Origin of the sequence: Klebsiella sp. OBRC7 (assembly GCF_000293135.1) — a bacterium.
Classification (GTDB): domain Bacteria; phylum Pseudomonadota; class Gammaproteobacteria; order Enterobacterales; family Enterobacteriaceae; genus Klebsiella; species Klebsiella michiganensis.
Map to the genome: position 1 here is coordinate 1 of NZ_ALNJ01000072.1, position 57,671 is coordinate 57,671.

General features: G+C 59.7%; 50 protein-coding genes (1 of these 50 running past the window's edge). 27 read left to right on the forward strand and 23 right to left on the reverse strand.

The window, feature by feature from the left end; genetic code table 11:
• Both HMPREF1144_RS14240 and HMPREF1144_RS14245 read left to right on the forward strand, forming a co-directional pair.
• A partial coding sequence (locus tag HMPREF1144_RS14240; RefSeq protein WP_009653163.1) for an aminotransferase class I/II-fold pyridoxal phosphate-dependent enzyme occupies positions 1-617 on the forward strand: 617 nt, incomplete at its 5' end.
• A gap of 275 nt (positions 618-892) precedes the next feature.
• Positions 893-1,540 carry a LysE family translocator gene (locus HMPREF1144_RS14245; protein WP_009653170.1) on the forward strand — a complete coding sequence of 216 codons (648 nt, stop codon included), beginning with the start codon at positions 893-895 and terminating at the stop codon, positions 1,538-1,540.
• A gap of 31 nt (positions 1,541-1,571) precedes the next feature.
• Here HMPREF1144_RS14245 and HMPREF1144_RS14250 read toward each other — a convergent pair whose 3' ends face one another.
• Positions 1,572-3,038 (reverse strand): PLP-dependent aminotransferase family protein, encoded by a 1,467-nt coding sequence (locus tag HMPREF1144_RS14250; RefSeq protein WP_009653183.1) that lies wholly within the window; start codon positions 3,036-3,038, stop codon positions 1,572-1,574.
• 234 nt (positions 3,039-3,272) lie between these two features.
• Between HMPREF1144_RS14250 and HMPREF1144_RS14255 the strand changes: the two genes are divergently transcribed.
• The 4 genes from HMPREF1144_RS14255 to HMPREF1144_RS14270 are packed head-to-tail and all read left to right on the forward strand — an operon-like array spanning position 3,273 to position 6,248.
• Complete coding sequence (locus tag HMPREF1144_RS14255; RefSeq protein ID WP_009653190.1) at positions 3,273-4,124, forward strand: transporter substrate-binding domain-containing protein; 852 nt, start codon at positions 3,273-3,275, stop codon at positions 4,122-4,124.
• A gap of 48 nt (positions 4,125-4,172) precedes the next feature.
• Positions 4,173-4,814, forward strand: coding sequence for an amino acid ABC transporter permease (locus tag HMPREF1144_RS14260; protein WP_004100025.1), 642 nt, complete (start codon positions 4,173-4,175; stop codon positions 4,812-4,814).
• A 14-nt stretch (positions 4,815-4,828) separates the two neighbouring features.
• Entirely contained in the window at positions 4,829-5,494 is a 666-nt protein-coding gene (locus HMPREF1144_RS14265) for an amino acid ABC transporter permease (protein WP_009653202.1), read from the forward strand.
• Entirely contained in the window at positions 5,487-6,248 is a 762-nt protein-coding gene (locus HMPREF1144_RS14270) for an amino acid ABC transporter ATP-binding protein (RefSeq protein WP_009653167.1), read from the forward strand. The genes HMPREF1144_RS14265 and HMPREF1144_RS14270 overlap by 8 nt, the downstream gene beginning before the upstream one ends.
• Positions 6,249-6,798: 550 nt before the next feature.
• Here the strand turns inward: HMPREF1144_RS14270 and HMPREF1144_RS14275 are convergent.
• A complete protein-coding gene (locus HMPREF1144_RS14275) occupies positions 6,799-7,563 on the reverse strand; it encodes an SDR family NAD(P)-dependent oxidoreductase (protein ID WP_009653166.1) in 765 nt (254 codons plus the stop codon).
• A 182-nt stretch (positions 7,564-7,745) separates the two neighbouring features.
• Between HMPREF1144_RS14275 and HMPREF1144_RS14280 the strand changes: the two genes are divergently transcribed.
• The gene (locus HMPREF1144_RS14280; RefSeq protein ID WP_009653189.1) at positions 7,746-9,083 is read left to right on the forward strand and encodes an aspartate aminotransferase family protein; all 1,338 of its coding nucleotides are present in this window, start codon (positions 7,746-7,748) and stop codon (positions 9,081-9,083) included.
• 186 nt (positions 9,084-9,269) lie between these two features.
• Positions 9,270-9,965: a GNAT family N-acetyltransferase gene (locus HMPREF1144_RS14285; protein WP_009653165.1), complete on the forward strand. Its 696-nt coding sequence runs from the start codon at positions 9,270-9,272 to the stop codon at positions 9,963-9,965.
• 51 nt (positions 9,966-10,016) lie between these two features.
• On the opposite strand, the gene betA is transcribed toward HMPREF1144_RS14285, so the two are convergent.
• The 3 genes from betA to betI are packed head-to-tail and all read right to left on the reverse strand — an operon-like array spanning position 10,017 to position 13,772.
• Positions 10,017-11,681 carry a choline dehydrogenase gene (gene betA, locus HMPREF1144_RS14290; RefSeq protein ID WP_009653176.1) on the reverse strand — a complete coding sequence of 555 codons (1,665 nt, stop codon included), beginning with the start codon at positions 11,679-11,681 and terminating at the stop codon, positions 10,017-10,019.
• A 14-nt stretch (positions 11,682-11,695) separates the two neighbouring features.
• Complete coding sequence (gene betB / locus HMPREF1144_RS14295; RefSeq protein WP_009653191.1) at positions 11,696-13,168, reverse strand: betaine-aldehyde dehydrogenase; 1,473 nt, start codon at positions 13,166-13,168, stop codon at positions 11,696-11,698.
• Between the two features lie 10 nt (positions 13,169-13,178).
• Entirely contained in the window at positions 13,179-13,772 is a 594-nt protein-coding gene (betI, locus tag HMPREF1144_RS14300; RefSeq protein ID WP_009653196.1) for a transcriptional regulator BetI, read from the reverse strand.
• 128 nt (positions 13,773-13,900) lie between these two features.
• Between betI and HMPREF1144_RS14305 the strand changes: the two genes are divergently transcribed.
• Entirely contained in the window at positions 13,901-15,934 is a 2,034-nt protein-coding gene (locus HMPREF1144_RS14305) for a choline transporter (RefSeq protein WP_009653175.1), read from the forward strand.
• 222 nt (positions 15,935-16,156) lie between these two features.
• A complete protein-coding gene (locus HMPREF1144_RS31545) occupies positions 16,157-16,309 on the forward strand; it encodes a Hok/Gef family protein (RefSeq protein WP_004848634.1) in 153 nt (50 codons plus the stop codon).
• A gap of 193 nt (positions 16,310-16,502) precedes the next feature.
• Here HMPREF1144_RS31545 and HMPREF1144_RS14315 read toward each other — a convergent pair whose 3' ends face one another.
• The 8 genes from HMPREF1144_RS14315 to HMPREF1144_RS14350 all read right to left on the reverse strand — a co-directional run bounded on the left by HMPREF1144_RS14315 (position 16,503) and on the right by HMPREF1144_RS14350 (position 25,584).
• A complete protein-coding gene (locus HMPREF1144_RS14315) occupies positions 16,503-17,288 on the reverse strand; it encodes an SDR family oxidoreductase (protein WP_004130297.1) in 786 nt (261 codons plus the stop codon).
• A gap of 105 nt (positions 17,289-17,393) precedes the next feature.
• A complete protein-coding gene (locus HMPREF1144_RS14320) occupies positions 17,394-18,191 on the reverse strand; it encodes an SDR family oxidoreductase (protein ID WP_004848639.1) in 798 nt (265 codons plus the stop codon).
• Positions 18,192-18,251: 60 nt separating this feature from the next.
• Positions 18,252-19,307 (reverse strand): ABC transporter permease, encoded by a 1,056-nt coding sequence (locus tag HMPREF1144_RS14325; protein WP_004848640.1) that lies wholly within the window; start codon positions 19,305-19,307, stop codon positions 18,252-18,254.
• 17 nt (positions 19,308-19,324) lie between these two features.
• Complete coding sequence (locus HMPREF1144_RS14330) at positions 19,325-20,869, reverse strand: sugar ABC transporter ATP-binding protein (RefSeq protein WP_009653186.1); 1,545 nt, start codon at positions 20,867-20,869, stop codon at positions 19,325-19,327.
• A gap of 1 nt (position 20,870) precedes the next feature.
• A complete protein-coding gene (locus HMPREF1144_RS14335; RefSeq protein WP_009653164.1) occupies positions 20,871-21,491 on the reverse strand; it encodes a DUF2291 family protein in 621 nt (206 codons plus the stop codon).
• 43 nt (positions 21,492-21,534) lie between these two features.
• Complete coding sequence (locus tag HMPREF1144_RS14340) at positions 21,535-22,470, reverse strand: D-ribose ABC transporter substrate-binding protein (RefSeq protein WP_004130307.1); 936 nt, start codon at positions 22,468-22,470, stop codon at positions 21,535-21,537.
• A gap of 280 nt (positions 22,471-22,750) precedes the next feature.
• A complete protein-coding gene (locus HMPREF1144_RS14345; RefSeq protein WP_004848646.1) occupies positions 22,751-24,271 on the reverse strand; it encodes an FGGY family carbohydrate kinase in 1,521 nt (506 codons plus the stop codon).
• 362 nt (positions 24,272-24,633) lie between these two features.
• Positions 24,634-25,584 carry a sugar-binding transcriptional regulator gene (locus tag HMPREF1144_RS14350; protein WP_004848649.1) on the reverse strand — a complete coding sequence of 317 codons (951 nt, stop codon included), beginning with the start codon at positions 25,582-25,584 and terminating at the stop codon, positions 24,634-24,636.
• Between the two features lie 364 nt (positions 25,585-25,948).
• Between HMPREF1144_RS14350 and HMPREF1144_RS14355 the strand changes: the two genes are divergently transcribed.
• Positions 25,949-26,779, forward strand: a complete 831-nt coding sequence (locus HMPREF1144_RS14355) for a transketolase (RefSeq protein WP_004848651.1) — start codon at positions 25,949-25,951, stop codon at positions 26,777-26,779.
• The gene (locus HMPREF1144_RS14360; RefSeq protein ID WP_004848653.1) at positions 26,772-27,707 is read left to right on the forward strand and encodes a transketolase family protein; all 936 of its coding nucleotides are present in this window, start codon (positions 26,772-26,774) and stop codon (positions 27,705-27,707) included. Before HMPREF1144_RS14355 ends, HMPREF1144_RS14360 begins: the two co-directional genes overlap by 8 nt.
• Positions 27,708-27,762: 55 nt before the next feature.
• On the opposite strand, the gene entD is transcribed toward HMPREF1144_RS14360, so the two are convergent.
• Positions 27,763-28,386, reverse strand: coding sequence for an enterobactin synthase subunit EntD (entD, locus tag HMPREF1144_RS14365; RefSeq protein WP_009653162.1), 624 nt, complete (start codon positions 28,384-28,386; stop codon positions 27,763-27,765).
• Positions 28,387-28,452: 66 nt separating this feature from the next.
• Positions 28,453-30,702, reverse strand: coding sequence for a TonB-dependent siderophore receptor (locus HMPREF1144_RS14370; protein ID WP_009653195.1), 2,250 nt, complete (start codon positions 30,700-30,702; stop codon positions 28,453-28,455).
• 272 nt (positions 30,703-30,974) lie between these two features.
• Here HMPREF1144_RS14370 and fes point away from each other — a divergent pair, with 272 nt between their 5' ends.
• Genes fes through entF form a run of 3 tightly spaced genes read left to right on the forward strand, consistent with a single transcriptional unit; the run spans position 30,975 to position 36,297 of the window.
• A complete protein-coding gene (gene fes / locus HMPREF1144_RS14375; RefSeq protein ID WP_009653169.1) occupies positions 30,975-32,174 on the forward strand; it encodes an enterochelin esterase in 1,200 nt (399 codons plus the stop codon).
• Positions 32,175-32,201: 27 nt separating this feature from the next.
• Positions 32,202-32,405, forward strand: a complete 204-nt coding sequence (locus HMPREF1144_RS14380) for an MbtH family protein (RefSeq protein WP_004848660.1) — start codon at positions 32,202-32,204, stop codon at positions 32,403-32,405.
• A 10-nt stretch (positions 32,406-32,415) separates the two neighbouring features.
• Positions 32,416-36,297: an enterobactin non-ribosomal peptide synthetase EntF gene (entF, locus tag HMPREF1144_RS14385; RefSeq protein ID WP_009653200.1), complete on the forward strand. Its 3,882-nt coding sequence runs from the start codon at positions 32,416-32,418 to the stop codon at positions 36,295-36,297.
• A 98-nt stretch (positions 36,298-36,395) separates the two neighbouring features.
• Here entF and fepC read toward each other — a convergent pair whose 3' ends face one another.
• Genes fepC through fepD form a run of 3 tightly spaced genes read right to left on the reverse strand, consistent with a single transcriptional unit; the run spans position 36,396 to position 39,183 of the window.
• Positions 36,396-37,190 carry an iron-enterobactin ABC transporter ATP-binding protein gene (gene fepC / locus HMPREF1144_RS14390; protein WP_004848665.1) on the reverse strand — a complete coding sequence of 265 codons (795 nt, stop codon included), beginning with the start codon at positions 37,188-37,190 and terminating at the stop codon, positions 36,396-36,398.
• Complete coding sequence (gene fepG, locus HMPREF1144_RS14395; RefSeq protein ID WP_009653197.1) at positions 37,187-38,179, reverse strand: iron-enterobactin ABC transporter permease; 993 nt, start codon at positions 38,177-38,179, stop codon at positions 37,187-37,189. The genes fepC and fepG overlap by 4 nt, the downstream gene beginning before the upstream one ends.
• Positions 38,176-39,183, reverse strand: coding sequence for a Fe(3+)-siderophore ABC transporter permease (gene fepD / locus HMPREF1144_RS14400; RefSeq protein WP_004848669.1), 1,008 nt, complete (start codon positions 39,181-39,183; stop codon positions 38,176-38,178). Before fepD ends, fepG begins: the two co-directional genes overlap by 4 nt.
• 112 nt (positions 39,184-39,295) lie before the next feature.
• Between fepD and entS the strand changes: the two genes are divergently transcribed.
• Entirely contained in the window at positions 39,296-40,537 is a 1,242-nt protein-coding gene (entS, locus tag HMPREF1144_RS14405; protein WP_009653199.1) for an enterobactin transporter EntS, read from the forward strand.
• Positions 40,538-40,651: 114 nt separating this feature from the next.
• On the opposite strand, the gene fepB is transcribed toward entS, so the two are convergent.
• A complete protein-coding gene (gene fepB / locus HMPREF1144_RS14410; protein ID WP_009653192.1) occupies positions 40,652-41,611 on the reverse strand; it encodes a Fe2+-enterobactin ABC transporter substrate-binding protein in 960 nt (319 codons plus the stop codon).
• Between the two features lie 311 nt (positions 41,612-41,922).
• Here fepB and entC point away from each other — a divergent pair, with 311 nt between their 5' ends.
• From entC to HMPREF1144_RS14445, 7 genes are all read left to right on the forward strand, one after another.
• Positions 41,923-43,098 (forward strand): isochorismate synthase EntC, encoded by a 1,176-nt coding sequence (entC, locus tag HMPREF1144_RS14415; RefSeq protein WP_009653180.1) that lies wholly within the window; start codon positions 41,923-41,925, stop codon positions 43,096-43,098.
• Positions 43,099-43,107: 9 nt separating this feature from the next.
• Complete coding sequence (gene entE / locus HMPREF1144_RS14420) at positions 43,108-44,715, forward strand: (2,3-dihydroxybenzoyl)adenylate synthase EntE (RefSeq protein ID WP_009653184.1); 1,608 nt, start codon at positions 43,108-43,110, stop codon at positions 44,713-44,715.
• A 13-nt stretch (positions 44,716-44,728) separates the two neighbouring features.
• Positions 44,729-45,580, forward strand: coding sequence for an isochorismatase (locus tag HMPREF1144_RS14425; RefSeq protein ID WP_009653181.1), 852 nt, complete (start codon positions 44,729-44,731; stop codon positions 45,578-45,580).
• A complete protein-coding gene (entA, locus tag HMPREF1144_RS14430; protein ID WP_009653185.1) occupies positions 45,580-46,335 on the forward strand; it encodes a 2,3-dihydro-2,3-dihydroxybenzoate dehydrogenase EntA in 756 nt (251 codons plus the stop codon). Before HMPREF1144_RS14425 ends, entA begins: the two co-directional genes overlap by 1 nt.
• Entirely contained in the window at positions 46,336-46,749 is a 414-nt protein-coding gene (entH, locus tag HMPREF1144_RS14435) for a proofreading thioesterase EntH (RefSeq protein ID WP_004848685.1), read from the forward strand.
• Between the two features lie 300 nt (positions 46,750-47,049).
• Positions 47,050-49,155 carry a pyruvate/proton symporter CstA gene (cstA, locus tag HMPREF1144_RS14440; RefSeq protein ID WP_004135432.1) on the forward strand — a complete coding sequence of 702 codons (2,106 nt, stop codon included), beginning with the start codon at positions 47,050-47,052 and terminating at the stop codon, positions 49,153-49,155.
• Positions 49,156-49,210: 55 nt separating this feature from the next.
• Positions 49,211-49,408 carry a YbdD/YjiX family protein gene (locus HMPREF1144_RS14445; protein WP_004130340.1) on the forward strand — a complete coding sequence of 66 codons (198 nt, stop codon included), beginning with the start codon at positions 49,211-49,213 and terminating at the stop codon, positions 49,406-49,408.
• Here HMPREF1144_RS14445 and HMPREF1144_RS14450 read toward each other — a convergent pair.
• From HMPREF1144_RS14450 to HMPREF1144_RS14460, 3 genes are all read right to left on the reverse strand, one after another.
• A complete protein-coding gene (locus tag HMPREF1144_RS14450; protein WP_004848690.1) occupies positions 49,405-49,809 on the reverse strand; it encodes a helix-turn-helix domain-containing protein in 405 nt (134 codons plus the stop codon). The genes HMPREF1144_RS14445 and HMPREF1144_RS14450 overlap by 4 nt on opposite strands.
• Positions 49,790-50,092: a type II toxin-antitoxin system RelE family toxin gene (locus tag HMPREF1144_RS14455; protein WP_009653182.1), complete on the reverse strand. Its 303-nt coding sequence runs from the start codon at positions 50,090-50,092 to the stop codon at positions 49,790-49,792. The genes HMPREF1144_RS14450 and HMPREF1144_RS14455 overlap by 20 nt, the downstream gene beginning before the upstream one ends.
• A 181-nt stretch (positions 50,093-50,273) precedes the next feature.
• Complete coding sequence (locus tag HMPREF1144_RS14460) at positions 50,274-51,362, reverse strand: oxidoreductase (RefSeq protein ID WP_004848694.1); 1,089 nt, start codon at positions 51,360-51,362, stop codon at positions 50,274-50,276.
• Between the two features lie 160 nt (positions 51,363-51,522).
• Between HMPREF1144_RS14460 and HMPREF1144_RS14465 the strand changes: the two genes are divergently transcribed.
• The 4 genes from HMPREF1144_RS14465 (at position 51,523) to HMPREF1144_RS14480 (ending at position 56,467) form a co-directional block, all read left to right on the forward strand.
• Positions 51,523-53,025, forward strand: a complete 1,503-nt coding sequence (locus HMPREF1144_RS14465; protein WP_042927792.1) for a sugar ABC transporter ATP-binding protein — start codon at positions 51,523-51,525, stop codon at positions 53,023-53,025.
• On the forward strand, positions 53,022-54,020 hold the full coding sequence (locus tag HMPREF1144_RS14470; RefSeq protein ID WP_009653187.1) for an ABC transporter permease: 999 nt from the start codon (positions 53,022-53,024) through the stop codon (positions 54,018-54,020). The genes HMPREF1144_RS14465 and HMPREF1144_RS14470 overlap by 4 nt, the downstream gene beginning before the upstream one ends.
• A gap of 144 nt (positions 54,021-54,164) precedes the next feature.
• Positions 54,165-55,229: a sugar ABC transporter substrate-binding protein gene (locus HMPREF1144_RS14475; RefSeq protein WP_009653178.1), complete on the forward strand. Its 1,065-nt coding sequence runs from the start codon at positions 54,165-54,167 to the stop codon at positions 55,227-55,229.
• Positions 55,226-56,467 carry an LVIVD repeat-containing protein gene (locus HMPREF1144_RS14480; protein WP_009653174.1) on the forward strand — a complete coding sequence of 414 codons (1,242 nt, stop codon included), beginning with the start codon at positions 55,226-55,228 and terminating at the stop codon, positions 56,465-56,467. Before HMPREF1144_RS14475 ends, HMPREF1144_RS14480 begins: the two co-directional genes overlap by 4 nt.
• A 126-nt stretch (positions 56,468-56,593) precedes the next feature.
• Here HMPREF1144_RS14480 and mtnK read toward each other — a convergent pair whose 3' ends face one another.
• Positions 56,594-57,671: the 3' portion of an S-methyl-5-thioribose kinase gene (mtnK, locus tag HMPREF1144_RS14485; RefSeq protein ID WP_004848705.1), read on the reverse strand. It continues 122 nt past the right edge of the window; the window shows 1,078 of its 1,200 coding nt (coding positions 123-1,200); its start codon lies beyond the right edge, outside the window — the gene reads right to left on this strand; the stop codon is at positions 56,594-56,596.

The window sequence follows — 57,671 nt, forward strand, 5'->3', positions numbered from 1 at the left end:
CCCGCCAGCGGCAGGCGCTGGCGGATCTCGCGCGCCAGCACGACCTGCTGATTATTGAAGATGCCGCCTACGCCAGCCTGATTCGCCAACCGCCGCCGCCGGTGGCCAGCTATGCGCCGGAAAGCACGGTTTATATCACCGGCTTTTCGAAAAACGTCGCCACCGGACTGCGCGTGGGGACGGTTGTCTGCCCGTCCCGCTATCGGCCGGAGATTGAGCGCGCTATACGGGCCACCACGTGGAACACCCCTTCGCTGGTGAGTTCGCTGATCTGCGCCTGGATTGAAGATGGCACGGTGGCGCGTTTTGAAGCGCAGAAACGGCAGGATGCGCGGCGGCGGCAGGGGGTTGCCCGCGAGGTTCTCGGCGCGCTTCCCTTCGTCAGCCATCCGGATTCGTATTTTGTCTGGCTGCCTCTGGGCGAGGAGAGTCGGGCCGATCGGCTGGCGAAAACGCTGATGGAACGCCATATTTCCGTGTCGACCGCCGAGCCTTTTTGCGTTACAGCGAACGTTCCGCAGGCGATCCGCATCGCCCTCGGCTCCGTTCCCTTCGATAGCCTGCGCGCGGCGCTGAACCAGGTTCGCGAAGCCGTGGAGTATGAGCAATATCGCTAGCGTTTCGGCGGCGAGCGATAGGGTGACTTATTAGTAACGTTTTGTGGGGTAAATAGCGGGTTAATAGCCTTAAAATAAATGTTTGTTTTTTATTATTATGATTTATATGGTTAATTTTAAATTTGATGACAATCTAAAATTGTTACGGTAGTGTACAAAACACATCAAGTACGGTTGTGCTGTTGACGCTGAGCGAGCGCACGTCCTGAAGATACGACGTTGTTAATCATTTCAGGGGCGGAGCCGCGCCCTGTTCTGTACAGGATCCTTTTTCAATGCAGCAGCTCTACCTTTATATACTGATTGCCAGCCTGACCATTGCCAGCCCCGGGCCAGGAGTGCTTCTGACGCTGACCAACACCCTGAATTATAATCTGCGTAATGCAATGGCGGGGATTATCGGCGTGGCGGTGGGGATGGGCGTCATATCGATTATTGCTGCCAGCAGCGTTGGCGTGATGATTACCACCTCTCAGCTGACGCTGTTGATAGTCAAGGGGATTGGGGCGGCCTATCTGATCTATCTGGGCGTAAAGCTCTTTCGCTCGGTGCCCCGCACGCTGAATCAACCTCTCTCTTCTGCCGATTCAACGATGCCTTCCGCCAGCCAGCGGTTTCGTCAGGGAGTACTGGTGTCGTTGTTTAATCCCAAACCCATTGTGTTTTTTATGGCGCTGTTTCCCCAGTTTATTCATCCGCAGCAGCCCTTTATTCCGCAGTTCAGCGTGCTGTCGATAACCTTCTGTATTCTGGTGGTTGTCATTCATTCACTCTACGGCCTTTTCGCACACAGCGTAAAAACGAAAATGTCGTCCGGGAATGCCTTCGTTAAGCTGAATAAAACCGGTGGCATCGTGTTTGTGTGTTTTGCCGTCGGTCTTATTGTTTCCGCCGTTCATCCTTATTTGCCGCTATCATCGTGAGGGCGCCGCGTTAAGGCAAGGGGCCCTGCGTTCAGCCCATCTGCGCCAGCTGGCCGCGCAGCACCTCCACGCCCTGTTCGATGGCGTCAGGGTGAATGGCGTGGAACCCCATCCGGAAGAAGTTAGCCGGCGGCGCGTCGCTGAGAAAATGCCGCGCGCCGGGCTCAATCAGCACCCCGGCGTGGGCGGCGCGCCAGGTCAGCTGCTGGGTGTTGATTTGCTCCGGCGTGGCCAGCCAGAACGCGTTGGCGTGTTCGCTGCCGGGGATGATTTGGCACTCCGGCAGATGCTGCTGTAGCGCGTTGTTGAGACGGTCCCAGCGCTGGGCAGAGTCGTAATGGTAGCGCCGCAGGTGGGTTTCATAGTGGCCCTGGGCGAGGAAATGGGCCATCTGATACTGAATATTGGTCGGCGGATGGCGGTACACCAGCCGGCGCAGCGCCCGGGCTTCATCAATCAGATCCGGGTCAGCGACCATAAAGCCCAGCCGCAGGCCCGGCGATAGCGCTTTTGACAGGCTACTCACGTAGATCACTCTACCGCAGCGATCGCTGGCCTTCAGCGCCGGCAGCGGGTTGAGCATAAAGTTACTTTCAGAGTCGTAATCGTCCTCAATAATCACCGCATCATGGCGAGCGGCATGCTCCAGCAGCTGGTCGCGCCGCGCCTTACTCATCGCCACCCCGGTTGGCACCTGGTGCCCGGGGGTGACGTAGTAGTAATCGCAGGGGGCGTCGTTGAGGACGATCCCTTGTTCATCCACCGGATGCGGCACAATATCGGTATCGGCAAGCAGAAAGGTGTTAATGGCCTCGCGGAAGCAGGGATTCTCCACGCCAACGCGCGTGCTGGATGACATCAGCAGGCGCGTCAGCAGGTACAGCGCGTTTTGCGAACCGAGGGTAATCAGAATCTCGTCCGGCGAGGCGACAATGCCGCGTTTGGGCAGTACCCGGGTGCGGATCTGCTCAATCAGCATCGGCACGTCGCGATCGATGTGATCCACCACCCACTCCGGGTCGCGAACCCCGCCGTGCAGCCAGTTTGCCGCCGAGCGCCAGGTCGCCAGCGGGAACTGGCGTGTATCCGGCTGGCCGTAGATAAACGGATAGCGGTAGTTCATCCAGCCGGCCGGCTTCAGAATCGACTCCTGCTGGCTGGGGGTGATTTGCAGCCGCGTGCCCCAGCGTGGTGCAGAACCCTCGTCCTGCGGTGCAGCTTCCGGCGCCGAAGCGGGGCTGGCGTGCTGGTAATCCGGATGCAGGTAATAACCGCTGCGCGGGCGACTCACGAGGTATCCCTCGTTAACCAGACCCTCAAAAACCAGCGCCGTGGTGTTGCGCGAGACCCGCAGCTGGCTGGCCAGCTGGCGGCAGGAGGGGAGCGGCGTGTCGGCGGAAAAAATGCCGCCCAGAATGGCGTTAATCAGCGTCTCGCGCACCTGCTCCTGCAAACCGCGGCGCGGGTCGAAATCAACGTGTAACAGGTGTCGGATCATGCCTGGCTCCTTACTCAAACGCTCAGTACAGACACTGGAGCAAATTCCATACCACCCTGAGAATGACTGACACATCCGCGCGGTGAATCTGGCTCTATCCGGAAATTAAAAACGCTCCCTACAGTAAAAACGTATTCATCAGTCGCGGACCGGAACTTCCGTCGGCACATATTTTGCAAAACCTTTTCATGTTCTGGAGTGAACACGTCTGGCGAATTAATTAGGGGTGAATTAATGAAAAAATCATTAGGTTCAATTTGTCTGGGCGCCATCATGGTGATGGCCTTTTCTTATCACGCAGCCGCCGCGGATCTTCCGGAAATAGAAAAATCTGGCACCCTGAAAGTCGCAACCGAAGATGATTACGCGCCTTTTAACTTTATGAATAACGGCCAGGCGGATGGCTTCAACAAAGATATGCTCGATGAATTACGCAAATATGCGAAATTCAATGTCGACCAGAGCATTTTGCCGTGGACCGGATTATTGGCGGCGGTTTCTACCGGGCAATACGATATGGCCTTAACCGGCGCGGTAATTACCGACGATCGTCTCAAGGTCTTTGATTTCACGCCGCCGTGGGCGTCAGCGCAGCACTATTTTGTCAAACGCGCGGGCGATAATTCATTGAACACCATTGCCGAACTGAGCGGGAAAAAGGTGGGCGTGCAGGCGGGCAGCGCGCTGCTGGCAAGGCTGCCGGAACTGAAAGCGATGCTGGAGAAAACCGGCGGTAAGCTGGGGCCTGTGGTGGAGTATCCCTCCTACCCGGAAGCTTACGCCGATCTTGCCAACAAACGCCTGGACTACGTGATTAACGTGGTTATCTCGGTCAACGACCTGGCGAAGGCCAAACCGAAGGTGTTCGCCAAAGGTCTGGCGGTATCCGGCCCGGGCTATATGGCCTGGCCGATCCCGAAAAACTCGCCGCAGCTGCTGGCCTATATGACCAAGTTTATGAACCACATGAAGGAGACCGGCAAGCTCGCGGAACTCCAGAAAAAGTGGTTTGGCGAAACCTATGACGATCTTCCGAACGTGCCAATCACCAGCCCGGAACAGTTCCATAAATTGGCCGGTCTGTAATGCGTTTTGCGGCGGGTAACCGCCGCCCGTTGAGTGAAGGAGGGCTTCATGGATGCAATTTCCTGGCAGTTACTGATTGAAGGCGCATGGACGACCCTCTGGATTTCGGCCATCGCCATTGCCTTTGGGGTGGTGATTGGCCTGCTGATTGCGCTGGTGCGCATGCTGCGCATTCCGGTTATCGATCAGCTGCTGGTGGTCTATATCAGCCTCGCCCGCGCGACGCCGCTGGTCACGCTGGTGCTGTTCCTGTTTCTTTCTCTGCCGACCGTTGGGATTAACCTCGACAAAAACGTCGCAGCGATAGTGGCGCTGACGCTCAATACCTCGGCCTTTAACGCCGAAATCTGGCGCAACGCCTTTCGCACTTTTCCCCGCGAACAGCGGGAAGCGGCGGAGTCGGTCGGGATGCGCCGCTGGGCCTACTTCCGCTACATCATGCTGCCGCAGATGTGGATTGAAAGCCTGCCCGCGCTGGTTAACGAGATGTCGTTCCTGATTAAGGGCAGTCCGGCCATTGCGGTGATTGGCGTGGTGGATTTGACGCGCGTCACCAACCGGATTTCTTCGGTCACCTATGAACCCCTTTCGCCGATTCTGGCGGCGGGTCTGCTGTACGTGGTGATTATTGGCCTGCTGCTGAAACTGCAGGGAATGGCCGAGCGTAAAGCGAAGCGTCTGGCGCGATAAACACGGGAGGTGCTATGAATCAGTGGGCCGTTATCTGGTCGGTGCGCGACAGCTTTATTGCCGGTTTACTCGCCACCCTTGAGCTTTTTATTACCGCGGCAATTGCCGGATTAATTATCGGCGTTGTCCTGTGCTATTTAAGCGAATATCAAAAGAAAACCCTTAACCGGCTTATTATTGCCTTTGTCAGCTTAATGCGGGCGATTCCCTTTTTGATCCTCGCCTATTTGCTCTATTACGGGCTGCCGCAAGTGGGTATTAGTATGGAGCCCTGGACCGCCGGCTTAATTGCCTTAATTATCTACCACGGCGCCTATTTCTTTGAGATTTTGCGCAGCCAGCGGCGGGTATTTTCCGGTGGCTATATTGAGGCGGCGGTCGCGCAGGGGTTTTCGCGCTACAAAATATTCCGCCGCATTATTCTGCCCAATATTCTCTCTTCCGCGCTCCCGCTGATGGGGAACCAGCTGATTATCTGCCTGAAAGATACCGCGTTTCTCAGCATTATCACCGTCCAGGAGATAACCGCTGCGGCTAACAGCGTGCAGGCCACTTATTTTATCCCGTTTAACGCTTTTATCGTCGCGATTGGGCTCTACTGGGCGATCAGCATCCTGCTGGAGCTGCTGATTAAGCGTCTGAGCGCCTGGGGAGTCAGAAGAGGAATGAGTCATGTCTGATACTACTGCTGTAAGCGTCAAAAACGTCTCTAAACAGTTTGATAACATTGAAGTTCTTCGTGATATCAACCTGACGGTAGAGAAGGGGACCGTGGTGAGCATTCTCGGCTCATCGGGGTCGGGTAAATCGACGCTGCTGCGCTGCATGAACTGGCTGGAACAGCCGGATCGCGGCGAGATCCGCATCAGCGGCCAGCGGCTGGGGATTGATGAGCATAATGGCCGCGCGATGTCCCATCGCCAGCTGTCGAAAATCCGCGAGCGGGTTGGGATGGTGTTCCAGAGCTTTAACCTGTGGCCGCACCTGACGGTGCAGCAGAACGTCAGCGAAGCGCTGCTGCACGTGAAGGGGATGAAGCGTGATGAAGCCAAAACCATCGCCATGCAGCAGCTGGAGAAAGTGGGGATGGCGCATAAAGCCGACGTTTATCCGATTACGCTCTCCGGCGGACAGAAGCAGCGGGTGGCGATTGCCCGTTCGCTGGCGATGTCGCCGGAGGTTATTCTGTTTGATGAGCCGACCTCGGCGCTGGACCCCGAGCTGGTCAATGAGGTGCTGGGCGTGATGAAGGCGCTGGCCGCCGAGGGCTACACGATGGTGGTGGTGACCCATGAGATGGATTTTGCGCGCCAGGTCTCGGATGAGGTGGTGTTTCTCGAAAAAGGGTTGTTGATAGAGAAGGCGCCGCCGGAGAAGTTTTTCACCAATCCGGATTCCGAGCGCGTCAGGCAGTTTTTGCAGAGCAGCCGGTAAGCATCAGGGCCGTTCTCCCCGGTCGCGCTGCGCTTACCGGGGCTACGGGTTTCCAGCCGTCAGCGGGGAGTAGCCCGGGTAAGGCGTTTACGCCGCGACCCGGGATTTCCGGGCCCGGTGTTGGAGGGGGGCAGATTGGGAAGATCGAGTAGCCCGGACAGGCGCGTCAAGCGCCGCCTCCGGGAAAGCGTGCAAGGGTTCCGTTCACTATTATCCCGCAGAAAATGTCTCAACGTGGTAGGTGAACGGGTAAAGGGGGAGAAAACCGTCTCCCCCTTTACAATCCCCGCGGTCCCGCAAAGAAATCGGTGCTGCGCACTGCGCTCACCTCCCGGACCTCAGCCTGCGGTCGGCTCAACTCGACATCACTGTCTCGATTCGCCTCTGTCCGCCATCCCTGGCGGCCAGCCCTTGTCTTCGGCCCTCCGGTTCGCCGATTTCAGCGGGCACCAGGGCATCGCTGTATATCCCGTTGTTTCAGAGGCATATCCGCCGCGGCATGAAACTCTCCCGGAAGCGGCGCTTACGCACCTCTCCGCTCTACCAAACCTTAATCCCGATCGATCGCGAACGGCTGCCAGGCCTGACGCACCGGCATCACCTCGACCCGGTTGATATTCATATGGTCCGGCAGCGTGGCGATGTAAAACATCTGTTCGGCAATATCCCGCGCGCTCAGCGGCGTGGTGCCGCGATACAAGTTGTCCGACGCCGCCTGGTCGCCTTTGGTACGCACCAGGGTAAATTCCGTCTCGGCAATCCCCGGCGCGAGATCGGTCACGCGCACTCCTGTCCCCAGCAGATCGCAGCGCAGGTTATAGCTGAACTGCTTCACGAAAGCCTTGCTGGCGCCGTAGACGTGGCTGCCGGGATAGGGCCACTGCCCGGCGATAGAGCCGATATTGATGATGCTCGCGCCCGCGCCGTGGTTAATCAGCGTCGGCAGCAGCGCGTGGGTCACGTTAACCAGCCCGGTGACGTTGGTATCGATCATCGTTTTCCAGTCGTCCAGATCCACTTTCTGCGCGGGCTGCGGCGACAGCGCCAGCCCGGCGTTGTTAATCAGTGCCGTGATATCGGCGAAGCCCGCGGGCAGGGCCGCCACGGCCGCGGCGACCGCATCGCTATCGCGCACGTCGAGTTCGATAATGTGCACCGGCACCTGCGAGGCGAGCTTGTCCTGTAACTTCTTTAGCCGCTCAAAACGGCGTCCGCTCAGCACCAGCGACCAGCCCGCATCGGCGAAGACCTGCGCCGCCGCTTCCCCAAAACCCGAGGTCGCCCCGGTAATAAACACCACTTTGCTCGTTGCCATTTCATTCTCCTGTGCAGGTTGACGCTCCCACTATAGAAACCCCTCGCGCGCGGGCACAGGGCCAGTCAGGCGAAAATGATGTGACACGGTGTCACATCATTTTCGCCTGACTGGCTCTATCCGTTTCTCCTCTGAACGACCAATGATGAGGCCAACAACAACGACATGAGAGAGGGCAGGGTATGAAGCTGGCACTACAGAACGAGGTAGCGATAAGCAATGATGAAGTTCGGCAGCTGGATCGCGCTTATGTGTTTCATTCATGGTCGATGCAGGGCAATTTACATCCGCTGGTGATCGCCGGAGCGAAAGGCTGCGAGCTGTGGGATTACGAAGGCAATACTTACCTGGATTTCAGCAGCCAGCTGGTCAACGTCAACATTGGCTATCAGCATCCTCGCGTGCTGGCGGCGATGAAAGCCCAGCTGGAAGAGCTGGTGACCATCGCGCCCGCCACCGCCAACCTCGCCCGCGGCGAAGCGGCGAAGCGGATTGTCGAGCTGGCGCCGGAAGGCTTTAGCAAAGTGTTCTTCACCAACGCCGGCGCCGATGCCAACGAGAACGCCATCCGTATGGCGCGGCTCTATACCGGGCGCGATAAAGTGCTCTCCGCCTATCGCTCCTATCACGGTAATACCGGCAGCGCGATTGCCGCCACCGGTGACTGGCGGCGCGTGCCGAACGAGTATTCGCGCGGTCACGTTCACTTCTTTAACCCCTATCTCTACCGCAGCGAATTTAACGCCACGACGGAAGAGGAGGAGTGCCAGCGCGCGCTGGCCCATCTGCGGCGGATGATCGAATGCGAAGGCCCGAACGCGATAGCCGCGATTCTGCTGGAGTCGATTCCGGGCACTGCCGGGATTCTTGTCCCGCCGGAGGGCTATATGCAGGGCGTGCGGGCGCTGGCCGACGAGTTTGGTATTGTGCTGATCCTCGATGAAGTGATGGCCGGTTTTGGTCGTACCGGGAGCTGGTTCGCCTTTGAGCAGGATGGCGTGGTGCCAGATCTGGTGACGTTCGCCAAAGGGGTTAACGCCGGCTACGTCCCGGCCGGCGGCGTGCTGATTAGCGAGCCAATCGCCCGCTACTTTGATGACCATTTCTTTGCCGGGGGGCTGACCTATTCCGGCCATCCGCTGGCGATGGCGGCGATTGTCGCCACCATTGACGCGATGAAAGAAGAGAAGGTGGTGGAAAACGCGGCGACCATCGGCAATGAGGTGCTGCGTCCGGGGCTGGAAGCGCTGGCGGAGAAGCACGCGATTATCGGCAACGTGCGCGGCCGCGGTCTGTTCCAGGCGCTGGAGCTGGTCAGCAGCCGCGAACATAAAACGCCGCTGGGCGCGGCCGATATGGCGGCCATTAAAGGCGCGTTGACCGAAGCCGGCCTGCTGGCGTTTGTCGTGGAAAATCGCATTCACGTGGTGCCGCCGTGCACCATCAGCGCCGAACAGGTGGCAAAAGGGCTGGCGATTTTTGATGCGGTATTCGCCCGCTTCGCGAGCCTGGCGAAGTAAGAGGATGATTTCCCGGGTCGCGGCGTAAACGCCTTACCGGGGCCATCCACTCGTAGTCCCGCTAAGCCTCGCGCAAGCGGGGCTAATTTTCAACCCATCTTAACTTAATAGCTTATTCTGCCAGCATCTTCCTGCAATCCGGGTTTCTTGATATAACAACCTGATAACACTACGGGAGAGATAAGCGTGCCGGAAATCAATGAATTTGGTCAGCAGGTCAACGATCGCGTGCCCGGCTGGCAGGGCGCGGGGCTTCTGCGCCGCACGGCGTTAAATGGCCGCTTTTGCCGGCTGGAGCCGCTGGATACCGAGTGGCACGCGGCGGATCTGTTTGCCGCGTATGCCCTCGGCGATGACAGCGACTGGACGTGGCTTGCCAGCAACTGCCCGCAGAGCGTGGAGTCAACGGCGCACTGGATCACCGGCAAGGTCATGGACGACGGGCTGGTGCCGTATGCGGTTATCGATCTGCATGCCGAGCGGGCCGTCGGGCTGGTCAGCTATATGGCGATTGAACGGGCGATGGGCACGGTGGAGATTGGCCACGTCACCTGGTCGCGGGCGATGAAAAATACGCCGCTCGGCACCGAGGCGGTATGGCTGCTGCTGCAAAATGGTTTTGCTCACGGCTATCGTCGGCTGGAGTGGAAGTGCGACTCGATGAATCTCGCCTCCCGCCGCGCCGCCGACCGGCTGGGGTTTACCTGGGAAGGGCGTCTTCGCCAGAGGATGGTGCGCAAAGGACGCACCCGCGATAGCGATATGCTGTCGATTATTGATAGCGAATGGCACGCGCGCGACGCGGCGCTACGGGCGTGGCTGGCGCCGGAGAACTTTGATGCTGGTGGACGGCAGATAAAGCGGCTGGAAGATTTTCGCTAGTTTTTCCTCACCCTAACCCTCTCCCGCAGGGAGAGGGGCGGGGGCTTACTCTTACCGGCGAACCGGCGCGCCGTTCGCCACGTAATACGCCGCGGTGCTCTTCGGCAGCGGCTGACGGCCGCGAATGGCGTCAGCCATTTTTTCGCCAATCATGATGGTGGTCGCGTTAAGGTTGCCGGTAATAATCTGCGGCATAATCGAGGCGTCGACGACGCGCAGGCCTTCCAGCCCGTGAACCCGACCTTCGCCATCGACCACCGCCATCTCGTCGTAGCCCATTTTACAGGTACCGCAGGGGTGGAAGGCGGTTTCCGCATGGTTGCGCACGAACTCATCCAGTTCGGCATCGCTCTGGCACTCAATGCCCGGACTGATCTCCCGGCCGCGATAGTTATCCAGCGCCGGCTGGCTCATGATCTCACGGGTGATGCGAATGGCGTCGCGGAACTCCTGCCAGTCCTGTTCATGCGACATATAGTTGAACAGGATCGCCGGATGCTGGTGCGGGTCGCGCGACTTCAGACGCACGTGGCCGCGGCTTGGGGAGCGCATGGAGCCGACGTGGCACTGGAATCCGTGCTCTTTCACCGCGTTTGAGCCGTTGTAGTTAATCGCTACCGGCAGGAAGTGGTACTGAATATTCGGCCACGCAAAGGCTTCCCGGCTGCGAATAAATCCGCCCGCTTCAAACTGGTTGCTGGCGCCAATGCCGGTCCCGCCGAACAGCCACTCGGCGCCGATTTTCGGTTGGTTCCACCACTGCAGCGCCGGGTAAAGCGACACCGGCTCTTTACATTCGTACTGCAGGTACATCTCCAGATGATCCTGCAGGTTCTCGCCGACGCCGGGCAGGGCGTGAACCAGCGGAATATCGAACTGGCGCAACAGTTCCGGGTTGCCGACGCCGGAGCGCTGCAGGATCTGCGGCGAAGCGATAGCCCCCGCGCAGAGCAGCACTTCTTTATTGGCGGTGGCTTTTGACGGCGCGGCGCTGTCGCCCTCCAGCCATTCGACGCCGACGGCGCGCTTGCCGGCAAAAATAATATGATCGGTCAGCGCGTGGGTGCGAATAGTCAGATTGGGACGCGCGCGCGCCTGGTCGAGATAGCCGCGCGCGGTGCTGGCGCGGCGTCCCTGCGGCGTCACGGTACGATCCATCGGGCCAAACCCTTCCTGCTGATAGCCGTTGAGATCGTCGGTGCGGGGGTAGCCGGCCTGTACGCCGGCTTCAATCATCGCGTGGAACAGCGGATTATTGCCCTGCTTTGGCGTGGTGACGCTGACCGGGCCGTCGCCGCCGTGGTAGTCGTTGGCGCCGATATCGCGGGTTTCCGCTTTGCGGTAGTAGGGCAGGCAGTCGAGGTAGCTCCAGTGCTCCAGCCCCGGCGCCGAGGCCCAGTTGTCGAGATCCATGGCGTTGCCACGGATATAGCACATGCCGTTAATTAACGAGGATCCGCCGAGGCCTTTTCCGCGTCCGCACTCCATGCGGCGATGGTTCATATGCGGTTCAGGCTCGGTCTCGTAAGCCCAGTTATAGCGCCGACCCTGGAGGGGAAAGGCCAGCGCGGCGGGCATCTGGGTGCGGAAGTCGAAACGGTAATCCGGGCCGCCCGCTTCCAGCAGCAGGACGGTGGTATCGGGATCTTTCGTCAATCGTGTCGCCAGTACGTTGCCGGCGGAACCGGCACCAATAATAATGTAGTCAAACTGCAAAAATGACCTCCTGGTTAAAATATGGATTGAAACGGACCCATCTCAACCTGGATGGATTTGACCTGGGTGTAGCTGTGCAGCGTCTGTACGCCGTTTTCGCGGCCAATACCGGAGTGCTTGTAGCCGCCAACCGGCATCTCCGCCGGGGATTCACCCCAGGTGTTGATCCAGCAGATCCCGGCCTCCAGCTGATGAATCAGGCGATGGGCGCGGTTTAAATCCGGCGTGACGACGCCGGCGGCGAGGCCATATTCGGTGGCGTTGGCGCGGCGGAGGGCCTCTTCTTCATCGTCGTAGCTCAGAATCGACATCACCGGGCCGAAGATCTCTTCCCGGACGATGGTCATCTGGTCATCGCAGTCGGTAAACACCGTCGGGGCGACCCACGCGCCGCGGTCGAAGCCTTCGCCTTTCAGCACCTCGCCGCCGCAGAGCAGGCGCGCGCCTTCTTGTTTACCCGTCTCGATGTAGCGCAGCACGTTCTCGCGGTGTGGAAAGCTCACCAGCGGTCCGAAGTTGGTGCTTTCAGCAAACAGATCGCCGGGGCGGATACGCGCCACGCGAGCGAGGATTTTCTCTTCAAACGCCGCCTTCAGGCGCGCCGGAACGAATAGCCGGGTGCCGTTGGTGCAGACCTGTCCTGAGCTATAGAAGTTAGCCATCATCGCGATGTCGGCGGCGAGGTCGAGGCTGGCGTCTTCGCAGACGATCAGCGGCGATTTACCGCCCAGCTCCATGGTCACTTCTTTCAGTGAAGAAGCGGCGGCGTTGGCCATCACTTTTTTGCCGCTGGCGACGCCGCCGGTAAAGGAGATTTTGGCGATGTCCGGGTGCTCGGTGAGATACTGGCCGGTTTCGGCGCCGGTGCCCGGCAGCACGTTAAATACCCCCGCCGGCAGTCCCGCCTCGCGGTAAATTTCCGCCAGCTTCAGGGCGGTGAGCGGGGTGACCTCACTCGGCTTAAAGATCATCGCGTTTCCGGCCGCCAGCGCCGGGGCTGATTTCCATAAGGCGATCTGGATCGGATAGTTCCAGGCGCCGATCCCGGCGACCACCCCCAGCGGTTCCCGGCGGGTATAGAAAAATGCGCTGTCGCGCAGCGGGATCTGGCTCCCTTCCAGCGCCGGGATCAGGCCCGCGTAGTACTCCAGCACATCCGCGCCGGTGACGATATCGACGGCGGCGGTTTCGCTCAGCGGTTTGCCGGTATCGAGGGTTTCCAGACGCGCCAGTTCGTCGTTGCGAGCACGCAGAATATCCACCGCTTTACGCAAAATGCGCGAACGTTCCATGGCGCTCATCGCCGCCCAGATTTTTTGCCCTTTTTGGGCGCTTTTTACCGCCCGGTCGACGTCTTCGCGCCCGGCGGCCTGGACGGTCGCCAGCACTTCCCCATTGGCGGGGTTAATCGTCTCGAAGGTTTTACCGCTGGTGGCGGAAACATAACCACCGTCGATGTAAAGCTGCTGTTCGGCCATTCGGGACATGGGTCCTCCATTAGTGAGAAGTCGGTGGCAGGTATTGGCTGATGAAGTGCTCGGCGAGCGTTTCGGCGCGGGCTTTATCCAGCGGTTTACCGCTCAGCGCCGCGCGTAGCCACAGCCCGTCGATCAGCGCGGCGAGACCGTATCCGGCCTCCTGCGCCTCTTCGCGCGACAGGGCGCGCTGAAACTCATAGACGATATTCGACAGTAGTCGTCGGCTGCTGACCTGCTGCAGGCGATAGAGCATCGGCTGATGCATGCTGCTGGCCCAAAAGGCGAGCCAGGCCTTCATCGCCGCGCTGCTTATCTGGCTATCGTCGAAGTTGCCCGCCACGATGGCGCGCAGGCGTTCCCGCGGGCCGGCCCCGGGCAGGGCGTGCAGGCGGCTCAACACCGCCTGGCGCAGCTGGCCGGTAATATCGCGCATCGTCGCTTCCAGCAACCCGTTCTTATCCTTGAAATAGTGGCTGATGATGCCGGTCGATACGCCAGCCCGCCGGGCGATCTGCGCGACGGTGGCATCGTGCATTCCCACTTCATTGATGGCGGCCAGGGTGGCGTCAATCAGCTGCCGCTGCCGTATCGGTTGCATCCCCAGTTTGGGCATTTCGTAGACTCCATTCATCAGCTTTGTTTATCTATTAAAGCGGTTTTTGATTGGACGTTCAATATAAAATGTGTCTTAATTGTTGCGGATTTTGGTTTTAATAGTTGCTAAAACAGTAAGGAGAATGGATGACAGACCTTTCGCCGAGCAGAGAAAAGGACAAAATCAATCCGGTGGTTTTTTACACTTCCGCCGGACTGATTTTGTTGTTTTCCCTGATGACTCTCTTCTTCAGCGATTTTTCCGCGGCCTGGATTGGCCGTACCCTGAACTGGGTTTCCCGCACCTTTGGCTGGTACTATTTGCTCGCCGCGACGCTGTATATCGTGTTTGTGGTGTGCATCGCCTGCTCGCGTTTCGGTTCGGTGAAGCTCGGGCCGGAACACTCGAAGCCGGAATTTAGCGTGCTCAGCTGGGCGGCAATGCTGTTCGCCGCCGGTATCGGCATCGACCTGATGTTCTTCTCCGTCGCCGAACCGGTGACCCAGTATATGCAGCCGCCGGAAGGGGCGGGGCAGACCATGGAGGCGGCGCGCCAGGCGATGGTATGGACGCTGTTTCACTACGGGCTGACCGGATGGTCGATGTATGCCCTGATGGGGATGGCGCTGGGATACTTTAGCTATCGTTATAATTTACCCCTGACCATCCGCTCCGCGCTCTATCCGATCTTCGGCAAGAAGATTAATGGTCCGATTGGCCACAGCGTGGATATCGCCGCCGTTATCGGCACCATCTTCGGTATCGCCACCACCCTCGGGATTGGCGTGGTGCAGCTAAACTACGGCCTCAACGTGCTGTTTGATATTCCGGATTCGCTGGGGGCGAAAGCGGCGCTGATCGTACTGTCGGTGATAATCGCCACTATCTCGGTGACCTCTGGGGTGGATAAAGGCATCCGTATTCTTTCCGAGCTTAACGTGGTGCTGGCCCTCGGGCTGATCCTGTTCATCCTGTTTATGGGCGACACCGAGTTTCTGCTCAACGCGCTGGTGCTCAACGTTGGCGACTATGTGAATCGTTTTATGGGCATGACCCTTAACAGCTTCGCCTTCGATCGTCCGGTAGAGTGGATGAATAACTGGACCCTGTTCTTCTGGGCGTGGTGGGTGGCGTGGTCGCCGTTTGTCGGCCTGTTCCTGGCGCGTATTTCACGTGGACGCACCATTCGTCAGTTTGTGGTGGGAACGCTGATTATCCCGTTCACCTTTACCCTGCTGTGGCTGTCGGTGTTCGGCAATAGCGCGCTGTATGAAATCATCCACGGCAACGCGGCCTTCGCCGCCGAGGCGGTCGCCCACCCGGAGCGCGGCTTCTATAACCTGCTGGCGCAATATCCGGCGTTTACCTTTAGCGCTTCGGTGGCAACCATTACCGGCCTGCTGTTCTATGTGACCTCCGCGGATTCCGGGGCGCTGGTGCTGGGTAACTTCACCTCGACGCTGAAGGATATCAACAGCGATGCGCCAAACTGGCTGCGCATCTTCTGGTCGATGGTTATCGGCCTGCTGACCCTGGGGATGCTGATGACTAACGGCATTTCCGCCCTGCAGAACGCAACGGTGATTATGGGGCTGCCGTTTAGCTTCGTGATCTTCTTCGTGATGGCGGGGTTATATAAGTCGCTGAAGGTTGAGGATTATCGCCGCGAGAGCGCCAACCGCGACACCGCCCCGCGACCGCTCGGCGTGCAGGATCGCCTGAGCTGGAAGAAGCGCCTGTCGCGGCTGATGAACTACCCCGGCACGCGCTATACCCGCCAGATGATGGAGACGGTGTGCTTCCCTGCGATGGAAGAGGTGGCGCAGGAGCTGAAGCTGCGCGGCGCTTACGTCGAGCTGAAAAGCCTGCCGCCGGAAGAGGGAGACAGCCTTGGCCATCTTGACCTGCTGGTGCATATGGGCGATGAGCAGAACTTTGTTTATCAGATCTGGCCGCAGCAGTACGCCATTCCCGGCTTTACCTACCGGGCGCGCAGCGGGAAGTCGACCTACTATCGTCTGGAGACCTTCCTGCTGGAAGGGAGTCAGGGCAACGACCTGATGGACTACAGCAAAGAACAGGTCATTACCGATATTCTTGACCAGTACGAGCGTCATTTGAACTTTATCCACCTGCATCGCGAAGCGCCGGGCAACAGCGTGACCTTCCCCGGAATGTAGGCCGTCTAAACGTTTTCTGAAAAAGGGATTTAGCTGGTTAAATATACAGTGAGTTGCGCAGGGAAGCGTATGATGGCGGCGGGTGCCTGAGGCTTTCTGCGTTCAGGCTTAGGTGAGGATTCAGAAAGACGAAGCCCCAGGAGATGTTCCCATCAACCTGAGGCTCACGATCCAACCCTAGCACGTTGGATAGTAGCCTCTTCTTCGCATGGAGGCAACGAGATGCTGACAACATACGCCCTGGTGGCAATCATCGTGCTGTGTCTGACAGCGCTGGGATTGACGTTAATGGTGCGCGATTCGCTGTGCGAGCTGAGCATCAAAGAACGTAGTATGGAGTTCAAGGCCGTTCTCGCTTACGAAACGAAGAAGTAGCCGGTATGCGGGGAGCTATCCCCGCTTATCCGCAGGCTGGGTAAGGAACCTTAAGGCACCTTTTTCTGCTTATGGGGGCAGGATGGACGGCGAGAGAACATCGACCGGTTAAAACAATCGCGCCGCCACCCTGCATACTGCTTCGCTGACGTTAACCTCACCCTTACCGGCATTTTTCTACGCTAAATCCGTTCTACCAGCAGACAAAACCACCATCAACCACCAGGTCAACGCCGGTACAGAACGATGCGGCATCGCTGGCGAGGAACAGCGCCGGGCCGGCCATCTCCTCAACCTTCGCCATGCGCTGGATCGGCGTCTGGCTTTCGAATTCGCGAGTCTGATGAACCATCTCGGGCCGGGTGTTCATCGGCGTGGCGGTGTAGCCGGGGCTGATGGAGTTGACCCGAATCCCTTTGCCAATCCACTCCATCGCCAGGCTTTTTGACAGGTGGATCACGCCCGCCTTGGAGCAGTTATAGTGCGCCTGATCGAGGCCGCGGTTAACGATAATGCCGGACATCGAGGCGATATTAATAATCGAACCGCCGCCCGTTTCCTGCATTAGCTCGGCTTCCGCTTTACAAGAGTTCCATACGCCGGTGAGGTTAATATCGATCACCCGCTGCCACTGCTCTGTTTCCATCTCCAGCGCCGGATTGGCGTTGGCGATACCGGCGGCATTGACGGCGATATCAAGGCGGCCAAAGCGGCTTTTCGCTAATGCCACGCCGGCGCGTAGGTCGCTGAGCTGGCGCACATCGCCGGTGTAGAAGCAGGCCTCTCCGCCGATGGCTTCAATATTTTTGACGGTTTCTGCAAGGCCGCCGTCTTCACGGAGATCGAAGCAGACGACCCGAGCCCCCGCGCTGGCGAGCCCGTAAGCAATCATCTGGCCGATGCCGCTGCCCGCGCCGGTGACAAAGGCTACGCGGTCCTGCAGATTAAACAGCTGTTGGGCAAAATCTTTTGCGATCATAGTCATTTCTCTCTGAATAAATATCCTGCGGCACGCCAGGCGACCAAACCGTGCCGATCTGTAGCCCGGGTAAGGCGTCAGCCGCAACCCGGGGAAACAGCCCAACTACGACATAATCAAGCCGCCGTCGATATTGATGGTCTGCCCGGTGAGGTAGCGCGCATCATCGGAAGCCAGGAATGCCACCAGCCCGGCAACGTCTTCCGGTTTGCCGGCGCGCTTCATCGGAATGCCTTCGACCCACTCCGCCATCAGCTCGCCTTTACCGTAGCGCTTCTGCTCGGTGCTGAGGATTTCGCCCCAGACGCGGTCGTTGTAATCCCACATCTCGCTTTCGATAATGCCCGGACAGAAGGCGTTGACGGTGATATTCCACGGCGCCAGCTCGTGGGCCAGGCTCTGGGTGATGCCGATCACGCCCATTTTGCTGGCGGCATAGTGCGGGGTGTAGATAAACCCCTGGCGGCCCTGGCCGGAAGAGGTGTTGATCAGGCTGCCGTGGTTCTGTTTGACCATATATTTGGCGGCTTCGCGGCAGCACAGCCAGACGCCGGTGGTGTTAACCGCCAGCACTTTTTCAAAGTCGGCCTTCGGCATACGATCGTAATAGTCGATGGTGATCACCCCCGCGTTCTGGATAGAGACGTCGATGGTGCCAAAACGCGCCGCCGCCTGCTCGTACAGCGACTGCACCTGCGCTTCATCGGTGACATCAACCTGCAACGACAGGATATCGGCCTGATAGCGCTGGCGTAAGGTTTCCGCCGTTTCGTGGACGCGCTCGGCGTTAGAGACCATCACCAGATTCGCGCCGTCGCGAGCAAAGCGCTCGGCAATACCGGCGCCAATTCCGCGGCAGGCCCCGGTGATAACCACCGTTTTATTTGTGAAATTTCTTTGCATATTTTTCATCCCTTATAGAGGCCGGACGGCAGAGGGTCCGGCGGGGTAATAAAGACGTGATTAACTGGTGGCTCCTGCCGCAGCCAGCTTCTCCTCATGACGGCGCATCAGGATGACTTTGTTCTGCAGTTTTTGCTGGAACTGGTCGACGACGACGGCGGTGACGATAACCACCCCCTTAATGACCATCTGCCAGAAATCGCTGACGCCCATCATCACCATGCCGTCGGCGAGGAAGACGATGACGAACGCGCCGATGATTGAGCCGGTCACCCGACCGCGACCGCCCGCCAGCGCGGTTCCGCCGAGCACGGTGGCGCCGATGGCGTCCATTTCGAACATATTGCCGGTCATCGGGTGCGCGGTTTGTAGCTGGGAGGCGACGATAAGGCCAACGAACGCCGAGCACAGGCCGGAGAAGGCGTAAACAAAGATTTTTGCTTTGACGATAGGCACGCCGGCCAGGCGTGCGGCGGATTCGTTACCGCCGATGGCGTAGATATAGCGGCCCAGCGGGGTTTTGGTGGTTAGCCAGTAGCCCAGCAGCAGGAAGCCGATCATCAGCCAGATTGGCAGATAGATGCCTAACAGCGTCCCGGATCCCAGGGTGGAGAAACCGGTGTTGCCCAGCGCTTCCATACCGTTGAGGTTGGGGTAGGTGCTGCCGTCGTTGAACAGCAGCGCCGAGCCTCTGGCGACATACATCATGCCCAGGGTGCAGATAAAGGGCGCGACGCCGAAGCGGGTGATGACCGCGCCGTTAACGAAGCCGACCAGCACGCCGAAGAGCGCCACGCAGAGGATCACTTCCGGTACGTTGAAGAAGATAACGCTGCCGTTCCATAAGGGCAGGCCGTTGGTTAACAGCGCCCCGGCCACCATGCCGCAGATGCCGGCCACGGCGCCGACGGAAAGATCGATACCGCCCGTCAGGATAACCAGCGTCATGCCGATGGCCAGCAGGCCGGTGATGGCCACGTGCTGGGTCATAATCAGCAGGTTAGATGTGGTCAGGAAATTCGGTACCATCACGCTGAAGAACGCGATAACCAGCAGCAGAGCGATGAACGTTCTGGCCTTCAGCAGGTACATATAAATCATATATTTCTGGTTCATGATGGGTTCCAGCCTGATTAATCTTGAGGTGTTGAAGCCGCGATTAATTTTTCGCGGGTCACCGCATGACGCGGTAAATCGGCGGTAATCCGGCCATCGGCCATCACCAGGATGCGATCCGCCAGCGCCATCACTTCATCCAGCTCCGATGAAGAGAACATCACTGCCAGACCCTGCTGGGCCATTTTGCCGATCAGGTGATAAACGTCGGTTTTCGCGCCGACATCGATACCGCGAGTGGGCTCGTCGAGAAACACCACTTCCGGCTTCGTCATCAACGCTTTGCCGAGCACCACCTTTTGTTGGTTGCCGCCGCTGAGCGAGGTGACAGGCAGATCGGGGTCGCTCACCTTGATCGCCAGTTCGCGAATCATCTCTTTGACGCAGGCGATTTCTTTCTGCGGATTCAGCCATTTCCACGCCCGGCGAAATCCCTGCAGGCTGAGATCAGAGAGGGTCATATTCGATTGAATCGACATCATCTGCACCACGCCTTCGCCCTGACGGTCTTCAGGTACCAGCGCCAGCCCTTTTTTCAGCCGCGCCTGGAACGGGGCCTTTTCGATATTTTCGCCGTTGAGATGGACGTTACCGTTCTGGCAGGGCATCAGGCCGACCAGGCCTTTAAACAGCTCCGTGCGTCCGGCGCCGAGCAGGCCGTAGATGCCGATCACTTCTCCCTTACTTAAGGTAAAGGTCACATCGTTGAGCTTATAGCCGCCGCTGGGGTGCAGCGCCGTCAGACCTTCAACGGCAAGGACCGCTTCGCCTTTCGGCGCCGGCCGGTAGTCGAAATGTTTTTTCTTATCGCCGACCATCTGTTCGATAATCCACGGAATACTGGCGTCGCTGACCTCGCGTTCGCTGATAAAGCGCCCGTCGCGGAAAATAGTGATGTGGTCGCCAATTTCCATCAGCTCTTCCAGACGGTGGGAAATATAGATAATGGTGACGCCGCGGCGTTTAAGCTGTTCGATCACGTTAAACAGGATTTTGACTTCCGACTGGCTGAGCGCGGAAGTGGGTTCATCCATAATTAATACCCGGGTGTCCTTAGAAAGCGCGCGCGCAATTTCCACCAGCTGCTGATGACCAATGCCTAATTCGCCAAGCTGGGTGTAGGGATCGACATTCAGCTCCAGTCTTTCCAGTAATGATTTGGCTAACTCATATTGATATTTTTCGTTAATCTTCCCTTTTTGAAAGAATTCGTTAGCCATAAAAATATTATCCATGACGTTCATATTCGGGAATAAATTTAATTCCTGAAAAATGATGCTGATTCCCTGCTTTTCAGCCTGGTGCGTCGAGCTAAGGGTCACCGGGGCGCCATCAAGAATAATTTGACCGGAAGAGGGTGTTTCAACGCCAGCAAGCATTTTCATCATGGTGGATTTACCCGCACCATTTTCACCGATCAGAACGTTTACTTTATTTCGATAGACCCGGTAATTCACGCTATCTAAGGCGACAACGCCGGGATATACGCGGGATAACTCGCGGGTTTCGATAATAACTTCAGAGTCGACTGGTTGGGAATTGACGAGTTCTTGCCGCTGCATGTTATTGCCCTCCCAAACGAACAATTTTGGCTGGCGTAATATCAGGCACGGTCTGCGGAATATCCCAGGCCGAGAACACGCCGTACACCTGTACCGCTTCGCCGGTTTTCACCTGCGCCGTCTGGATCATCTTGACCGCATGTTCGTTAATCGCCCGGCTATATTCGCCAAACAGCACCTGATCGTTAAAGTCCTGATAGCTGGCGCCCTGGTAGCCGTCGCGTAATAATGTGCCGCGCAGCGTTGGGCCAATTTGCACCACCACGTTGCCGCCGCTGATATCCTGAATCGTCATTTTTCCGCTGCGCGAAGCGGAATCAATTTTGCTGATATTGCCTTCGACTTTGACGTAAAACACGCAGGGGTTTTCGTCCTGAGCGCGATAGCCTAAGGTTTTGCAGGCGCTATCGATATCTTTCGCCGCGCGCAGGGCGGTCATCAGCCCGGCAACGGGGCGGGCTTTAGCCACAACCTGGGGAACCAGCTGGTCTTGCCATGTCCGATCGATATCCGCCATATGCGGGTTGGGCGGAGATTTAAGATCGGCCAGCTCCTGCTGAGAGACGATACGACAGCCCCCGAGCGCAAGAATAACCAGCGTCAGCGAGATTTTTTTATACATAATACGCTCCTGTGCGCCCCGGACGGGGCGCAACAACCCGAAATCAGGATTTGATATTGAAGTCCTGCACTTTGTCTGCATTGTCCTGAGTAATCAGAATGCCGCGGAACATCACGCGCTGCTTGGCCGGTTTTTCACCTTTTTGCAGGTAGTTATCGAGGTCGGTCACCCCCTGAGCGGCGATGGCCTGCGCCTGAAGCATCACGGTGGCCTGCAGGGTGCCGGCTTTTACCGCGTCGCGCTCATCGTTGCTGCCATCGATACCGACCACCACCACATCGTTACGATTCGCCGCTTTCAGCGCGGCAATGGCGCCGAGGGCGACGGGACCGTTGCCGCAAATCACGCCTTTCACGTCGGGGTGCGCCTGCAGAATACTGTCCATAATGCGCTTGCCGTCGATTAAGGTGCCTTTCGCGTCCTGCTTAGCGACGCTGACCATATCCGGGTACTGGTCAATCACCTGGTGGAAAGATTTAGAGCGGGTCACGCAGTTATTATCCGCAAGGTTACAGGTCAGTTCGGCATATTTGCCTTTCTCCGCCATTTTCTCGACAAATACGTTGGCGACTTCAGAACCGGCCTGGAAGTTATTATGGGTAATTTGCTCCAGCGCGATATCATCGACAGGAATTTCGCGGTTAATTAAAACCACCGGAATACCCGCTTTCTTCGCTTTTTCAATGGCGGCGACGCTGGCGGTGGAGTCGGCGTTATCCAGAATAATGCCCTGAACTTTTTTACCGATGGCGGTATCGATCAGCTCATTCTGTTTTTTGACATCTTCGCCATGCGACAAAATGGTGGTCTGGTAGCCCAGCTCTTTGGCTTTTTCGCTGGCGCCCTTGGCTTCAGAGGCGTAATAGGGGTTATCCAGCGAGTTAACCATGATCATGATGGTGCCTTTTTCTGCCGCCTGGGCAGCGAAAGAAAAGGCGGTCAGGGTAGCAGCGGTTAAAAGCGTTAAACGTAATTTCATGACAATTTTCTCTCTTGGTTGTTATTGTCGGGTACGGTGAAACAACGTAAGGCCTGTAAATCAAGTTTATGGGCCGGGGGTCTCCTTTTGTTGATGATTAAGAGCCTATCCATTAGGGCTATTTTACTGGCCATTTTGAACCAGGGCAGTGCTCAGAATCCTCACGTACTACGTGTACGCTCCGGTTCTTCCGCGCTGTCCGTGTTCAAACTGCCTGCGCCAATAACGCCTACTGGGATAGGCTCTAAGGTGCGTCACGCGTTCGATTCCCTGGTGGGCGTCAGGCGGACGTTGCCGGTTTCCATAATGTTCTGTTCACCGCATGGCGCCACTCCTGCCATCTTTTCTGCAGGCGCTGGTGGCGGGCCATATCGGGTATAAATTCGCTGTGTTCGGTTAAAAACGCGTTCAGGTCGGTCACCGATCCGGGATTCAGGGCTTTGCGCGCGAGCAGGGCCGCGCCAATCGCCGACAGCTCGGCAACGTCGCTGCGCATCACCGGACAGCCGAGCAGGTCAGCCTGATACTGCATTAGCCAGTCGTTCCTGGTTGGGCCGCCGTCGACCATCAGCGCCGTTAAGTGGAAGTCGTCCTGCTGGCGCATCGCTACCACGACATCGGCGATTTGATAGGTAATGGATTCCAGCGCGGCGCGAATCAGATGGGCGCGCTTGACGCCGCGGCTCAGGCCGCAAATCACGCCGCGGGCGCTGTCATCCCACCATGGGGCGCCCAGGCCGGTTAACGCCGGTACAAAATAGACGCCCAGCGTGGAGTCCACGGAGGCGGGCAGGGTGTTGAGTTCATGCGCCAGTTCGGCATCGGAAAGTTCGCTCAGGCCGGTGCTGTCCGCCATCCACGCCACGGCATCGCCGGTATGCGGAATATTACCTTCGAGTCCGTAGGTGATGCTGTCGCCGTCGTGCCAGGCGATGGTGGTGGCCAGCGCGTCGATATCGCACTGTGCGGATTTTACCGGCGCCATCACCGATGACCCCGTACCGTAGGTGGCTTTCACGCAGCCGAGTTCACCCAGCGCGTGGCCAAACAGCGCAGCGTGGGAATCACCAACCATCGCCATCACCGGAATACCGTCAGGGATAGCGTTCAACCCCCGGGTATAGCCAAACAATCCGCTGGAGGGCTTGATCTCCGGCAGCGCGGCGCGCGGGATCTGGAACAGCGCCAGCATGTCGTCATCCCACTGGCCGGTTTGCAGGTTCAGCAACTGGGTACGTGCGGCATTAGAGTAATCGCAGTAGAACGCATCGCCCTGGGTTAAGTTCCACAGCAGCCAGCTGTCGATAGTACCGAGGCAGATTTCTCCGCGCTCAGCCAGTGCGCGCCCCTCAGGAAGGGATTCCAGCAGCCAGCGCATTTTCGAGGCCGAAAACAGAGGCGCAATCGGCAGGCCGGTCACGGCCTTGATTTGCTGCTCTTTATCGCTGTGGCGCAGTTCATCGCAAAACGCGGCGCTGCGGCTGCACTGCCAGGTGATCGCGGCGTTGATTGGCTTCCCGCTCTGGCGATACCAGCCGATCGCGGTCTCGCGCTGGTTACTGATGGCTAATGCCGCGACGTTTTCTGCGCCAACGTGCGCTACCGCTTTCGCGATAACCGCCAGCGAAGCGTCAACCAGGACTTCTCCCGACTGCTCGACCCAGCCTTCACGCGGCGTCTGGATCGCCAGCGGCTGAGAGAATTTCACCACGACCTTGCCGCGGCTATCGAGTACGACGGCTTTGGCATTGGTGGTGCCTTCGTCCAGCGCAATGATGAACTCTTTACGTGTTGCCTGCATTAGGTAGTCTCCTGAGTCACACTTCGTCCTGGCGCGGAGGGGGAAGTTGGCATTCCTCTTTATCGCATTGCTTCTTAGCAGGCCATGATGTGACAATTCGTTTTCACTTTTTTAATCACTGAATATATATTCGATAGTGATTATTTATTTGTTGCCTTAGCCAGAAACTTCCCGTCGGGCTACAGGAAAAGTTATCAATTGTGCTGGCAATCACACTTATCCGTTTAGTGAAGCTTGCGGATGTCGGGGGGGAAGCGCGCGGTCGGCTGGTTATATATGATTGAAATATAAAAATTTATTGGCGAAGCCTTTACGCCTGAAGGAAAGCGTAAAGGCTGTGGGAAAGTGTTTGAGTGAGGAAATTACCCGGCGATAAGCAGCCTGGCCGTTGGATAATCGGTGATCAGAACATCGATATAACCGCCCGAAAGTGCGCCTTTGATAGCCGCCACCTTCTCGCTGCCGCCGGCAAGGGCCACCACGTTAGGGCACTTCTTCACCTTCTCCAGCGCCATGCCGATCACAGGATCTTCATCATCGCGTAACACCGCCTTGCCGTTTTTATCGTAGTAGTGCAGGCAAATGTCGCCCACGGCGCCGCGTTCCGCCAGCACCTGCAGCATATCTTCGTGATAGTAGTTACCGGATGTTTTCAGCAGCTGCGAAGGTTCAAGAATGCCAATCCCGACGATGGCGATATCGACTTCGTCGAAGCGCGCAATCACATCAGCGACATCTTTGCTGGCCACGAGGCGATTTTTCTCCTCCGTAGAACCTTCAATGCTTTGGGAAGGGAGCAGCCAGGCTTCACAGTTCAGACGCTGCGCCAGGGTCTGGGTCAGGATGGTCGCCTGCACGTTACCGTTAGGACCCACGCCGCCGAGCAGTTGAATCACGCCGTTGGCCTTCAGGTTTTGCGCGTGAACCTCATCAACCATTGCGCGGATAGTTGAACTCCACGACGAGACGCCAATCAGATCTTTCGGCCGCAATCGCGTTTCCAGATAGTGGGCCGCGGCGGATCCGATGGCGCGCTTGATGGTGTGATCGCTGGCGTCCTCTTCGGTATCCACGACGATGGCCTGTTTAATTCCGTAGCGATCCTCGAGGCCTTTTTCAAGATTGAGGAAAATATTCGATGGCTGAACAACGCTGATTTTGACCACGCCCTCTTTCTGGCAGCGGGCGATCGCTCGGGAGATAAATGACTGAGAAAGCGAGAGAAGTTGAGCGATATCTGACTGCTTTCGTCCTTCAAGATAGTAGAGCGTGGCAATCTTAACTAATAGCCGTTGTTCATCCTGCTTAGCCATATATTTCCCCGAAAATCATTTACGTGCAGCCATTATGTTAGAGCTCATTATCATACGCGAAAAGAAAAGACAGTTAAGTGTGATGGATATCTAACTTTCGCCAATCCTCAAAATCAGCTATGGACAAAAACAGAACAGTAGCCGCATAATTGAATAAAGAGTCGTTAGTGAATATATATTCATAGCGATTTCAGGTCAACTGAAAAGTGCCCGGGTGACGTCACGCCCGGTGGTAAGGAGGCAGAATGTTCCTGAGTATGATGCAGCGGCGTAAGCCTTACGATGCGTTGCCTGGGGATGTCTGGTTTTTTTAGTCCCTGACGGAATAAATATTCCAAGTTGAAAATAAATTCAGAGGTATTAAATGAATCCCTATAGCTATGATGTCCAGGCCCTTGAGCGTAAAGCCCGCGCCGTACGTCGCCATATCGTCAGATTGAACGCCAACAGCCCTGCGGGCGGGCACACCGGCGCCGACCTGTCGCAGGTTGAACTGCTCACCGCGCTCTATTTCCGCATTCTGAACGTCGCGCCGGAGCGTCTTGCTGACGACCAGCGCGATATCTACATCCAGTCGAAAGGCCATGCGGTGGGCTGCTACTACTGCGTGCTGGCCGAGGCGGGCTTCTTTCCGGTTGAGTGGCTGGAAACCTATCAGCATGCGAACTCCCATCTTCCGGGTCACCCGGTGCGCCAGAAAACGCCGGGGATTGAGCTCAATACCGGCGCGCTGGGCCACGGTTTGCCTGTTGCGGTGGGGCTGGCGCTGGCTGCGAAAAAAAGCAACAGCTCCCGCCGCATTTTTTTAATTACCGGCGATGGCGAGCTGGCGGAAGGCAGCAACTGGGAAGCGGCGCTGGCCGCGGCGCACTACGGCCTTGATAATCTCATCATTATTAATGACAAGAACAATCTCCAGCTGGCGGGTCCGACGCGCGAAATCATGAATACCGATCCGCTGGCTGATAAATGGAAGGCCTTCGGGATGACGGTCACCGAATGCCAGGGCAACGACATGGCGTCGGTAGTGGCGACCCTGGAAGGGCTGAAGCAGGAAGGTAAACCGAACGTCGTTATCGCCAACACCACGAAAGGTGCCGGTATTTCCTTTATCCAGGGGCGCCCGGAGTGGCACCACCGGGTACCGAAAGGCGAAGAAATTGCACTGGCACTGGAGGAACTGAAAGATGAGTAATGCAGAACACCTGGCGAGCGTGATGGTTCAGGCCTTTATTGATGCGGTTGACCGTGGCGTCGATCTGGTGCCGGTCGTCGCTGACTCCACCTCAACGGCTAAAATCGCGCCGTTTATTAAGCAGTTCCCCGGTCGTCTGGTGAACGTGGGCATCGCCGAGCAGAGCATGGTCGGGACGGCGGCGGGTCTGGCGCTGGGGGGCAAAGTGGCGGTCACCTGTAACGCCGCGCCGTTCCTGATTTCCCGCGCCAATGAGCAGATTAAAGTCGACGTTTGCTATAACAACACCAACGTTAAGCTATTTGGCCTTAACGCCGGCGCCAGCTACGGCCCGCTGGCCAGCACCCATCATGCGATTGACGATCTGGCGGTGATGCGCGGCTTCGGTAATATCCAGATTTTCGCTCCGTCTTCGCCGCGCGAATGTCGGCAGATTATCGATTACGCCATCGGCTATCAGGGGCCGGTCTATATTCGCCTCGACGGCAAGGCGCTGCCGGAGCTGCACGATGAAAGCTATCGCTTTGTGCCGGGGGCGGTCATCACCCTGCGGGAAGGCGAGGATATCGCGCTGGTGGCCACCGGCTCGACGGTGCATGAAATCGTCGATGCCGCGCAGAGGCTGGCCGACGCGGGGATTCAGGCTAAAGTGGTGAGCGTGCCGTCCATTCGCCCTTGCGATACCGCCGCGCTGCTGGCGGCGCTGAAACCGTGCAAGGCGGTGATAACGGTGGAGGAGCATAACGTCAACGGCGGCTTGGGGAGCCTGGTGGCGGAAGTGCTGGCCGAAGCCGGCGCGGGAATCCCGCTCAAACGTCTGGGGATCCCGGATGGCGAGTATGCGGCGGCGGCAGACCGCGGCTGGCTGCGCAAACACCACGGCTTCGATGCCGCTTCCGTCGCCGGGCTGGCGCAGAAAATGCGCTGATTTTACGCCGCCGTAAACCGATAACCCGCGCGGTCTGCCGCGCGGGTTTTGTTTTTTACGATGCGCAGAGCGTGATGACGTAGTCACCGGCCTTAATCCACTGCAGACGATACGCCACGGCGGAGAGCCGAAGCCGCAGGTTTCCTTCCTTTATATACGTCACCTCAAAATCGCGAAAACCCACGCCGTTCTGTATTTCGGGAGGACTGGCCTTAAACGCGCTCTCTTTTGCCGAAAACGCCAGCGTCAGCGCCAGCGCCGACGGCAGGCCGCTGGCGTCCAGCAGGCTTTTTTCCGCGTTATTGACGATGCTGCTTTCCAGCTCGGTCGCCAGGGTGGGAGACAGGATGCGCTCAATGTCAACGCCGACCGGCCCGGCGGAGACAACCGCCAGCGCGCAGCGTTCGCAGTGGCTGATGCTGCCGTACCACGGCGCGGGCCACAGGGGCTGGCGCCGATCGCCAACGGCAGGCACCTCTTTTTCACCAACTTCCCGCAGCGCGTAAACCGCAGCGATACGCCCCGCGAGGTGCTCGGTCTGCCGCTTGCGGGCGCAGTCGCTTAGCCGGGCATAGTGCGGCAGCCAGAGGAGATCTTCAGGCTGAAAGGTCGCCGGGTCGAAATCGACCCGCTGCAGCGAGTGACCGGCAAGCTGAATGGTAGCGCGTTGGGTTTGCATAGGGGGATGTTAACAGATTCTCCCCGCCGCCCTCTATGGCAAGAGGGCGGGGGGAACGGTAGACAATCAGAAGTGGGTATTGACGCTCATATACCAGGTTCTGCCAGATTCGTTATAGGTGTTGGCGCCCGCGCCAGCCATATAAGAAACATCGGTCAGGCTACCGGTGGTTTGCGCATTCCCCGCGCGCCAGTGGCGCTTGTCGAAGACGTTATCCACGCCGCCGGTCAGGCTGACGTTTTTAGTCACATCCCAGGTGGCGCTCAGGCCAACGATGCTGTATGGGCTGACTTCATCCGTTTCAGAACCCACCGCCGGCTCACCTTTGTAGTTATATTTCTTCGGCTGCTGCTTGCCGTACCAGGTGAAGGTCGACTGCACCGAAATATCCTGCTGAATCTGCCAGCTCAGGGTGGAGTTCAGGGTATATTCCGGAATAATTGACAGACGATCGCCGGTTTCCTTGTTTTTACTTTGCAGCATATAAGTGATGTTGTTGGTCCAGTTCACCGTTTCGCTGACCGGCACGTTCAGGGTGCCTTCCAGACCTTCAACCACCGCTTTCGGCACGTTTTCCCACTGATAGATATCAGTTTTCACTTTACCGTTCGTCGTCTGTGAAATCGGCGCGTAGCCCGCTTCGATTTTATCGCGGTAGTCGTTGCGGAACCAGGTCACCCCCGCCAGCCAGCCGTCGCGTTTAAACTCAAGGCCAATCTCTTTGTTGATGCTGGTTTCGGCCTTCAGGTCATCGTTACCCATCATGTAGCAACCGGTACCGGTACCGCTGGCGTAGCAGCCCTGGCCTTTGCTATAGAGAATATAGTTCGGGTTGGTTTGGTACAGGCTCGGCGCTTTATAGGCGCGGGCGATGCCCATTTTTAACGTGAAGTCATCCCCCAGACCCTGAGAGAGGTTGAGCGACGGGCTCCAGTTGTTGCCGACGATCGTGTGATGATCGAAACGCAGCGCCGGCGTCAGCATGGTGGTGTCGGTCAGCTCCACGTTGTCTTCGGCAAACAGGGAGAAGATCTCGGCCTTCGAGTATGGGCTACGGCCGGTGCTGTCATAGCCGTCGATATCGCCGCCCATAAAGGTCTGGGTATTTGACGCCCGATCCTTCATCCGCTGCTGGTTCCACTCGGTGCCCAGCGTCAGGTTCTGGTTAAACACCAGATCCAGCGGGATGTTAACTTCGCTGTGCAGCATCACGTCGGCGAGGTCGATATCGCTGAACTGATCGCTGTTGAAGATACCTTCCGTACCGCCCGCCAGCCCTTCGCCTTTACGCGAGTTGCGGGTATGTTCGTACTGGGCCCAGTTGCTGGTGGTCACGCCGTTATCCCAGCCGCCGTTCCAGGTGACGGAGTAAGTCTGGCGATAGAGGCGGTTCGTCTCTTTTCCGTAGTTCTCTTTCACCAGATCGTTGGTATTGGTGTTCTGCGTATCGCCCGCGTAGAGGTTGCCCTGACGGCTGTAGCCGGATTCAAACTCCAGCGACTGCATCGGGGCGAAATCCCAGCGCACGACGCCGTTAATGTTCTTATTTTTAACCCCTTCACGCCCGGCAGGCATGGTATTAGCGTACGCACCGGTACGCTCTGACTGATGCCCGTCGTTGATATCCCAGGCATCGGCCTGCGTTTTATCGAGGTTGCCCAGCAGGCGGAAGCTGAAATCGCCGCCCAGCGGGCCGCTGAGGCTAAAGTTGGTGCGTTTGGTCGAGCCTTCTTCTTTATGCTCCGGGGCGTTCATGTAGGTGTTCCATGAACCGTGCCATTCGCCGTCGCTTTTCCTGGTGATGATATTGACCACGCCGCCCGCCGCGCCGTTGCCGTAGCGCGCGGCCGCCGGACCGCGAATGACTTCAATACGTTCGATCAGCTCCGGCGGTACCCATGAAGTATCTCCGCGGGTATCGCGCTCGCCGCGCCAGCCCAGACGCACGGAGTTGCGGCTGGTCACGGGCTTGCCGTCAATCAGGATCAGGGTATTTTCCGGGCCCATGCCGCGAATATCAATCTGGCGATTGTTGCCGCGCTGGCCGCTGGTGGAGTTGCCGGTCAGGTTAACGCCGGGCATGGTACGGATAATTTCCGACACGTCGCGCGCAGGCGGGCGTTTACGAATTTCATCTGCGGTAATGGTTGAAACGCCGGGCGCCTGCAGGTTCTGCTCGGCGGCGGTGACGACCATGGTTTCATCAGCGGTTGCGGTTTTGCTATCGGAGGCGGTTTCCGCCGCGCTCAGCGGAAACGCAGCCCCGTAGATTCCCAGATTGACCAGCAAGGCCAGGGATTTGATCCTGTTATTCATTGTAATTCCTGCTTTTTGTCGCCACCTTCCCCAAAGGCCCCTTCCCGTCGGGAGGGGAGGCGGTATCAATGTTGCCAGTCGAGGGCAAAGGGCGCTCCGTCGCGGACTAAATGAGCCCTCTCAGACATGTTTAATTTTGAAAGACGCGCTTCCCACAGCGCGCTAATACGCTATTGCAAATGAAAATAGTTATCAATAATATTATCAATAAATATTGCGTTTATTAATACGTTTGTTGATAAATGTCACGATAAACATAGGGTTGAAAAGGAATGCATAAGACAGGAAGTGACGACTGGTGGCAGCATATCTCCGGCCCGCAAATCGAAGCCGTTGACGGCGCGTATCGGGTAACCTTCTGGTGGCGTGATCCGGCGGGCAACGAAACGTCTTCGGCCATCCAGCGGGTATGGATTTATATCACCGGCGTGACTGACCATCATAAAAACGCCGTACCGCAAACCCTGCGGCGCATTCCCGGTACCGATGCCTGGTGCTGGCAAACCACGCTTTCTCCGACCTGGCGCGGCAGCTATTGCTTTATCCCTTCCGCCCGCGACGAAGACTTTTCCCCCCAGCTTTTTAACGGTGACGGTCCGGACCGCGCGCTGCTGCGCGAAGGCTGGCGCAGGCTGCTGCCGCAGGCGATTGCCGACCCGCTCAATCCGCAAAGCTGGAAGGGCGGGCGCGGCCACGCGGTCTCCGCGCTGGAGCTGCCGGACGCCCCCGAACAGCCCGGCTGGGCGCTGCGCGATGAATCTTATCCGCCTCCGCTCTGCATCGAATGGCAGAGCCAGCGCCTCGGCAACCGCCGACGGATATGGGTTTACGCCACCGGCGACGCGCAGCCGCAGGCGCGCCCGCTGGCGATCCTGCTGGATGGCCAGTTCTGGGCCGAAAGCATGCCGGTATGGGCGCCGCTGGCGGGTTTAACCCGCGAAAAACGGCTCCCGCCGGCGGTTTATCTGCTGATTGACGTTATCGATAACCAGCATCGCGCCGAAGAGCTTCCCTGCAATGAAACGTTCTGGCTGGCGGTTCAGGAAGAGCTGCTGCCGATGGTTCACCGGATAGCACCTTTCAGCGATAGCGCCGACCGAACCGTGGTGGCAGGCCAGAGCTTTGGCGGCCTGGCCGCGATGTTCGCCGCGCTCTACTGGCCCCGGCGCTTTGGCTGCGTGCTCAGCCAGTCCGGCTCTTACTGGTGGCCGCATCGCGGCGGCGCGCAGACGGGTCTGCTGATTGAGCGGCTCAGCCGCGGCGAATTACATCCGCAAGGGCTACGTATCTGGCTGGAAGCCGGTATTCGCGAGCCGATCATTTTTCGCGCCAACCAGGCGCTGCTGGCGCATCTGGAACAGCAGACGATTTTCTGGCGTCAGGTTGACGGCGGGCATGATGCGCTGTGCTGGCGCGGCGGGCTGACAGCCGGGCTTATCCAGCTGTGGCAGCCTTTATGCCGTGATGAGTAACAACGCGCGCTTTACGAGGAATTAGACATGCAATTCAGTAACCCCTTCGACAATCCGCAAGGGCAGTTTTACATCCTGCGCAATGGCCAGCAGCAGTTCAGCCTGTGGCCACACTCCTGCGCGCTGCCGGAAGGCTGGTCGGTGGAGTGCCCGCCGCAGTCGTTAGCGGCGTGCAATGCCTGGCTGGCGGCAAACTGGTCAACGCTGACCCCCGCCCACCATGCATCCTGAGGAGCCCACGATGACCACACGTTTACCGCTGGTTGCGGCGCAGCCGGGGATCTGGATGGCGGAGCGCCTCTCGACGCTGCCCGGCGCCTGGAGCGTCGCCCACTATGTTGAGCTGCGCGGTGATATCGATCCGATACTGCTCGGCCGGGCTATTGTCACCGGGCTGTCGCAGGCCGACACCCTCAGCATGCGTTTTTGCGAAGATAACGGCGAAGCCTGGCAGTGGGTCGATGAACATCGCGCGTTTGCCGAACCGGATTACCGGGATCTGCGTGCCGCGAGCGACCCGCACGCGGCCGCGCTGGCGCTGATGCAGGCCGACCTCGGACAAAACCTGCGGGTGGACGGTGGCAATCCGCTGGTCTGCCATCAGCTGCTGCGGGTGGGCGATAACCGCTGGTACTGGTATCAGCGTTACCACCATTTGCTGGTCGATGGCTTCAGCTTCCCGGCGATTACCCGCCAGATCGCCGCGATCTACCGCGCCTGGCAGCGCGGCGAAGCGACGCCTGATTCCCCGTTTACGCCGTTTGCCGAGGTGGTGGAAGAGTATCAGCGCTACTACGGCAGTGACGCCTGGCAGCGCGACAAACAGTTCTGGCAGGCGCAGCGTCAGGCGCTGCCGGCACCGGCCTCGCTGTCGGACGCGCCGCTGGCGGGAAGGGCGACCAGCAGCGATATCTGGCGCATGAAGCTGGAGGTGGATGCCGGGGTCTTTAGCCGGCTGGCGGCAGGCGCGCCGCAGTGCCAGCGCGCCGATCTGGCGCTGGCGCTGACCGCCCTGTGGCTGGGACGGCTGTGCAGCCGAACGGACTACGCCGCGGGTTTTATTTTTATGCGCCGCATGGGCTCTGCGGCGCTCACCGCTACCGGCCCGGTGCTCAACGTTCTGCCGCTGGCGGTCACTATTGACGCCGGGGAAACGCTGCCGGAGCTGGCCACGCGTCTTGCCGGGCAGCTGAAGAAAATGCGCCGCCATCAGCGCTATGATGCCGAACAGATTGCGCGCGATAGCGGCAGAGCGGCGGGCGATGAACCGCTGTTTGGCCCGGTGCTCAATATTAAAGTCTTCGACTATCAGCTGGATATCGACGGCGTGGAGGCCATTACCCACACTCTGGCCACCGGCCCGGTCAATGACCTGGAGCTGGCGCTCTTCCCGGATGAAGCTGGCGGTCTGTCGCTGGAGGTGCTGGCGAATAAGCAGCGATACGAGGAACGGACGCTGCGTAACCATATCTCCCGACTCTCCGCGCTGCTGGCCCAGTTTGCCGATAATCCGACCCTGCGCTGCGGCGAGGCGAATATGCTGTCGGCGGCGGAAACGGAACAGCTGCGGCAGGTCAACGCGACCGCTGTCGACCTGCCGCTCACCACCCTGAGCGCGCTGGTAGCGGAGCAGGCGGCGAAAACCCCGAATGCCCCTGCGCTGGCGGACGGCCGCTGGCAGTTTAGCTACCGCGAGATGCGCCAGCAGGTGGTGGCGCTGGCTGAACAGCTTCGCGCGCGGGGCGTCAAGCCGGGCGATAGCGTCGCGGTCGCGCTGCCGCGCTCGGTATTCCTGACGCTGGCGCTGCACGGTATTGTTGAGGCCGGCGCCGCGTGGCTGCCGCTGGATACCGGCTATCCCGACGATCGTCTGCGGATGATGCTGGAAGACGCCCGGCCGTCGCTGCTGATTACCTCTGAAGATCAGCGGGCGCGCTTTAACGATATTCCCGGCCTGGAAACCCTGTGCTACCAGCAGCCGCTGGCGGCGGCGGATGCCGCGCCGCTGGCGCTCTCACGGCCGGAGCATACTGCCTATATCATCTTTACCTCCGGCTCTACCGGGCGACCGAAAGGGGTGATGGTCGGGCAAACCGCCATCGTCAACCGCCTGCTGTGGATGCAGGACCGCTATCCGCTCTGCGCTGACGACGTAGTGGCGCAGAAAACGCCGTGCAGCTTTGATGTGTCGGTCTGGGAGTTCTGGTGGCCATTTATCGCCGGCGCGCAGCTGGTGATGGCCGAGCCGGAAGCCCATCGCGATCCGCTGGCGATGCAGCGGTTCTTTGCCCGCTATGGCGTCACCACCACCCACTTTGTGCCGTCGATGCTGGCGGCGTTCGTCGCCTCGCTGGAGGCGGAGAACGTCGGCGCCTGCCAAACCCTGCGCCGGGTATTTTGCAGCGGCGAAGCGCTGCCGACGGCGCTGTGTCGGGAATGGGAGCAACTGACCGGCGCGCCGCTGCATAACCTGTATGGCCCGACGGAAGCGGCGGTGGACGTTAGCTGGTATCCGGCCTGTGGGCCCGAACTGGCGGCGGTAAGCGGCACCAGCGTGCCGATTGGCTGGCCGGTGTGGAATACCGGGCTGCGCATTCTTGATGCCGCCATGCGCCCGGTGCCGCCGGGCGTGGCGGGGGATCTCTACCTGACCGGCATTCAGCTGGCGCAGGGCTATCTGGGGCGTCCCGATTTAACCGCCAGCCGCTTTATTGCCGACCCTTACGCGCCGGGCGAGCGCATGTACCGCACCGGGGACGTTGCCCGCTGGCTGGATAACGGCGCCGTCGAGTATCTCGGGCGCAGCGACGACCAGCTAAAAATTCGCGGCCAGCGGATTGAGCTGGGCGAGATTGACCGCGCGATGTCCGCGCTGCCGGACGTTGCGCAGGCGGTGGCTCACGCCTGCGTCTTCAATCAGGCGGCGGCAACCGGCGGCGATGCCCGTCAGCTGGTGGGCTACCTGGTTTCTGACTCCGGCCTGCCGCTGGACGCCGTCGCGCTCAAAGCGCGGCTTGGCGAACAGCTGCCGCCGCATATGGTGCCGGTGGTGCTGATTCAGCTGCCGGCGCTGCCGCTGAGCGCTAACGGCAAGCTGGATCGTAAAGCGCTGCCGCTGCCGACGCTGAGCCGCGTAAGCCGCGGTCGTCCGCCGGAGCCGGGCGTTGAAACTACCGTTGCCGCAGCGTTCAGCCAGCTGCTGGGCTGCGAGGTGAACGATATCGACGCCGATTTCTTCGCCCTCGGCGGCCATTCGCTGCTGGCGATGCGTCTGGCGGCGACGCTCGGCCGCGAGCTGGAGCGCCAGGTGACGCCGGGGCAGGTGATGGTCGCGTCTACCGTCGGCAAGCTGAGCGCACTGCTGGCATCGGATCTCAGCGATGAACAGGCGCAACGGCTGGGCTTCGACGCTCTCCTGCCGCTGCGCGAGAGCGACGGCCCGACGCTGTTTTGTTTCCATCCTGCTTCCGGTTTTGCCTGGCAGTTCAGCGTGCTGGCGCGTTATTTAAGCCCGCGCTGGTCGATCGTCGGTATTCAGTCGCCGCGACCGCACGGGCCGATGGCCACGGCGGCGGATCTGGATGCGGTCTGCGAGCTTCATCTGCAAACCTTGCTTTCGCAGCAGCCCCACGGCCCCTATTATCTGCTGGGCTATTCGCTCGGCGGCACCCTGGCGCAGGGGATTGCCGCCCGGTTACGCCAGCGCGGCGAAGCGGTGGCCTTCCTCGGGCTGCTCGATACCTGGCCGCCGGAGACGCAGAACTGGGCGGAAAAAGAGGCGAACGGCCTGGATCCTGAGGTGCTGGCGGAGATTGCCCGCGAGCGCGAGGCGTTTCTGGCCGCCCAGCAGGGACAGGCTTCCGGCGAGCTGTTCAGCGTTATCGAAGGCAACTATGCCGATGCGGTGCGCCTGCTGACCACCGCGCACAGCGCGAAGTTTGACGGTAAGGCGACGTTGTTCGTGGCGGAGAAAACCCGTCAGCCGGGGATGGACCCGCAGGTGGTGTGGGGGCCGTGGGTCGGCGAGCTGGAGGTGTTCAGCCAGGATTGCGCCCACGTGGATATTATCTCTCCGCAGGCCTTTGAAGCGATCGGCCCGGTGCTCAGGGAGATATTGGATTAGGGGCAGATGAACCCCCGGGTTGCGGCTAACGCCTTACCCGGGCTACCGTTTGTGCCAGCCTGGGTAGCCCGGCTAAACGTCGCGCGAACCGGGAGTATCTACTTGCGACCCAGCGGCACCACCAGCGGCGTATGCGCCACCGGATCTTCAATAATTGTACAGCGCAGGCCGTAAATCTTCTCGATCAGCGCCGCGTTGACAATCTCCTTCGGCGCGCCTTCGGCGACGATTTTACCCTCGCGCAGGGCAATCAAATGGGTAGCGTAGCGGCAGGCCTGGTTTAGATCGTGCAGCACCGCCGCCAGGGTATAGCCCTTCTCCTGATTCAGCTCGCTTAGCAGCTCAAGCAGGTCGATCTGATGGCTGATATCCAGCCAGGTGGTGGGCTCATCGAGCAGCATAATCGCCGTCTCCTGGGCCAGCACCATGGCGATCCACGCCCGCTGGCGCTGGCCGCCGGAGAGCGTATCGACGCTTTGCAGCGCCAGGTCGGTAATGCCGGTGGCCTTCATCGCCCTGCTGACCGCCTCTTCATCCTCTTTGCGCCAGCGGGTAAACAGCGGCTGGTGCGGATAGCGCCCGCGGGCCACCAGTTCCTGAACCGTAATATCTCCCGGCGTAGTGGCGTTCTGCGCCAGCAGGCCGATCCGCTTCGCCACCTCTTTACTGGCGTAACGCTGGATCTGCTCGCCGTCGAGATACACATGACCGGATGTCGGGGTCATCAGGCGGCTCAGGGTGCGCAGCAGCGTCGATTTACCGCAGCCGTTGGGGCCAATAATGGCGGTAAAGTGGCCGTCGGGAATGGTGACGTTCAGCGATTCGGCGATGGTTTTTTTGCCATACGCCAGGGTCAACTGGTCGCCGCGCAAACGGGAGGTTACAGCGGTCATTTTTTGCGGGACTCCTGAATTAACAACCCGATAAGGTAGATACCGCCGAGGCTGACGGTCACCACGCCCACCGGTAACTGATAGGGCATAAACAGACGCTGCGCGCAGTAGTCAGACAGCGCCAGCAGCAGGGCGCCGCACAGCGCCGCCTGGGCCAGCCCCCAGCGCGCGGTGCCGCTGAGGCGGCGCGCAATATGCGGCGCCACCAGGGCGATAAACGAAATCGGCCCGGCGAGCGCGGTAGCGGCGGCGGTCAGCACCACCCCGACCAGCATCAGCAGCAGCCGCGAGCGTTCAACCCGCACGCCCAGGGCGCAGGCGGTATCGTCACCCATCTCCAGCAGCCGCATGCGCCGCGCCAGCAGCGCCCCGCAGACCAGCATCAGCAGAATCAGCGGCGCCGAGGGCCAGGTTTTTCCCCAGGTCAAACCGTTAAGCGAACCGGCATACCACAGCCCGGCGGAGAGGGCGGTTTCCAGCGAAGCGCGCAGCAGCAGCCAGGTATTGAATGCCACCAGCATAGCGCGCACGCCGATGCCGATAATAATCAGGCGAAAGGTTTCAATCCCGTTGCGCCACGCCAGCAGCCAGACCGCCAGCGCGGTAAGGATCCCGCCAGCCATTGCCGCCATGGCGATGGCCGCCAGGTTCTGGCCAAACATCACCATCGCTACCAGCACGCCGCTCCAGGCCCCGGTGTTAAACCCCATCACGTCCGGGCTCCCCAGCGGGTTGCGGGTCAGCGACTGGAAAATCGCGCCGCTGACGCCGAGGGCGGCGCCAATCAGCAGCGCCATCAGCACGCGGGGCAGGCGCCACTCGGTCACCACCATGGCGACGTTGCGCGGCGCATCGCCGAGCAGCGCGGAGATAACCTGCTCAACGCTCAATGGCACCAGGCCAGTGCCCAGGCCCCACAGGGAGACCAGCGCGCTGGCGACCAGCAGCAGCAGGCAGCTAAAAATCAGGCGACGAGAAGGCGCAATCACATGCCACCTCCGCGCGGCTGGCGGCGTACCAGCCAGATCAGCACCGGCGCGCCGATAAAGGCGCTGACCACCGAAACCCGCAGTTCGCCGGGCACCAGCAGGCGCCCCAGCACGTCGGCAAACAGCAGCAGGGCAGGGGTAGCCAGCAGGGTCACCGGCAGCGACCAGCGATGATCCGCGCCCACCAGCCAGCGGGCCATATGCGGCATCATCAGGCCGATAAAGGCGATGGGCCCGACCACCGCCGTGGCGCTGCCGCACAGGACGGTAATCGCCAGCAGACCAATAAGCTGAGTTCGCGCGACCCGGCTGCCGAGCGCGGTGGCCGTATCGTTGCCGAGGCTCAGGCTGTTTAAGGCCCGGCTCAGCAGCAGCGTCACCAGGCCGGCAATGAGTACCGGGAACAGCACGATTTTCAGGGTTTGCAGGGTGCGCACGTCCAGCGAGCCCGCCTGCCAGAAGCGCAGCTGGTCGTAGACGTCAGGGTTAAGCAGGGCGATACCGCTGGAAAGTCCTTCCAGCACCGCCGCCAGGGCGACCCCCGCGAGGGTCAGGCGAACCGGGCTCAGCTGGCCGCCGCCCTGGCTGCCGGTAAAGGCCACCAGCAGCGAGGCGCCGAACGCGCCGCAAAACGCCATCAGCAGCTGCTCCTGCGGCGAGGAGAGACCAAACAGCGCCGCGCCCAGCACGATAGCGAAGCTGGCGCCGGAGTTGACGCCGAGGATCCCCGGGTCCGCCAGCGGGTTGCGGGTCAGCGTTTGCATCAGCGCCCCGGCCAGACCCAGCGCGGCGCCGGCCAGCAGCCCGGCGAGGGTTCGCGGCAGTCGGGCATCAAGGACGATAGTGCAATCGGCGCTCTGGCAGGTGCCGGTGAAGGCATCAATGACGACGCTAAACGGCAGAGGTTTGGCGCCGACCAGCAGGCTGAGCGCAACAGCGATGATTAAAACGATTAAAAGACCCGGCACGGCAAAGGCGCGCGCCGCGGTCGTGGAAGACGACATGGCTTACATCCCTGACATGATAATGATAGTAATTATCGTTATCGATTCTATCCGGTTATGTTAGCATGTGCACCCATAAAAATGGTATGGAAAATAATAACAAGGCGCTGTCATGAACCGACAATCCTGGCTGCTGAATCTCAGTTTGCTGAAAACCCACCCGGCCTTTCGCGCCGTCTTTATCGCCCGCTTTATCTCGATCCTGTCGCTTGGCCTGCTGGGCGTGGCGATCCCGGTACAAATCCAGCTGATGACCCATTCCACCTGGCAAGTGGGGCTGTCGGTGACCTTGACCGGCGCTTCAATGTTTGTCGGTCTGATGATCGGCGGCGTGCTTGCCGACCGCTATGAGCGTAAACGTCTGATCTTGCTGGCGCGCGGCACCTGCGGGATAGGCTTCGTCGGCCTGTGTCTCAACGCCATGCTGCCGGAGCCGTCGCTCATCGCCATCTATCTGTTGGGGATCTGGGACGGCCTGTTCGCCTCAATCGGCGTGACCGCGCTGCTGGCGGCGACTCCGGCGCTGGTGGGCCGGGAAAACCTGTTGCAGGCCGGGGCGATCACTATGCTGACGGTGCGGCTGGGCTCGGTGATTTCGCCGATGATCGGCGGCCTGCTGCTGGCAACCGGCGGCGTGGCCTGGAACTATGGCCTGGCGGCGGCGGGAACCTTTATCACCACGTTGACCCTGCTGCGTTTACCGCTGCTGGCGCCGCCGCCGCAGCCGCGCGAGCACCCGCTGAAATCGCTGAACGCGGGGCTGAAGTTTCTGTTTAACAGCCCGCTTATCGGCGGCATTGCGCTGCTTGGCGGCCTGCTGACCATGGCCAGCGCGGTACGCGTGCTCTATCCGGCGCTGGCCGGGAGCTGGCAGATGTCGACATCGCAGATTGGCCTGCTGTACGCCGCGATCCCTCTGGGCGCGGCGCTCGGTGCATTGACCAGCGGACAGCTGGCGCAGACGGCGAGGCCCGGCGTGCTGATGCTGGCGACCACCGTTGGCTCCTTTGTGGCGATTGCGCTGTTCAGCCTGATGCCGGTGTGGGAGCTGGGCGCGCTGTGTCTGGCGCTGTTTGGCTGGCTGAGCGCGATAAGCTCGCTGCTGCAATATACGCTGATTCAGACCCAGACCCCGGAAAATATGCTTGGGCGCATCAACGGTCTGTGGACCGCGCAGAACGTGACCGGCGATGCGATAGGCGCGGCGCTGCTCGGTGGACTGGGCGCGATCCTGACGCCGGCCGCTTCGGCGAGCGCCAGCGGCTGGGCGCTGGTGATTGTAGGCGCAGTGCTGGTGGGGCTGCTACGCGAGCTGCGCCGCTTTCAGCGCCCGGAGACGGCGAGCGAAAATTAATTCAGCCGGGTTTTCCCGGAGGCGATGCTGCGCATCTGTCCGGGCTACGCGTCCCCAGCGGTCTGCGGTCCTGTAGCCCGGGCAAGGCGCATCGCGCCGCCCCGGGAGATCGGCTTACGCAAAGAGCGCCGCTAAGCGCTGCAGCACCAGTACGGCGCTGTAGTAATCCAGGCGGAAGGTTTCCGTCCCCAGCGGATAAACGCGTTTGCCTTCAACGGCGGGCAGATGCGCCAGCAGCGGGTTGGCGTTAATCGCGTCGGCGTCCTTTTGGTCGCCGGCAAACAGGAACAGGCTCTGGCCGTTAAGCCCGGCGGCCAGATTCTCCCCACCCAGCTGCACGATATCATGCCGTTTTCCCTGGCTCTGGCTGGCATGCAGCCCGCCGGGCAGGTCGGCGAGGGTAAAGCCCAGCTGCTCGAGCAGCTGTCCCTGAGCGGATTCTTTGGTCCAGATATTGGCGCTATGGGCCGCGGCGGTGTAGACCAGCGCGGTGACCGGCTGCGGCGGCAGCTTCATTTTCTCTTTCAGCGCCGCCAGCTTTTTATCAAACTCCGTGATTCTCTCCGCCGCCTGTTTTTCGTGGCCGGTAATCTCCCCCAGTTGGGTCAGCAGGGCCTGCCAGCTTTTATCATCGTAGTTAATGATAAGCGTCGGGGCGATGGTGGAAAGCTGGTCGTAGAGCATCATCGCCGAATCGCCGCCGGTGGCGCTAATCAGAATGAGATCCGGCATTTGCGCGGCGACGGCCTCAGCGCTCGGTTCGCCAATATAGAGGCGCGACAGCTTGCGCGCTTTCGCCACATCGCTCCACTGGCGTAAAAATCCCTGACCGTCGGCGACGCGGTTATTGGGCGTCGTGGCCCCGCTGGCCACCACCGGCGCGTCAATCGCCAGCAGCGAGCCGGTCAGCGTCACGCTGGTGGAAACAATGCGCAGCGGCTGGCTTTCCAGCGTATGGGATCCCCGGCTGTCGGTTATCTGGCGCGGCCAGTCTGCCGCCAGCGCTGAGCTAATTCCGAAAATCGCCAGGCCGCTGGCGAGGAGGGTACGGCGGCAAAAGGTGGAGAAATTCACGTATTCGCATCCTGGTTAAGTAGTGATAAATGCTTCTCATTTTCAGCTTTGCGCCGCGTGGATGCAAGTCTATGCCCTAATAATTCGAGTTGCAGGAAGGCGGCAAGTGAACGAATCCCGATGAGCTTACTGTAGTAAGTGATTCGGGTGAGCGAACACAGCCAACACACCTGCAACTTGAAGTATGACGGGTATAAGTCGCACAACATGCTACCTGTACGGTTGACATAGCGCGCAATACCTTTTAGGTTAGCCAACCAAAATATAAATGATAATTATTCGTAATATCTTTATCGTTTTTGGAGGATGATATGGAAACGTCTTTGGCTGAGGAAGTTCGGGAGAAAAAAATGACCCTGCCGCCGGAAAGCTTCTTCTTTATGTCGCCGTACCGCAGTTTCACCACCGCGGGCTGCTTTAGCCGATTCTCTCATCCCGCCGCCGACGGCGATGATCCGAATGGAGAGTTTCAGCAAAAAATGGCCGCTGCTTTTAAAGCGGCGCGAACTGCCGGGATCGCCAGACCTGTGATGGTCGGCGCCATTCCGTTCGATACCAGCGAGCCCTCCGAGCTGTTTATCCCCGCGAGCTGGACAGCATTATCCCGCACTGAAAAGCAGCACTCCGCGCGCTATGCGTCGGGGCAAAATCCGATGGATGTCGTGCAGCGCCGGGAGATCCCTGAGCAAGACACCTTTATGGCGATGGTGGCGCGCGCGGCGGCTCTCACCGCGACGCCGGAAGTGGACAAGGTGGTCCTGTCGCGCCTGATTGATATCACCACCCGCGAACGGGTCGATAGCGGGGCGCTGCTCGAGCGCCTGATCGCCCAGAACCCGGCCAGCTTTAACTTCCATGTGCCGCTGTCAGACGGCGGCGTGCTGCTGGGCGCAAGCCCAGAGCTGCTGCTGCGTAAAGAAGGCGCGCATTTCAGTTCTCTTCCGCTGGCCGGTTCCGCCCGCCGCCAGCCGGACGATGTGCTGGATCGTGAAGCAGGGCACAGGCTGCTGGCGTCGGAAAAAGACCGCCATGAACATGAGCTGGTGACTCAGGCGATGAAGGCCGTATTAGCGCCGCGCAGCAGCGAACTCTCTCTGCCGGACACGCCCCAACTGATCACGACGCCGACCCTGTGGCATCTGGCGACGCAGATTCAGGGCACCGCGCTGGCAAACGAGAATGCCATGTCGCTGGCCTGCCTGCTGCATCCGACGCCGGCGCTGAGCGGTTTCCCGCATCAGGCGGCGAAACGCCTGATCGGCGAACTGGAGCCGTTCGACCGCCAGCTATTCGGCGGCATTGTCGGCTGGTGTGATGATGAAGGCAACGGCGAGTGGGTAGTGACCATCCGCTGCGCGCGCCTGCAGCAGCGCACCCTGCGGCTATTTGCCGGCGCAGGTATCGTTCCTGCCTCTTCGCCGTTGGGCGAATGGCGCGAAACCGGCGTCAAACTGACCACCATGCTGAACGTATTCGGCTTGCAATAAGGGACGATGATGATCGAATTTACCCGCTGGCCGGAAGCGTTCGCGGCCCGCTATCGGCAAAAAGGTTACTGGCAGGATCTGCCGTTAACCCATCTGATTACCCGTCATGCGGAAAACGACGCCCCGGCGATTATCGACGGCGACAAAAGCTACAGCTATCGTGAATTCAACCGCCTGGTGGATAACCTCGCTTCCTCGCTGCAGCGTCTTGGCCTGAAGCGCGGCGAAACGGCGCTGGTGCAGCTGGGCAACGTCGCGGAATTCTATATTACCTTTTTCGCGCTGCTACGCATTGGCGTGGCGCCGGTCAACGCGCTGTTCAGCCACCAGCGTAGCGAGCTGAACGCCTACGCCGCGCAAATTGAACCCGCCTTACTGATTGCCGACCGCGCACATGCGCTGTTTGCCGATGATGATTTTCTTAACGCTTTTGTTACGCAGCATCCGTCGGTACGCGTGGCGCTGCTGCTGAACGACGACGGCGAGCAGAGCCTGACGGCGGCCATCGAGCGCGCTGACGATAGTTTCGTTGCGCATCCGACGCCTGCCGACGAAGTGGCTTTTTTCCAGCTTTCCGGCGGCAGTACCGGGACGCCGAAGCTCATCCCACGTACGCATAACGACTACGACTACAGCATTCGCCGCAGCAACGAGCTGTGCGGCGTGAGCGCCGAAACGCGCTACCTGAACGCGCTTCCCGCCGCCCACAACTACGCGATGAGCTCGCCGGGTTCATTAGGCGTGTTCCATGCCGGCGGTGTGGTGGTGTTAGCACACGACCCGAGCGCGACCCTCTGCTTCCCGCTGATCGAAAAGCACCAGATCAACCTGACCTCGCTGGTTCCCCCCGCGGTCAGCCTGTGGCTACAGGAGATCCATCACGCCGGCAGCAATGCTCAGCTGCAATCGCTGCGGCTGTTGCAGGTGGGCGGAGCGCGCCTGTCAGCGACCCTCGCCGCGCGCATTCCGGCGGAAATCGGCTGTCAGCTCCAGCAGGTCTTCGGCATGGCGGAGGGGCTGGTGAACTATACCCGCCTCAACGACAGCCCCGAGCGCATTATCAATACCCAGGGCTGCCCGATGTGTCCTGATGACGAAGTTTGGGTGGCCGATGCGCAGGGTAATCCGCTGCCGCGCGGCGAAGTCGGACGCCTGATGACCCGCGGGCCTTACACCTTCCGCGGGTACTACAAGAGCCCGCAGCATAATGCCGAAGCCTTTGATGCCGAGGGCTTCTACTGTTCGGGCGATCTGATTTCGATCGATGAAGAGGGCTACATCACCGTGCAGGGGCGGGAAAAAGATCAGATCAACCGCGGCGGCGAGAAGATCGCGGCGGAAGAGATCGAAAACCTGCTGCTGCGCCATCCGGCGGCGATCCACGCGGCGCTGGTCAGCATGGAAGATAGCCTGCTCGGTGAAAAAAGCTGTGCGTATCTGGTAGTGAAAGAGCCTCTGCGCGCGGTGGCGGTGCGCCGTTTCCTGCGTGAACAAGGAGTCGCAGAATTTAAACTGCCGGACCGCGTGGAGTGCGTTGATGCGCTGCCGCTGACGCCGGTGGGCAAAGTCGATAAAAAACAATTACGTCAGTGGCTGGCTGAACGCAAGCTGGGCTGAAGGAGAAGACAGAATGGCAATCCCCAAATTACAGGCTTACGCGCTGCCGGAAGCCAGCGATATCCCGGCGAACAAAGTGAACTGGGCATTTGAGCCGTCCCGTGCCGCGCTGTTGATCCACGATATGCAGGAGTATTTCCTCAACTTCTGGGGCGAAAACAGCGCGATGATGGAGAGAGTGGTGGCCAACATCGCCGCCCTGCGCGAGTTCTGCAAACAGAACCATATTCCGGTCTTTTACACCGCTCAGCCGAAAGAGCAGAGCGACGAAGACCGCGCGCTGCTGAACGATATGTGGGGACCGGGCCTGACCCGTTCGCCGGAACAGCAGCAGGTGATTGCCGCGCTTGCGCCGGACGACAGCGACACCGTGCTGGTGAAGTGGCGCTACAGCGCGTTTCATCTCTCGCCGCTGGAGGAGAAGCTGAAAGAGGCGGGGCGCGATCAGCTGATCATCACCGGCGTTTACGCCCATATCGGCTGTATGACCACTGCGACTGACGCGTTTATGCGCGATATTAAGCCGTTTTTCGTTGCCGATGCGCTGGCCGATTTCAGCCGTGAAGAGCATCTGATGGCGCTCAACTACGTGGCGGGCCGCTCCGGTCGCGTGGTGATGACCGAAGAGCTGCTGCCGCTGCCGGCGTCAAAAGCGGCGCTGCGCGCGCTGGTGCTGCCGCTGCTGGATGAAACCGACGAGCCGATGGACGATGAAAACCTGATCGACTACGGCCTCGACTCGGTGCGTATGATGGCGCTTGCCGCGCGCTGGCGTAAAGCGCACGGCGATATCGACTTCGTGGTGCTGGCGAAAAACCCGACCATTGATGCCTGGTGGGCCCTGCTGTCCCGCGAGGTGAAATAATGAACGGACTCAATTTTCACGGCCGGACCGTGTGGATCACCGGCGCGGGCAAGGGGATCGGCTACGCTACCGCCCTGGCGTTCGTTGAGGCCGGCGCGCAGGTAACCGGCTTTGATCTGGCGTTCGACGGCGAAAGCTATCCGTTCGCCACCGAGACGCTGGACGTTGCCGACGCGCAGCAGGTGGCGCAGACGTGCGGCCGCCTGCTGGCAGGGATCGCGCGGCTGGATGTGTTGGTCAATGCCGCCGGTATTTTGCGGATGGGGGCGACCGATGCGCTGAGCCAGGAAGACTGGCAGCAGACCTTTGCCGTTAACGTTGGCGGGGCGTTTAACCTGTTCCAGCAGACGATGGCGCAGTTCCGCCGCCAAAAAGGCGGGGCGATTGTGACCGTGGCGTCCGACGCTGCGCATACCCCGCGCATTGGCATGAGCGCCTACGGCGCATCAAAGGCGGCGCTGAAGAGCCTGGCGCTGACCGTTGGCCTTGAGCTGGCGGGCAGCGGGGTACGCTGTAATCTGGTTTCTCCTGGCTCGACCGACACCGATATGCAGCGGACGCTGTGGGTGAGCGATGACGCTGAGCAGCAGCGCATTCGCGGCTTCGGCGAGCAGTTTAAGCTGGGCATTCCGCTGGGCAAAATCGCCCGCCCGCAGGAGATTGCCAATACCATTCTGTTCCTCGCCTCCGACCACGCCAGCCATATCACGCTGCAGGATATCGTGGTGGACGGCGGCTCGACGCTGGGGGCATAAATGGCCTGGAAACGTCAGCTGACGCTGGATGAACTCAACGCGACCAGCGTCAATACGATGGTGGCGCATCTGGGCATCGTTTATACCCGGCTTGAGGAGGGCGTGCTGGAAGCGGAAATGCCGGTCGACGCGCGAACCCACCAGCCGTTCGGGCTGCTGCACGGCGGCGCCTCCGCGGCGCTGGCGGAAACCCTCGGTTCAATGGCCGGATGGCTGATGACCGAAGAGGGGCAGTGCGTAGTGGGCACCGAGCTCAACGCCACCCACCACCGGGCGGTCTCCAGCGGCAAAGTCCGCGGCGAATGCCGGGCGCTGCACCTGGGGCGTCAGGGCCAGAGCTGGGAAATTGCGGTGTTCGACGAGCGGGGACGACGCTGCTGCACCTGCCGTCTGGGCACGGCGGTCCTCGGATGAGGCATAGCCTGTTCCCGGGTCGCGCTGCGCTTACCTGGACTACGGGTTCATCATCGTCTGCGGGCCGGTAGCCCGGACAGGCGCGTCAAGCGCCGCCTCCGGGGAAGCAGGATGCGATGCAGTGACAGATTATCCCTCCCCGTTTTCATCCATTTTCCTGCCAGAAGTGATCTCGCTTGCAATGTGAGATAAATCCTTGCCGTCAGGCGACATCCGCAACGTTTCAAAGTTGTTAAAATTCACATTATGTTCTAGAAACAACTTGTAACATCCTGATTACCCTACCTGTGGAACACAATGATGAATAATTCAGGGAAATACCTCATCTGGACACTGCTCTCCGTTATCGGAGCCTTTGCCCTGGGCTATATCGCGCTAAACCGGGGTGAACAGATCAACGCGCTGTGGATTGTCGTCGCGGCAGTCTGCGTCTATCTGATCGCCTATCGCTTTTACGGCCTCTATATCGCTAAAAACGTGCTGGCGGTTGACCCGACGCGCATGACTCCGGCGGTGCGTCACAATGACGGCCTCGACTACGTTCCAACCGACAAGAAAGTGCTGTTCGGTCACCATTTTGCGGCCATTGCCGGCGCGGGGCCGCTGGTTGGTCCTGTGCTGGCGGCGCAGATGGGCTATCTGCCGGGAATGATCTGGATCCTCGCGGGCGTGGTGCTGGCCGGAGCGGTACAGGACTTTATGGTGCTGTTTGTCTCCACCCGTCGCGACGGACGTTCGCTCGGCGAGCTGGTGAAAGAGGAGATGGGCCCGACCGCCGGCGTGCTGGCGCTGGTGGCCTGCTTTATGATCATGGTGATTATCCTCGCGGTACTGGCGATGATCGTGGTGAAAGCGCTGACCCACAGCCCGTGGGGGACTTACACCGTAGCCTTTACCATCCCGCTGGCGATTTTCATGGGGATCTATATTCGCTATCTGCGCCCCGGGCGTATTGGCGAGGTGTCGGTGATTGGCCTGGTGATGCTGGTGTTCGCCATCATTTCCGGCGGCTGGGTGGCGGAAAGCCCGACCTGGGCGCCGTGGTTTGACTACACCGGCGTACAGCTCACCTGGATTCTGGTGGGTTACGGGTTTATCGCCGCGGTGCTGCCGGTCTGGCTGCTGCTGGCGCCGCGCGACTACCTCTCCACCTTCCTGAAAATCGGCACCATTGTCGGTCTGGCGATTGGTATTCTGATTATGCGCCCGACGCTGACGATGCCGGCGCTGACCAAATTTATTGATGGCACCGGCCCGGTATGGAGCGGCAGCCTGTTCCCGTTCCTGTTTATCACCATCGCCTGCGGCGCGGTTTCCGGCTTCCATGCCCTGATTGCCTCCGGCACGACGCCGAAAATGCTGGCTAATGAAGGCCAGGCCTGCTTTATCGGCTACGGCGGCATGCTGATGGAGTCCTTCGTGGCGATTATGGCGCTGGTGGCGGCCTGTATTATCGACCCGGGCGTCTATTTCGCGATGAACAGCCCGATGGCTGTGCTGGCCCCGGCGGGCGTGACCGATGTGGTGGCGTCGGCGGCGCAGGTGGTGAGCAGCTGGGGCTTTACCGTGACGCCGGATACCCTTAACCAGATCGCTCACGAAGTGGGAGAGCAGTCGATTATCTCCCGCGCGGGCGGCGCGCCGACGCTGGCGGTGGGCATGGCTTATATTCTGCACGGTTCGCTGGGCGGCCTGATGGACGTCTCCTTCTGGTATCACTTCGCGATTCTGTTCGAGGCGCTGTTTATCCTGACCGCGGTGGATGCCGGCACGCGCGCGGCGCGCTTTATGCTGCAGGATCTGCTCGGGGTGATTAGCCCGGGTCTGAAGCAAACCAGCTCGCTGCCGGCGAACCTTCTCGCCACGGCGCTGTGCGTGCTGGCGTGGGGCTACTTCCTGCATCAGGGCGTGGTTGACCCGCTTGGCGGCATCAACACGCTGTGGCCGCTGTTTGGTATTGCCAACCAGATGCTGGCGGGGATGGCGCTGATGCTCTGCGCGGTGGTACTGTTTAAGATGAAGCGCCAGCGCTATGCCTGGGTCGCGCTGCTGCCGACCTCCTGGCTGCTGATCTGTACCCTGACCGCGGGCTGGCAGAAGTCGTTCAGCACCGATACCAAAGTGGGCTTCCTGGCGATTGCCAACAAGTTCCAGGCGATGATTGACAGCGGCAATATTCCGCCGCAGTACACCGAGTCGCAGCTGGCGCAGCTGGTGTTTAACAACCGTCTGGATGCCGGGCTGACCATCTTCTTTATGGTGGTGGTGGTCGTGCTGGCGCTGTTCTCGATTAAGACCGCGCTGGCGGCGCTGAAAGAGGACAAACCGACGGCGAAAGAGACCCCTTACCAGGCGATGCCTGCTGATGCTGATAGCCTGGTGACCCAGGCGAAACGCGCCCACTAAGCCATGACGTTATCGCCCTCCTTTGCGAGAAGGGGGGCGATGATGGGAGTTGAAAATGTTTGATACCCTTTCGAAAGCCGGAAAATATTTAGGCCAGGCGGCGAAAATGATGATCGGCGTCCCGGATTACGACAACTACGTGGAGCACATCCGCGCGACCCACCCGGAACAAACGCCGATGACCTATGAAGAGTTTTTTCGCGAGCGTCAGGACGCGCGCTACGGCGGTAAAGGCGGCGCGAAGTGCTGTTAACCCTCTTTTGGCAGATACAGGCTGATCTGCTCCTGGGTGCAGCCGTATATTGCCGCCAGCTTTTCGCGGGTGCGCTTTTGCGGGCGGGAGTCGATAGCTTCTAGCTGGGATACCGCCGACTGGCTAATCCCGAGCTTATTGGCCACCTCCTGCTGCGACAGGCCGCGTAAAATGCGCCAGGCCGCCTGCAGGCTGACTTTCTCACGATGCATGATGTCGCAAACGCTGTCAGGCAATGGAATATCGTCGTATTCATCAGATTCGTAGGGAACGTCTTCCCACTCCTCCTCTTTTTCATCATCGTATTCCGCCATTTTCAGGCGCATCTGGAAGTATTCGTTATAGGGGATCACCACATACTGTGGATTGCCCTCGTCATCCTTAATGAGTTGCACTGCCATAAAGCGTTGCCTCCTCGTGAAGATAGGTTGTTGAGGTTCTGCGTTTTATTGCTACGACATAGCAGCTTTCAGGTACCCCCTCAAACTGTGTGAAGATGATTCGATAATCACCGACACGCAATTGATAATGATCTTCGGATCCCGACTGCTTGAGTTTTTTAATGTCCGGAGCCGGCGCATTTTTATCATCCATGGTGCGTAGCTTTTCTTTGATTCTCTCCTGATAGCGGGAATCTATTGCGGCGAGCTGTTTTTCTGCGCTTTTTGACCAAAAAACGATCATCCTGACCTCCACTTTAAGTCAAAGCTCACCATAAGTAAATAATAAGATTATAAGTAAATTTAAATTATCTTATAGCAGACGATAATGCAGCTTTTATGCGGAATAAAGACAGAAACATCAGCTTTGCGAGGCGGCTCGAAAGCGCCTCCGCCGGGCGGCAGAGGCGAATAAAACGGGGGGATTAACCGGCGAAACGTTCGACCTTCTCAAACGCCGCGCGCAGGGTTTCGGCGGTCAGTTCAACCGGCAGAAAATGGATGGACTCCACCGGGCGCAGGGTATGGGCAATCACCCGATCCAGCTGTTCGCGGTTGTTGATGTCCACCTCCAGCGCCGCCAGCGTAGTCGGCAGATTAAAGCGCCGGTACGCCTGCACCAGCTGCGCCAGCACGTCGTCCTGGCCGAGCAGGGCGCTCTGGACCAGAATGCCGTAGGCGACTTTGGTCCCGTGGAGATACTTCTCGGTCTGCGGCAGTACCGTCAGCCCGTTGTGCACCGCGTGGGCGGCGGCGACGCGGGTATAGCGCTCGCCCAGCCCGCCGACCATACCGCCGCCGGCGATAACCGCATCCACGACGTCGCGGAAAGCCTGGGTCAGCTCGCCGCGCTGCTGGTCGGCCAGCGCGGTTTCGCTGCTTTCCAGCAGCACATCGCGGATCGCCAGCGCGCCGTTGATGCCAAGGCGCACGGTGAGCGGCAGCGTCTCCGGCTGCGGGGCCAGCACCACCGCTTCATACCATTTCGCCAGCGTATCGCCGATGCCCGCCAGCAGATATTCCGCCGGCGCGTTAAGAATAATGCGCGGCTCCACCAGCACCAGGAAGTTGGCGTCGTCGAAAATCTCAAACTGCAGCGCCTGACCGGCATCGTTATACCACACCGACAGCGGCGTCCACGCCGCGCAGGTGGCGGCGATGGTGGGGATGGCTACCACCGGCAGGCCGAGGCGGCGGGCCAGCGCCTTCGCGGTATCGAGCAGCGCGCCGCCGCCCATGCCAATCACCACCGACCGATTGTCGCCGGATGCGCGGGCCAGCTCGCTGACGTCGCTTTCGCTGCAGTGGCCTTTAAATAATATTTTTTTGGCGCCAGGCGCGTTAAACGCTGCCGGCAGGAAAGCCTGCGCGCCCGCGATAGCCCGCTCGCCGTAAACCCACACCGCGCGTGAAAGCTGTTCTTCGCTGTAAAAATCCTGCAGCCGGGCAAGGCTGCCGGGATGGGAATAGTAGTTGGCGGGGCCGGGGACCACGCGGATATCGCTGTGACTCATCAATGCTGTCCTTGTGCTGTTTCGCTAACCCGATGTTATGTCTGGACATCCGGATGGCTAATATTATTTCGCTTTATCTTATGCCTTTTATGCATTTGTCAGTCAAGGAGAGCTATGAAAAATTCGTTAAATCAGAACATTAATCGACAGGGTGCAGGGGATGACCGGCAATCGCCTTGAGATGCAAAATATTAGCCTGGCCTTTTCCGGCTTTCGGGCGCTCAGCAACGTGGCTTTCACCCTGACGGGGGGATCGGTGCATGCGCTGACCGGCGCCAACGGCGCGGGTAAGTCCACGCTCATGGCGGTGCTGTGCGGCACGCACGCCCATTACGAAGGCGAGGTGGTGATTAACAACCAGCCGGTAAGCATTCGCTCGCCGCGCGATGCCAAACAGCTGGGGATCCATCTGGTGCAGCAGGAGGTTGACGTCGCGCTGGTCCCGGGCCTGAGCATCGCGGAAAACATCATGCTCGACAGGCTGGCGGAGCCGGGGATCGCCTTCCGCTGGGGGCGGCTGCGCCAGCTGGCGCGCGAGGCGCTGGCCCAGCTTGACGTCAGCCTCGACGTACGCCGCTCCATCGACAGCTGTACGCTGGCGGAAAAACAGCAAATTCTGCTGGCCCGCGCGCTGTCGCATCACTGCCGCTTTCTTATCCTCGATGAACCGACCGCGCCGCTGGACCAAAACGAAAGCGAGCGCCTGTTTGCGGTGGTTCGCCGTCTGCAGCGCCAGGGCATTGGTATCGTGTTTATCTCGCACCGCATTCATGAATTAAAAGCGGTCTGCGACACCCTGACGGTGCTGCGCGACGGCCGGCTGATTGAGAGCGGGCCGATGGCCGACCTGAGCGGCGAGCAGATCGTCGAGAAGATGCTCGGGCATGAGCTGAGCGATATCTTTCCGCCGAAGCGGCCGCCGCATAGCGATGAGGTGCTGCTACAGGTTGAAGGGCTGCACGACGAAGGGCTGCTGCAGGATATCTCGTTGCGTCTGCGCAAGGGGGAGATTCTGGGGATCGCCGGGCTGGCGGGTGCCGGGAAAACCGAGCTGTGCAAGGCGCTGTTTGGCGCCAGCAAAAGCCGTTTGACCCGCGGCGAACTGAACAGCCAGCCGTGGCGACCGCGCGACCCGGCGGACTCGGTGGCGCGCGGTCTGGCGCTGGTGCCGGAAGAGCGGCGCAAAGAGGGCATTTTTATCGAAGAACCGGTGGCGATGAACCTGGCGGTCAGCGCCGATAGCAGCTTCTCCCGCTGGAGCCTGTTTGGCCATCGTCAGGCCTGGCGCTGGGCGGAAGAGGTGATCGCCCGGGTGGGCATTCGGACATCGGGTCCGGCGCAAACCCTGCGCCGGCTCTCCGGCGGCAATCAGCAAAAAGTGGCGATAGGCAAATGGCTGCGCGGCAACGCCAACGTCCTGATTTTCGATGAGCCGACCAAAGGGGTCGACGTCAAAGCCAAAACGGACCTCTTCAACGCGATCGACGGCCTGGCGCGGGAAGGTAAAGGGGTGATTTACGCCTCGGGCGAGTTCGCCGAACTGGTCGGCCTGTGCGATCGCATCTGCGTGCTGTGGGACGGACGCATCGTGGCGGAAATTCCGGGCGCAGAGGCCCGGGAAGAGAACATTCTTTATTACTCCACCGGAGGAGGAGCAGCGTGAGTAAGGCCCTGGCAGTTAACGTGACGGTATCGGGCCGTCAGCGATTTTTCGATTTTCTCTACAAATGGGGCATGTTGCTGACCGTCGTCCTGCTGATTGCCGTTTTTGGCCTGGCGTCGGACAACTTCCTCGACCCGTTTAACATCATCAACATCCTGCGTTCCATCGCCATCGTGACGGTGATCGCCATCGGCGTATCGATATCGCTGACCATCGGCGGCTTCGATTTGTCCGTGGGCTCCACCGCCTCGCTGGCCAATGCGCTGGTGATTTCGCTGTTTGTCTGGCACGGCTTCGGCACCACCGAGGCGATCCTTATCACCCTCGCGCTCTGTACCTTAGTGGGGCTGTTTAACGCATTTCTTATCGTGATCCTGCGTATTCCCGATATGCTGGCGACGCTTGCCAGCCTGTTCGTGATTCAGGGCGTGGCGATGACCTACAGCTACGGCGGGTCGATCACCGAAAACATGGTGCTGCCGAGCGGCGATATGGCGGAAGGGGTGATTCCGGCGGCGTTCGGTTCGCTGGGGCAGGTGCCAACGATAGTGATCATTATGCTGGTGGTGACCGTTATCGCTCAGCTGGCGCTCTCTTTTACCACCCACGGACGGCGGATGTACGCCATCGGCGGCAACCCGGAAGCGGCGCGCCTCTCCGGCCTGCGCATCACCCGTTACAAAGTGGCGGCGTACGTCATCGCCTCTCTGCTGGCGGGCCTCGGCGGCATTCTGCTGGCGTCGCGCATCGGCTCATCGCAGGTGAACGCCGGCGGTGGATACCTGATGGATGCGGTGGCGGCGGCGTGGATTGGCTTCTCGCTGGCCGGTTCCGGTAAGCCGAACGCGCTCGGTACGCTGGTGGGGGCGGTCATTTTAGGCGTGCTCTCCAATGGCCTGGTGATGCTCTCGGTGCCCTATTACGCGATGGACATTATTAAAGGGCTGGTGCTGGCTGGCGCGCTCGCACTGACTTATTTTCAGCGCCGTACCTAAAATTTTACCCGTCATTCTTCAAATTGCAGGTGTGTTGGCTGCGTTCACTCACCCGAATCACTTACTTATGTAAGCTCATCGGGATTCGTTTACTTGCCGCCGTCCTGCAATTCGGATTATTTAGGGTAACAAAAAGGAAACACTATGAAAAAGATAACATTTTCACTCATCGCACTGGGGTTGTTCAACGCCACGGCGGCCTTCGCTGAAACCCCGACGCCGCTTCCGGCGGCGATTGCCGAACACAGTGGGCCGATTCGCATCGCGGTGATCCGTAACCTGGGCTCGGACGATAACACCACCCAGTTTGTCTCCGGAGCGATCCAGGAGGGGAAAAAGCTCGGCTTTAAAATCAGTACCTTCCTCAGCAACGGTGATGACGCCAAATTCCAGGACTTCGTTAACCAGGCGATTAGCCAGAAATACGACGGCATTATCCTTTCTCAGGGGCGCGACCCCTACGCCACCGCGCTGGTGAAAAAAGCGGTGGACGCCGGGATCAAAGTCTCGGTTTTCGATACCGCGGTAAACGGCCAGATCCCGGGCGTCACCGTCACCCAGCAGGATGACGCTTCGCTGACCGAGCTTTCCTTTGGCCAGCTGGTGAAAGATTTCAACGGCAAAGCCAATATCGTCAAACTGTGGGTCGCGGGTTTCCCGCCGATGGAGCGCCGCCAGGCGGCCTACCAGACGCTGCTTAAACAAAACCCCGGCATCAAAGAGCTGGAATCCATCGGCGCGGTCTCTTCCGACGTACAGGGCGATACCGCCAACAAGGTCGGCGCGATCCTGGCGAAATACCCGAAAGGTAAAATTGATGCCATCTGGGGAACCTGGGATGCGTTCAGCCAGGGCGCCTATAAAGCGCTGAAAGAGAACGGCCGCACCGAGATCAAACTCTACAGCATCGACATTTCCAACCAGGATCTGCAGCTGATGCGCGAATCCGGCAGCCCGTGGAAGGTGAGCGTAGCGGTGGATCCGAAGCTTATCGGCGCCACCAACGTGCGCCTGATCGCCAATAAGATTGCCGGGGAACCGACGCCTGCGACCTACGACTTTAAGGCGGCGGCGATCCCGCAGGCGCTGCTGGCGGCGCAGCCGGGGGCGGTTAACGTCGCCTCGCTGGGTAAAATTATCCCGGGCTGGGGCCAGACTGAAGACTTTATCGCCCCGTGGTTCGCTACCCTGGAAGCGAAAAACAAATGAGTGTTTTGCCAACAGCAGAATACAGCCGCAATATGCGGCTGATCGGGCATAGCGATCAGGGAGGACGCCCGGACGGCGTTCAGCTGATGGTCCATCGTGGTTTTGCCTATATCGGCCATATGGTCTCGCAGGGCTTTTCCGTGGTGGACGTGCGCGACCCTAAACATCCGCAAACGGTCAATTACATCGCCGCGCCGCCCGGTACCTGGAACGTCCATTTACAGGCGCACGACGATCTGCTGCTGGTGATCAACGCCCGGGATCTGTTCGCCGATGCCCGCTTCGCCGACGAAAAGGTTTACTACACCCGTTCGGTGGGCGAGACGGTCAGCGACGTACGGGATAGGGGCTGGAGCGCCGGGCTGCGGATTTTTGATATTTCCACTCCGGATAAACCGCGAGAGATCGCCTTTCTGTCGCTTAACGGCATCGGTATCCACCGAATCTGGTACGTCGGCGGACGCTGGGCCTACGTTTCCGCGCTGATTGACGGCTTTAGCGACTACATTTTCCTGACTATCGACCTGGCCGACCCGCGCAAGCCGGAGGTCGCCGGGCGCTGGTGGCTGCCGGGGATGAACCAGGCGGCAGGGGAGACCGCGCAGTGGCCGGAAGGCAAGCGCTATGCCCTTCATCATGCGATTATCGCCGGCGACACCGCCTACGGCAGCTGGCGCGACGGCGGCCTGACCCTGCTCGATGTGCAGGACCGCACTCAGCCGAAGCTGATTAGCCACCGTAACTGGAGCCCGCCGTTTGGCGGCGGCACCCACACCGCGCTGCCGCTCCCGGATCGGGATCTGCTGGTGGTGCTTGATGAGGCGGTGCTGGATAACCAGCAGGATGGCGAGAAGCTGATCTGGCTGTTCGACATTCGCGACCCGACGAATCCGGTGAGTATCGCCACTTTCCCGCAGCCGGACGAAGCTGACTACGTGGCGAAAGGGGCGCACTTTGGCCCGCATAACCTGCATGAGAATCGTCCCGGCAGCTTTGTCAGCTCAACGCTGATTTTCGCCACTTATCAGAACGCGGGCGTGCGGGCTTACGATATATCTAACCCTTATCGACCGGTGGAAACCGGCGCGCTGGTGCCCGCCGCGCCGGCGAAAATGATGGATACCCGCCCCGGTCGCCCGCGGGTGATCCAGTCCTGCGACGTCTTCGTCGACGCACAGGGAATTATTTACAGCACCGATTATAACGGCGGGCTGTCGGTTATTGAGTATCTGGGGTAAGGGATTGTGGGTATTGCCTTCCCGGGTCGCGGCGTAAACGCCTTACCCGGGCTACAGGACCACAGACGGTGGTGAACCCGTAGCCCGGCTAAGCGCAGCGCGAGCCGGGAAAGGCTGGACGGAGATTCAACCGTACTGGCGAATTCGCGCAATCAGCTCTTCGACATTGTTGAGACGGTCGGCAATGAGAATAAGCGCTTTACCCAGCGTGATGGCGTGGCGCAGGCATTCATGGCGCATGGCTTCGTCCTGGATAGTATCAATATCCGCCACGTGCGAGAGTCCGACGCTGCGGCGAATCAGCTCGGTGCCGCAGAAGCCCACCGCGTCGGCCCACACTTTCTGCAGGAACGCGGAGGCATAGCCGGGCCAGGCCAGCGCGGCGTCGCGGGATCTCTCCGCCGCCAGCGCCTGAAAACGCTCGGCAAAGGTGTTCCAGAACTGCTGGATATCGCTGAGGCGCTGTTCGCGAGCGGCGGCGGCATCGCGAATGCCCAGATGCCCCGGCAGACCGCAATAGTTGAGCAGCAGGTTGCCGATGGCGGTGCCGATATCGAAGCCTATTGGGCCGAAAAAGCCGAACTCGGCGTCGATGGCCTTAAAGCTGCCTTCGGCGACGAAAATCGAGCCGCTGTGGATATCGCCGTGCAGCAGGGCTTCGGCATGGGAGAAGAAGCGATGCTTGAGCGCGGCCACCGCCAGCTTCAACTGGGCATCGTCGCGCAGGGCGGCGACATCGGCTTCCAGCGCGGCTGGATAGCTGTTGCGCTCGTGAACCTGATACGGGTCGTTAAAGAACAGATCCTCGGTGATTTCGCACATCTCGGGATTAATAAATTGCGCCACCTGGGCCTTTTTCTCGTGAGGATGCAGATAAAAGTCGCTGGTGTGGAACAGCGCCTGGGCCAGGTATTCCCCCAGCTGGCTGGCGGCCTGGGGGTAGTAAACGTTATTGATCAGCTCCCCGCGCCAGATGCGGTGATCGGAGAGATCTTCCATCACCATCACCGCCAGCTCGGGATCGAAATGCACAATCCGCACCGTGTGCTGCGGACAGTGCTGATAGTGAGCCACCAGGGTTTGTGCTTCAAGACGCGCGCGGTCAAGGGTCAGCGGCCAGGATTCTCCCACGCAGCGCACGTAGGGCAGCGCCTGCTTAACGATAATCCGGCTCACGCCCTCGGTATCGAAAATTTTAAACACC

Coding starts and splice junctions, on each gene's coding strand:
- fepD (WP_004848669.1), bottom strand. CDS start 39,183: ATGTCGTCTTCCACGACCGCGGCGCGCGCCTTTGCCGTGCCGGGTCTT.
- HMPREF1144_RS14325 (WP_004848640.1), bottom strand. CDS start 19,307: ATGAACCAGAAATATATGATTTATATGTACCTGCTGAAGGCCAGAACG.
- betB (WP_009653191.1), bottom strand. CDS start 13,168: ATGTCCCGAATGGCCGAACAGCAGCTTTACATCGACGGTGGTTATGTT.
- HMPREF1144_RS14465 (WP_042927792.1), top strand. CDS start 51,523: ATGACCGGCAATCGCCTTGAGATGCAAAATATTAGCCTGGCCTTTTCC.
- HMPREF1144_RS14335 (WP_009653164.1), bottom strand. CDS start 21,491: ATGTATAAAAAAATCTCGCTGACGCTGGTTATTCTTGCGCTCGGGGGC.
- HMPREF1144_RS14455 (WP_009653182.1), bottom strand. CDS start 50,092: ATGATCGTTTTTTGGTCAAAAAGCGCAGAAAAACAGCTCGCCGCAATA.
- fes (WP_009653169.1), top strand. CDS start 30,975: ATGCATAAGACAGGAAGTGACGACTGGTGGCAGCATATCTCCGGCCCG.
- HMPREF1144_RS14425 (WP_009653181.1), top strand. CDS start 44,729: ATGGCAATCCCCAAATTACAGGCTTACGCGCTGCCGGAAGCCAGCGAT.
- HMPREF1144_RS14355 (WP_004848651.1), top strand. CDS start 25,949: ATGAATCCCTATAGCTATGATGTCCAGGCCCTTGAGCGTAAAGCCCGC.
- HMPREF1144_RS14360 (WP_004848653.1), top strand. CDS start 26,772: ATGAGTAATGCAGAACACCTGGCGAGCGTGATGGTTCAGGCCTTTATT.
- entD (WP_009653162.1), bottom strand. CDS start 28,386: ATGCAAACCCAACGCGCTACCATTCAGCTTGCCGGTCACTCGCTGCAG.
- HMPREF1144_RS14350 (WP_004848649.1), bottom strand. CDS start 25,584: ATGGCTAAGCAGGATGAACAACGGCTATTAGTTAAGATTGCCACGCTC.
- cstA (WP_004135432.1), top strand. CDS start 47,050: ATGAATAATTCAGGGAAATACCTCATCTGGACACTGCTCTCCGTTATC.
- HMPREF1144_RS14445 (WP_004130340.1), top strand. CDS start 49,211: ATGTTTGATACCCTTTCGAAAGCCGGAAAATATTTAGGCCAGGCGGCG.
- HMPREF1144_RS14255 (WP_009653190.1), top strand. CDS start 3,273: ATGAAAAAATCATTAGGTTCAATTTGTCTGGGCGCCATCATGGTGATG.
- entF (WP_009653200.1), top strand. CDS start 32,416: ATGACCACACGTTTACCGCTGGTTGCGGCGCAGCCGGGGATCTGGATG.
- entS (WP_009653199.1), top strand. CDS start 39,296: ATGAACCGACAATCCTGGCTGCTGAATCTCAGTTTGCTGAAAACCCAC.
- HMPREF1144_RS14380 (WP_004848660.1), top strand. CDS start 32,202: ATGCAATTCAGTAACCCCTTCGACAATCCGCAAGGGCAGTTTTACATC.
- HMPREF1144_RS14315 (WP_004130297.1), bottom strand. CDS start 17,288: ATGATCGCAAAAGATTTTGCCCAACAGCTGTTTAATCTGCAGGACCGC.
- entE (WP_009653184.1), top strand. CDS start 43,108: ATGATCGAATTTACCCGCTGGCCGGAAGCGTTCGCGGCCCGCTATCGG.
- HMPREF1144_RS14260 (WP_004100025.1), top strand. CDS start 4,173: ATGGATGCAATTTCCTGGCAGTTACTGATTGAAGGCGCATGGACGACC.
- entA (WP_009653185.1), top strand. CDS start 45,580: ATGAACGGACTCAATTTTCACGGCCGGACCGTGTGGATCACCGGCGCG.
- HMPREF1144_RS14475 (WP_009653178.1), top strand. CDS start 54,165: ATGAAAAAGATAACATTTTCACTCATCGCACTGGGGTTGTTCAACGCC.
- HMPREF1144_RS14275 (WP_009653166.1), bottom strand. CDS start 7,563: ATGGCAACGAGCAAAGTGGTGTTTATTACCGGGGCGACCTCGGGTTTT.
- HMPREF1144_RS14340 (WP_004130307.1), bottom strand. CDS start 22,470: ATGAAATTACGTTTAACGCTTTTAACCGCTGCTACCCTGACCGCCTTT.
- HMPREF1144_RS14265 (WP_009653202.1), top strand. CDS start 4,829: ATGAATCAGTGGGCCGTTATCTGGTCGGTGCGCGACAGCTTTATTGCC.
- HMPREF1144_RS14450 (WP_004848690.1), bottom strand. CDS start 49,809: ATGGCAGTGCAACTCATTAAGGATGACGAGGGCAATCCACAGTATGTG.
- HMPREF1144_RS14330 (WP_009653186.1), bottom strand. CDS start 20,869: ATGCAGCGGCAAGAACTCGTCAATTCCCAACCAGTCGACTCTGAAGTT.
- HMPREF1144_RS14370 (WP_009653195.1), bottom strand. CDS start 30,702: ATGAATAACAGGATCAAATCCCTGGCCTTGCTGGTCAATCTGGGAATC.
- HMPREF1144_RS14280 (WP_009653189.1), top strand. CDS start 7,746: ATGAAGCTGGCACTACAGAACGAGGTAGCGATAAGCAATGATGAAGTT.
- HMPREF1144_RS31545 (WP_004848634.1), top strand. CDS start 16,157: ATGCTGACAACATACGCCCTGGTGGCAATCATCGTGCTGTGTCTGACA.
- fepC (WP_004848665.1), bottom strand. CDS start 37,190: ATGACCGCTGTAACCTCCCGTTTGCGCGGCGACCAGTTGACCCTGGCG.
- HMPREF1144_RS14305 (WP_009653175.1), top strand. CDS start 13,901: ATGACAGACCTTTCGCCGAGCAGAGAAAAGGACAAAATCAATCCGGTG.
- betI (WP_009653196.1), bottom strand. CDS start 13,772: ATGCCCAAACTGGGGATGCAACCGATACGGCAGCGGCAGCTGATTGAC.
- HMPREF1144_RS14245 (WP_009653170.1), top strand. CDS start 893: ATGCAGCAGCTCTACCTTTATATACTGATTGCCAGCCTGACCATTGCC.
- HMPREF1144_RS14480 (WP_009653174.1), top strand. CDS start 55,226: ATGAGTGTTTTGCCAACAGCAGAATACAGCCGCAATATGCGGCTGATC.
- entH (WP_004848685.1), top strand. CDS start 46,336: ATGGCCTGGAAACGTCAGCTGACGCTGGATGAACTCAACGCGACCAGC.
- HMPREF1144_RS14250 (WP_009653183.1), bottom strand. CDS start 3,038: ATGATCCGACACCTGTTACACGTTGATTTCGACCCGCGCCGCGGTTTG.
- HMPREF1144_RS14460 (WP_004848694.1), bottom strand. CDS start 51,362: ATGAGTCACAGCGATATCCGCGTGGTCCCCGGCCCCGCCAACTACTAT.
- HMPREF1144_RS14345 (WP_004848646.1), bottom strand. CDS start 24,271: ATGCAGGCAACACGTAAAGAGTTCATCATTGCGCTGGACGAAGGCACC.
- HMPREF1144_RS14320 (WP_004848639.1), bottom strand. CDS start 18,191: ATGCAAAGAAATTTCACAAATAAAACGGTGGTTATCACCGGGGCCTGC.
- entC (WP_009653180.1), top strand. CDS start 41,923: ATGGAAACGTCTTTGGCTGAGGAAGTTCGGGAGAAAAAAATGACCCTG.
- HMPREF1144_RS14270 (WP_009653167.1), top strand. CDS start 5,487: ATGTCTGATACTACTGCTGTAAGCGTCAAAAACGTCTCTAAACAGTTT.